45 protein-coding genes and 4 tRNA genes (1 of these 49 running past the window's edge) are annotated in these 57,671 nt (G+C 67.9%); 12 read left to right on the top strand and 37 right to left on the bottom strand.

Annotation, left to right across the window (positions count from 1 at the left end; genetic code table 11):
• Positions 1 to 69, top strand: the 3' portion of a protein-coding gene (locus NNZ72_RS06130; protein ID WP_257314082.1) for a L,D-transpeptidase family protein. 1,239 nt of this gene lie to the left of the window's left edge; the window shows 69 of its 1,308 coding nt (coding positions 1,240-1,308); the start codon falls outside the window, past its left edge; it ends in the stop codon at positions 67 to 69.
• A gap of 507 nt (positions 70 to 576) precedes the next feature.
• Here NNZ72_RS06130 and dnaE read toward each other — a convergent pair.
• On the bottom strand, positions 577 to 4,074 hold the full coding sequence (gene dnaE, locus NNZ72_RS06125) for a DNA polymerase III subunit alpha (protein WP_257314080.1): 3,498 nt from the start codon (positions 4,072 to 4,074) through the stop codon (positions 577 to 579).
• 343 nt (positions 4,075 to 4,417) lie between these two features.
• Here dnaE and NNZ72_RS06120 point away from each other — a divergent pair, with 343 nt between their 5' ends.
• Positions 4,418 to 4,999, top strand: a complete 582-nt coding sequence (locus NNZ72_RS06120; protein ID WP_257314078.1) for a hypothetical protein — start codon at positions 4,418 to 4,420, stop codon at positions 4,997 to 4,999.
• Positions 5,000 to 5,002: 3 nt separating this feature from the next.
• Here NNZ72_RS06120 and NNZ72_RS06115 read toward each other — a convergent pair whose 3' ends face one another.
• The 27 genes from NNZ72_RS06115 to NNZ72_RS05985 form a co-directional block, all read right to left on the bottom strand.
• Entirely contained in the window at positions 5,003 to 5,689 is a 687-nt protein-coding gene (locus tag NNZ72_RS06115) for an ABC transporter ATP-binding protein (protein WP_257314076.1), read from the bottom strand.
• A 13-nt stretch (positions 5,690 to 5,702) separates the two neighbouring features.
• Positions 5,703 to 7,010 (bottom strand): lipoprotein-releasing ABC transporter permease subunit, encoded by a 1,308-nt coding sequence (locus NNZ72_RS06110; RefSeq protein WP_257314074.1) that lies wholly within the window; start codon positions 7,008 to 7,010, stop codon positions 5,703 to 5,705.
• 198 nt (positions 7,011 to 7,208) lie between these two features.
• Positions 7,209 to 8,537 (bottom strand): proline--tRNA ligase, encoded by a 1,329-nt coding sequence (gene proS, locus NNZ72_RS06105; RefSeq protein WP_257314072.1) that lies wholly within the window; start codon positions 8,535 to 8,537, stop codon positions 7,209 to 7,211.
• Between the two features lie 688 nt (positions 8,538 to 9,225).
• The gene (locus tag NNZ72_RS06100; RefSeq protein WP_257314070.1) at positions 9,226 to 9,495 is read right to left on the bottom strand and encodes a DUF1467 family protein; all 270 of its coding nucleotides are present in this window, start codon (positions 9,493 to 9,495) and stop codon (positions 9,226 to 9,228) included.
• Between the two features lie 221 nt (positions 9,496 to 9,716).
• Positions 9,717 to 11,384, bottom strand: coding sequence for a ribonuclease J (locus tag NNZ72_RS06095; protein ID WP_257314068.1), 1,668 nt, complete (start codon positions 11,382 to 11,384; stop codon positions 9,717 to 9,719).
• A 7-nt stretch (positions 11,385 to 11,391) separates the two neighbouring features.
• Positions 11,392 to 12,159: a biotin--[acetyl-CoA-carboxylase] ligase gene (locus NNZ72_RS06090; protein WP_257314065.1), complete on the bottom strand. Its 768-nt coding sequence runs from the start codon at positions 12,157 to 12,159 to the stop codon at positions 11,392 to 11,394.
• Positions 12,156 to 13,598 carry an NADH-quinone oxidoreductase subunit NuoN gene (nuoN, locus tag NNZ72_RS06085; RefSeq protein WP_257314063.1) on the bottom strand — a complete coding sequence of 481 codons (1,443 nt, stop codon included), beginning with the start codon at positions 13,596 to 13,598 and terminating at the stop codon, positions 12,156 to 12,158. The genes NNZ72_RS06090 and nuoN overlap by 4 nt, the downstream gene beginning before the upstream one ends.
• A 17-nt stretch (positions 13,599 to 13,615) precedes the next feature.
• Positions 13,616 to 15,127, bottom strand: coding sequence for an NADH-quinone oxidoreductase subunit M (locus tag NNZ72_RS06080; protein WP_257314061.1), 1,512 nt, complete (start codon positions 15,125 to 15,127; stop codon positions 13,616 to 13,618).
• On the bottom strand, positions 15,127 to 17,124 hold the full coding sequence (gene nuoL, locus NNZ72_RS06075) for an NADH-quinone oxidoreductase subunit L (protein WP_257314059.1): 1,998 nt from the start codon (positions 17,122 to 17,124) through the stop codon (positions 15,127 to 15,129). The genes NNZ72_RS06080 and nuoL overlap by 1 nt, the downstream gene beginning before the upstream one ends.
• 7 nt (positions 17,125 to 17,131) lie before the next feature.
• Complete coding sequence (gene nuoK / locus NNZ72_RS06070; RefSeq protein WP_257314055.1) at positions 17,132 to 17,440, bottom strand: NADH-quinone oxidoreductase subunit NuoK; 309 nt, start codon at positions 17,438 to 17,440, stop codon at positions 17,132 to 17,134.
• 27 nt (positions 17,441 to 17,467) lie between these two features.
• Entirely contained in the window at positions 17,468 to 18,082 is a 615-nt protein-coding gene (locus NNZ72_RS06065) for an NADH-quinone oxidoreductase subunit J (protein ID WP_257314054.1), read from the bottom strand.
• 118 nt (positions 18,083 to 18,200) lie between these two features.
• Positions 18,201 to 18,692, bottom strand: a complete 492-nt coding sequence (gene nuoI / locus NNZ72_RS06060) for an NADH-quinone oxidoreductase subunit NuoI (RefSeq protein ID WP_257314051.1) — start codon at positions 18,690 to 18,692, stop codon at positions 18,201 to 18,203.
• Between the two features lie 37 nt (positions 18,693 to 18,729).
• Positions 18,730 to 19,776 carry an NADH-quinone oxidoreductase subunit NuoH gene (nuoH, locus tag NNZ72_RS06055; RefSeq protein WP_257314049.1) on the bottom strand — a complete coding sequence of 349 codons (1,047 nt, stop codon included), beginning with the start codon at positions 19,774 to 19,776 and terminating at the stop codon, positions 18,730 to 18,732.
• 20 nt (positions 19,777 to 19,796) lie between these two features.
• Positions 19,797 to 21,875: an NADH-quinone oxidoreductase subunit NuoG gene (nuoG, locus tag NNZ72_RS06050; RefSeq protein WP_257314045.1), complete on the bottom strand. Its 2,079-nt coding sequence runs from the start codon at positions 21,873 to 21,875 to the stop codon at positions 19,797 to 19,799.
• A gap of 183 nt (positions 21,876 to 22,058) precedes the next feature.
• On the bottom strand, positions 22,059 to 22,664 hold the full coding sequence (locus NNZ72_RS06045; protein ID WP_257314043.1) for a helix-hairpin-helix domain-containing protein: 606 nt from the start codon (positions 22,662 to 22,664) through the stop codon (positions 22,059 to 22,061).
• Positions 22,665 to 22,668: 4 nt separating this feature from the next.
• Positions 22,669 to 23,973 carry an NADH-quinone oxidoreductase subunit NuoF gene (nuoF, locus tag NNZ72_RS06040; protein ID WP_257314041.1) on the bottom strand — a complete coding sequence of 435 codons (1,305 nt, stop codon included), beginning with the start codon at positions 23,971 to 23,973 and terminating at the stop codon, positions 22,669 to 22,671.
• 11 nt (positions 23,974 to 23,984) lie between these two features.
• Positions 23,985 to 25,100, bottom strand: a complete 1,116-nt coding sequence (nuoE, locus tag NNZ72_RS06035) for an NADH-quinone oxidoreductase subunit NuoE (protein ID WP_257314039.1) — start codon at positions 25,098 to 25,100, stop codon at positions 23,985 to 23,987.
• 17 nt (positions 25,101 to 25,117) lie between these two features.
• Complete coding sequence (locus NNZ72_RS06030) at positions 25,118 to 25,360, bottom strand: hypothetical protein (protein ID WP_257314037.1); 243 nt, start codon at positions 25,358 to 25,360, stop codon at positions 25,118 to 25,120.
• Complete coding sequence (locus NNZ72_RS06025; RefSeq protein WP_257314034.1) at positions 25,360 to 26,550, bottom strand: NADH-quinone oxidoreductase subunit D; 1,191 nt, start codon at positions 26,548 to 26,550, stop codon at positions 25,360 to 25,362. The genes NNZ72_RS06030 and NNZ72_RS06025 overlap by 1 nt, the downstream gene beginning before the upstream one ends.
• A 67-nt stretch (positions 26,551 to 26,617) precedes the next feature.
• The gene (locus tag NNZ72_RS06020) at positions 26,618 to 26,986 is read right to left on the bottom strand and encodes a four helix bundle protein (RefSeq protein ID WP_257314032.1); all 369 of its coding nucleotides are present in this window, start codon (positions 26,984 to 26,986) and stop codon (positions 26,618 to 26,620) included.
• Positions 26,987 to 27,043: 57 nt separating this feature from the next.
• Entirely contained in the window at positions 27,044 to 27,649 is a 606-nt protein-coding gene (locus NNZ72_RS06015; RefSeq protein WP_257314030.1) for an NADH-quinone oxidoreductase subunit C, read from the bottom strand.
• Positions 27,650 to 27,665: 16 nt separating this feature from the next.
• Complete coding sequence (locus tag NNZ72_RS06010) at positions 27,666 to 28,247, bottom strand: NuoB/complex I 20 kDa subunit family protein (protein WP_257314028.1); 582 nt, start codon at positions 28,245 to 28,247, stop codon at positions 27,666 to 27,668.
• Entirely contained in the window at positions 28,238 to 28,603 is a 366-nt protein-coding gene (locus NNZ72_RS06005; RefSeq protein WP_257314026.1) for an NADH-quinone oxidoreductase subunit A, read from the bottom strand. Before NNZ72_RS06005 ends, NNZ72_RS06010 begins: the two co-directional genes overlap by 10 nt.
• Before the next feature lie 244 nt (positions 28,604 to 28,847).
• Entirely contained in the window at positions 28,848 to 29,735 is an 888-nt protein-coding gene (locus tag NNZ72_RS06000) for a prohibitin family protein (RefSeq protein WP_257314025.1), read from the bottom strand.
• A gap of 97 nt (positions 29,736 to 29,832) precedes the next feature.
• Positions 29,833 to 29,909 (bottom strand) — tRNA-Asp (locus NNZ72_RS05995).
• 45 nt (positions 29,910 to 29,954) lie between these two features.
• A tRNA-Asp gene (locus NNZ72_RS05990) sits at positions 29,955 to 30,031 on the bottom strand.
• A 45-nt stretch (positions 30,032 to 30,076) separates the two neighbouring features.
• Positions 30,077 to 30,153, bottom strand: a tRNA-Asp gene (locus NNZ72_RS05985).
• 241 nt (positions 30,154 to 30,394) lie between these two features.
• Between NNZ72_RS05985 and NNZ72_RS05980 the strand changes: the two genes are divergently transcribed.
• Positions 30,395 to 30,470, top strand: a tRNA-Val gene (locus NNZ72_RS05980).
• A 30-nt stretch (positions 30,471 to 30,500) separates the two neighbouring features.
• Here NNZ72_RS05980 and NNZ72_RS05975 read toward each other — a convergent pair.
• The 5 genes from NNZ72_RS05975 to NNZ72_RS05955 form a co-directional block, all read right to left on the bottom strand.
• Positions 30,501 to 30,980, bottom strand: coding sequence for a hypothetical protein (locus NNZ72_RS05975; RefSeq protein WP_257314023.1), 480 nt, complete (start codon positions 30,978 to 30,980; stop codon positions 30,501 to 30,503).
• A gap of 84 nt (positions 30,981 to 31,064) precedes the next feature.
• Entirely contained in the window at positions 31,065 to 31,388 is a 324-nt protein-coding gene (locus tag NNZ72_RS05970; protein ID WP_257314020.1) for a hypothetical protein, read from the bottom strand.
• Positions 31,389 to 31,590: 202 nt separating this feature from the next.
• Entirely contained in the window at positions 31,591 to 32,394 is an 804-nt protein-coding gene (locus tag NNZ72_RS05965) for an SDR family oxidoreductase (protein WP_257314018.1), read from the bottom strand.
• A gap of 9 nt (positions 32,395 to 32,403) precedes the next feature.
• Entirely contained in the window at positions 32,404 to 33,798 is a 1,395-nt protein-coding gene (locus tag NNZ72_RS05960) for an aminotransferase class I/II-fold pyridoxal phosphate-dependent enzyme (RefSeq protein WP_257314016.1), read from the bottom strand.
• Entirely contained in the window at positions 33,795 to 41,189 is a 7,395-nt protein-coding gene (locus tag NNZ72_RS05955) for a type I polyketide synthase (RefSeq protein ID WP_257314229.1), read from the bottom strand. Before NNZ72_RS05955 ends, NNZ72_RS05960 begins: the two co-directional genes overlap by 4 nt.
• A gap of 432 nt (positions 41,190 to 41,621) precedes the next feature.
• On the opposite strand from NNZ72_RS05955, the gene NNZ72_RS05950 reads away from it, so the two are divergent.
• The gene (locus NNZ72_RS05950; protein ID WP_257314013.1) at positions 41,622 to 43,190 is read left to right on the top strand and encodes an LTA synthase family protein; all 1,569 of its coding nucleotides are present in this window, start codon (positions 41,622 to 41,624) and stop codon (positions 43,188 to 43,190) included.
• Positions 43,187 to 44,413, top strand: coding sequence for a capsule polysaccharide biogenesis protein (locus NNZ72_RS05945; RefSeq protein WP_257314012.1), 1,227 nt, complete (start codon positions 43,187 to 43,189; stop codon positions 44,411 to 44,413). Before NNZ72_RS05950 ends, NNZ72_RS05945 begins: the two co-directional genes overlap by 4 nt.
• Positions 44,414 to 44,419: 6 nt before the next feature.
• Here the strand turns inward: NNZ72_RS05945 and NNZ72_RS05940 are convergent, their stop codons facing one another.
• Entirely contained in the window at positions 44,420 to 44,953 is a 534-nt protein-coding gene (locus tag NNZ72_RS05940) for a Pycsar system effector family protein (RefSeq protein WP_257314009.1), read from the bottom strand.
• A gap of 302 nt (positions 44,954 to 45,255) precedes the next feature.
• On the opposite strand from NNZ72_RS05940, the gene NNZ72_RS05935 reads away from it, so the two are divergent.
• On the top strand, positions 45,256 to 47,232 hold the full coding sequence (locus tag NNZ72_RS05935) for a CHASE2 domain-containing protein (protein ID WP_371747724.1): 1,977 nt from the start codon (positions 45,256 to 45,258) through the stop codon (positions 47,230 to 47,232).
• Between the two features lie 6 nt (positions 47,233 to 47,238).
• On the opposite strand, the gene hutC is transcribed toward NNZ72_RS05935, so the two are convergent.
• Positions 47,239 to 47,985, bottom strand: a complete 747-nt coding sequence (gene hutC / locus NNZ72_RS05930; protein ID WP_257314007.1) for a histidine utilization transcriptional repressor HutC — start codon at positions 47,983 to 47,985, stop codon at positions 47,239 to 47,241.
• 81 nt (positions 47,986 to 48,066) lie between these two features.
• A complete protein-coding gene (locus NNZ72_RS05925; RefSeq protein WP_257314005.1) occupies positions 48,067 to 49,416 on the bottom strand; it encodes a formimidoylglutamate deiminase in 1,350 nt (449 codons plus the stop codon).
• Between the two features lie 94 nt (positions 49,417 to 49,510).
• Between NNZ72_RS05925 and hutI the strand changes: the two genes are divergently transcribed.
• The 6 genes from hutI (at position 49,511) to NNZ72_RS05895 (ending at position 56,665) form a co-directional block, all read left to right on the top strand.
• Positions 49,511 to 50,734, top strand: a complete 1,224-nt coding sequence (gene hutI / locus NNZ72_RS05920; protein WP_257314003.1) for an imidazolonepropionase — start codon at positions 49,511 to 49,513, stop codon at positions 50,732 to 50,734.
• 14 nt (positions 50,735 to 50,748) lie between these two features.
• A complete protein-coding gene (gene hutH, locus NNZ72_RS05915) occupies positions 50,749 to 52,284 on the top strand; it encodes a histidine ammonia-lyase (RefSeq protein ID WP_257314001.1) in 1,536 nt (511 codons plus the stop codon).
• A 202-nt stretch (positions 52,285 to 52,486) separates the two neighbouring features.
• Entirely contained in the window at positions 52,487 to 53,299 is an 813-nt protein-coding gene (gene hutG, locus NNZ72_RS05910; RefSeq protein WP_257313999.1) for an N-formylglutamate deformylase, read from the top strand.
• A complete protein-coding gene (gene hutU, locus NNZ72_RS05905; RefSeq protein WP_257313996.1) occupies positions 53,296 to 54,972 on the top strand; it encodes a urocanate hydratase in 1,677 nt (558 codons plus the stop codon). Before hutG ends, hutU begins: the two co-directional genes overlap by 4 nt.
• A 42-nt stretch (positions 54,973 to 55,014) precedes the next feature.
• Positions 55,015 to 55,596: a HutD/Ves family protein gene (locus NNZ72_RS05900; RefSeq protein ID WP_257313994.1), complete on the top strand. Its 582-nt coding sequence runs from the start codon at positions 55,015 to 55,017 to the stop codon at positions 55,594 to 55,596.
• 82 nt (positions 55,597 to 55,678) lie between these two features.
• A complete protein-coding gene (locus tag NNZ72_RS05895) occupies positions 55,679 to 56,665 on the top strand; it encodes an aldo/keto reductase (protein ID WP_257313992.1) in 987 nt (328 codons plus the stop codon).
• A gap of 4 nt (positions 56,666 to 56,669) precedes the next feature.
• On the opposite strand, the gene NNZ72_RS05890 is transcribed toward NNZ72_RS05895, so the two are convergent.
• Positions 56,670 to 57,455, bottom strand: coding sequence for an SDR family NAD(P)-dependent oxidoreductase (locus NNZ72_RS05890; protein WP_257314225.1), 786 nt, complete (start codon positions 57,453 to 57,455; stop codon positions 56,670 to 56,672).
• Between the last annotated feature and the right edge of the window lie 216 nt (positions 57,456 to 57,671).

The following is a 57,671-nucleotide window of genomic DNA, read 5'->3' as shown; positions in this document are numbered from 1 at the left end:
AAGGCGGACGCGGCGCCGGTGAGAAAGAAGAACAGGAAGAAGGCGTCGTCGGTGACGGCGGTGCGCTGAGGGCGGGTAAACGCCTGCGCACGGCATACCGTTAGTGACGGCAATACCCGTGCCGCACCCGATAGGGTAAACGCCTGCGCACGGAATACCCCCCCTCTGCCCTGCCGGGCATCTCCCCCGCAAGGGGGGAGATCGGATGGGGGTCCGTTTCGCCCATCGCTGACGACACAGTTGAAGCGAGAAGCCCGCGTCCTGCCGATCTCCCCCCTTGCGGGGGAGATGCCCGGCAGGGCAGAGGGGGTGACGCCTCCTTGTAACTTGGAATTTGCTTCCCGGACTGGCCGGTCCGGGAAGGTTGGCGACCAAGCCCGACAACTCTAAGAACTTCAAGTTCGTGGGAAAGCAAGGGACACTCGCCGGGATTTCCCAAGCCCGTACAGTCGCTTGGGCCAAGCTCCGGCCGGGGACCAAGCCCGCTATGCGCAAGGATGGGACACCGAAACTCTCTACAAACTCCTCGTTCCTAAGCCCTTTCTTGGCTTGTAATTCAAGACAGTCGCTCTCCCCCTACACCAGCTCCACGTCGAGCACGCCGGGGGCCGAGCGCATGGCGGCGGCGATCTCCGCGGAGATGCGGAAGCGCTCGTTGAGCTCCACCTCGATCTCCCGCTGGCCGTTGTCCTTGATGACGATGAAGGAGACGAGGCCGTCGCCCTTGGTGTTAAGGTGCGCGGCGATGGAGCGGAGCGGACCGGAATCGCGCACGTAGACGCGCAAGGCCTTCTGGCTCTGCAGCGATTCCTCCTCCAGCGAGCGCAGCGTCTGGATGCGCAACCCGATGCCCTCCGGGCGTTCCTCCGCCTGCACCGTCATCACCAGCGACTTGCCGGGTTCGAGCAGGTCGCGGTACTGCTGCAGCATCTCGGAGAACAGCACCGCCTCGAACTGGCCGGAGGAATCCGAGAAGGCGACGATGCCCATCTTGTTGCCGGTGCGCGTCTTGCGCTCCTGCTTCGACGTGACGGTGCCGGCGAGCCGGCCCGCGGTCGCGCCCCGCTTCACCGCGACGGAGAAGTCCGCGAAGGTCTGCACGCGCATCTTGGCGAGCGTCGCCGCATAGGTGTCGAGCGGATGGGCGGAGAGGTAGAAGCCGAGCACCTGGAACTCGCGGTGCAGCTTCTCCGAGGCGAGCCAGGGCGTGTGGGCGGGAAGCGTGATCACCTCCGGCCCGGTCGCCGCCCCAGCGCCGAACATGTCGCTCTGGCCGCTCGTCTTGTTCTCCTGCGCGCGCTGGGCATAGCCGAGCAGCCGGTCGAGGCCGGCGATCATCGCGGCGCGGTCGTGGCCGAAGCAATCGAAGGCGCCGGCGACGATCAGGCTCTCGAAGACGCGGCGGTTGACGAGCTTCGGATCGATGCGCAGGCAGAAATCCTCCAAGCTCTCGAAGGGGCGGTCGCCGCGCACGTCGACGATGTGCTGGACGGCCGCCTCGCCCACGCCCTTGATGGCGGCAAGCGCGTAGTAGATGCGGTTCTCGCCGGTCTCGAAATGGGCGAACGACGTCTGCACCGAGGGCGGCACGACGGTGATGCCGAGCCGGCCGGCATCCTGGCGGAAGTCGTTCAGCTTGTCGGTATTCGACATGTCGTAGGTCATCGACGCGGCGAGGAACTCGACCGGATAATGCGCCTTCAGATAGGCCGTCTGGTAGGAGACGATGGCATAGGCCGCTGCATGCGACTTGTTGAAGCCGTAGTTGGCGAATTTGGCGAGCAGGTCGAAGATCAGGTCGGCCTGCGGCTTCGACACGCCGTTCTTGACCGCGCCGTCGACGAAGCGGGCGCGCTGCTTGTCCATCTCCTCCTTGATCTTCTTGCCCATGGCGCGGCGCAACAGGTCGGCCTCGCCGAGCGAATAGCCGGAGAGCACCTGGGCGATCTGCATCACCTGCTCCTGGTAGACGATGACGCCCTGCGTCTCCTTGAGCAGGTGGTCGATCTTCGGGTGGATCGACTCGATCTCCTCCTCGCCGTGCTTGCGGGCGTTGTAGACCGGGATGTTCTCCATCGGCCCCGGGCGGTAGAGCGCCACCAGCGCGATGATGTCCTCGATGCAGTCCGGCCGCATGCCGATCAGCGCCTTGCGCATGCCGGCACTTTCCACCTGGAACACGCCGACCGTCTCGCCGCGCGACAGCATCTCGTAGGTGAGCGTGTCGTCGAGCGGCAGGCTCTCGAGCTTCACCTCGACGCCGCGCTTGCGGATGAAGTCGACGGCGGTCTTGAGCACCGTCAGCGTCTTCAGGCCGAGGAAGTCGAACTTCACCAGCCCCGCCTGCTCCACCCATTTCATGTTGAACTGGGTGACGGGCATGTCGGAGCGCGGATCGCGGTACATCGGCACCAGCTTCGACAGCGGCCGGTCGCCGATGACGATGCCGGCGGCATGCGTCGAGGCGTGGCGGTAGAGGCCCTCGATCTTCTGGGCGATGTCGAGCAGGCGGGCGACGACCGGCTCCTTCTCCGCCTCCTCGCGCAGCTTCGGCTCCTCCTCGACGGCCTTGTAGAGCGGCGTCGGGTTGGCCGGGTTGTTCGGCACCAGCTTGCAGATCTTGTCGACCTGGCCGTAGGGCATCTCCAGCACGCGGCCGACGTCGCGAAGGGCCGCGCGCGCCTGAAGCGAGCCGAAGGTGATGATCTGCGCCACCTGCTCGCGCCCGTATTTGCCCTGGACGTAGCGGATCACCTCCTCGCGGCGGTCCTGGCAGAAGTCGATGTCGAAGTCGGGCATCGACACGCGTTCGGGGTTGAGGAAGCGCTCGAACAGCAGCGAGAAGCGCAGGGGATCGACGTCGGTGATGGTGAGCGCATAGGCGACGAGCGAGCCCGCGCCCGAGCCGCGCCCCGGCCCGACCGGGATATTGTGCTGCTTCGCCCACTTGATGAAGTCGGAGACGATCAGGAAGTAGCCGGGGAACCTCATGCGCTCGATGACGCTGAGCTCGAAGTCCAGCCGCTCGCGATAGTCCTCCTGGCTGTAGCCGGGCGACAGGCCGAGCAGGCGCATGCGCTCCTCCAGCCCCTCCACGGCCTGGCGGCGCAGCTCCGCCGCCTCGGCGCGCTCGGCCTCCTCCGGGTCGCCCGTAGCGCCGGTGAAGCGCGGCAGGATGGGCTTGCGCGTGTCGAGCACGAAGGAGCAGCGCCTCGCGATCTCCACCGTGTTCTCCAGCGCCTCCGGCAGGTCGGAGAAGAGCGCCGCCATGTCCTTGCGGCTCTTGAGATAATGGTCGGGCGACAGGCGGAAGCGGTTGTCGTCCGAGACCATGGCGTTGTGGGCGACGGCCATCAGCGCGTCATGGGCGTCGTAGTCGTCCGGCGACGGGAAGAAGGGCTCGTTGGTCGCCACCAGCGGCACGTCCTCGGCATAGGCGAGCTCGACCATGCGGCGCTCGTGCGCGCGGTCGAAGCGGCCGTGGCGCTGCAGCTCGACATAGAGCCGGTCGCCGAAGATCCACTTCAGCGCGGCAAGCCGCGTGCGCGCCAGCGCCGGATGGCCCGAGCGGAAGGCCATGTCGACGGGACCGCCGGCAGCGCCGGTGAGCGCGATCAGCCCCTCCGCGCCGCCCTCCTCCAGCCAGGACCAGAGGATGCGCACCGCCTGCGAGCCCTCGCCCTCGAGATAGGCGCGGCTGACGAGATCGACGAGGCGGACATAGCCGGCCTCGGTCGCCGCCAGCAGCACGAGCGACGGCAATTTCGCGAGATGGGCCTGATGCCCGCGCCGTTCCCCCTCGCCCTCGTCCTCCATGTCGATCGACAGCTGGCAGCCGATCAGCGGCTGGATGCCGTCGCCGACGGCCTTCTGCGAGAACTCGAGCGCGGCGAACAGGTTGTTGGTGTCGGTGATGGCGATCGCCGGCTGCTGGTCGGCGATGGCCTTGCCGATGATCTTCTTGATCGGCAGCGCGCCCTCGAGCAGCGAATAGGCCGAATGCACCCTGAGATGCACGAATTGCACCGGCTCCGCCGCCCGATTGTCGTCCATCCGTCGCACCTCGTCCGCCATGCCCGTCTTCCTTCCGATCCGGGGCGCAGCTTAAGCGGATTCGGCAGGGGCAAGTCCAGAGGCGAGACGCGTTCACCCCCGATTTCCACCTCCGTGCGGAGATGGCGCGGCAGGCGATCCGCTCAGAGGCCGACCATGAGGATGGAGACGCTGGCGACGAACATCGTTATGGAGGCGAACGCAGCAAGATCACGGAGAAAATCGGTCATTATCGGCTCCCTTTCCGTTTATGTTTTTATTTTGTTCTATTCTTGTTCTCATGTCAACCGTTTTCCACAGCCCGTCTGGACGCGCGCATCCGCGCGCCGTAAGCTCGCCGCACGGTTGAGAGGAGAGGAAGCGGATGAAACGGCTTGCGGGCGTTCTCGTTGTTGCGTGCGGCCTGCCGTTTGCGGCGGCGGCGGCCGACTTCCCGGCCGAGCGGATCGTCGCCGCGGCGAGCGGCGACTGGAACAAGGACGGGGTTTCAGACCTCGCGCTGATCGTCCGCCCGGCGGATGTCGAAAGCGACAAGGACAACGGGCTCTACGTCTATCTCGCCAATCCCGACGAGAGCCGGCTGGAGCTCAAGCTGGCGCTGCCCGACACGGTATGGGGCGGGCTCACCCTCTACGGCCAGGAGCCGTCGCTTGCGGCGCTGGCGAACGGTTCCTTCACGCTGACGACGAGAAACGAGTCGGTCGGACGCGACCGCTGGCGCCAGTCGCTCACCATCGCCTATCGCAACAACGACTTCATCGTCGCGGGCTATACCTATGCGTCGCACGACACGCTCGATCCGAACGGCGTGCGCGAGTGCGACCTCAACGTGCTGACGGGCAAGGGCAAGAGCGACGGCCGGGCCTTCGCCGGCCAGCCGCTCTTCGCGGAGCTGAAGACCTGGGACGACGCCATCGGCCGCAGGGCCTGCGGCCTGGACGACTGACCGTCAGGCAAGCTCGCGGATGCGGCCGTCCTCGATCGTCACGCGGCGGTCCATGAGGCCGGCGAGCTCGTGGTTGTGGGTGGCGATCAGCGCGGCGAGGCCGGACTGGCGGGCGAGCGCCTCCAGCGCCTCGAAGACGTAGCCGGCGGTCTCCGGGTCGAGGTTGCCGGTCGGCTCGTCGGCAAGCAGCACCAGCGGCGCGTTGGCGACGGCCCGGGCGATGGCGACGCGCTGCTGCTCGCCGCCGGAAAGCTCGGAGGGGCGATGGTCGGCGCGGTGGCCGATGCGCATGTAGTCGAGGAGCTGGGCGGCGCGCTCGCGCGCCTCGGCCCTGGAGAGGCCGGCGATCAGCTGCGGCATCATGATGTTTTCCAGCGCGCTGAATTCCGGCAGCAGGTGGTGGAACTGGTAGACGAAGCCGATCTCGCCGCGGCGGATCGCCGTGCGCTCGTCGTCGGACAGGCCCTGGCAGGCGTGGCCGTTGACGATCACCTCGCCGGCGTCCGGATGCTCCAGCAGGCCGGCGATGTGCAGGAGCGTCGACTTGCCGGTGCCGGACGGGGCGACGAGCGCCACGGTCTCGCCGCGCTTCAGCGTGAAGTCGACGCCCTTCAGGATCGTCAGCAGGGTATCGCCCTGCCCGTAGTGCCGTTCGATGCCGGCAAGCTCTAGTGCGACGCGCGCGCTCATGCGGTGCTCGTTCCTATTCGTAACGCAGGGCCTGGACCGGATCGAGCCTGGACGCACGCCAGGCCGGGAAGATCGTCGCAAGGAAGGAGAGCGCCAGCGCCATGACGATGACGGAGACCGTCTCGCCGGCATTCATGTCGGCGGGGAGCTGGCTCAGGAAATAGAGCTCCGGGTTGAACAGCGTCGTGCCGGAGATCCAGGAGAAGAACTGGCGGATCGATTCGACGTTGAGGCAGACGACGACGCCGAGAAGCACGCCGGCGAACGTGCCGACCGTGCCGATCGCCGCGCCCGTCATGAAGAAGATGCGCATGATCGCCCCCGACGTCGCGCCCATGGTGCGCAGGATGGCGATGTCGCTGCCCTTGTCCTTCACCAGCATGATCAGGCCGGAGATGATGTTGAGGGCCGCGACGAGCACGATCAGCGTCAGGATCATGAACATGACGTTGCGCTCCACCTCCAGCGCCGAGAAGAAGGTGCGGTTGCGCTGGCGCCAGTCGGTGACGAAGATCTGCCGCTCGGCCGCCGCCTCGATCGGCTGGCGCAGGTCGTCGACCGCGTCCGGATTGGAGACGAAGAGCTCGATCGACTGGACGATGCCCTCGCTGTTGAAATAGAGCTGGGCCTCCTCCAGCGGCATGTAGATGATCGAGGCGTCGTATTCCGACATGCCGATCTCGAAGACGGCGGAGACGGTATAGGTCTTCACCCGCGGGTTGACGCCGAGCGGGGTCACATCGCCTTCGGGGGCGACGAGCGTGATCTGGCCGCCCGCGCCGATGCCGAGCTGCTCGGCCATGCGCGCGCCGATGGCGACGCCGCTGCCGGAGGCGAAGCCGACCAGGTCGCCCTCCTTGATATGGTCGGAGACGGTCTTCAGCCGGGCGAGGTCGTCGGCGCGGATGCCGCGCACCAGCGCGCCGGTGCCGGCGCCCGCCGCCCCCGAGGCGAGCGTCTGGCCTTCCACCAGCGGGATCGCCAGCGTGACGCCGGCGACCGCCGAGAGGCGCTCGGAGAGCTCGGCATAGTCGTTGAGCGGCGCGTCGATCGCCTGGATGATCATGTGGCCGTTGATGCCGAGGATGCGGGAGATGAGCTCCGTGCGGAAGCCGTTCATCACCGCCATGACGATGATGAGGGTCGCGACCCCCAGCATGATGCCGATGAAGGAGAAGCCGGCGATCACCGAGATGAACGCCTCCTTGCGCCGCGAGCGGAGATAGCGCCAGGCGACCATCCGCTCGAAGGCGGAGAAGGGCCGGCTCTTCGGCTGGGCCTGCAAGGTGGTCGCGGCATCGCCGTTCGCTGCGTCAGCCATGGTTTTTCCCCGTTGCGCGGGGACCATGCGGCATGCCCCCCTCATCCGCCTGCCGGCACCTTCTCCCCGGCGGGGAGAAAGGGAAGACAGCCGGCGCCTCATGTCCCCTTCTCCCCGCGGGGGAGAAGCTGGCCCGAAGAGCCGGATGAGGGGGTGTCTTGACCATATGCGACAGTCCTAGCGTTGCCCGGCTTCCGTTCAGTCCGCCGCCGTCAGGCGGTTGATCGCCGCCTCGATGGTCAGCGTCTCGCGCGCGCCGGTCTTGCGGTCCTTGATCTCGACCTCGCCGTTGCCCACCGCGCGCGGGCCGGCGATCACCTGCACCGGCGCGCCGATGAGGTCGGCGGTCGCGAACTTGGCGCCCGCCCGCTCGTCGGTGTCGTCGTAGAGCGTGTCGACGCCGGCCTTCGCAAGCGCCGCGTAGATCGTCTCGCAGGCCGCGTCGCAGGCGGCGTCGCCCGCCTTCATGTTGACGACGATCGCCTCGAAGGGAGCGACGGCCTTCGGCCAGACGATGCCGTTCTCGTCATGGGAGGCCTCGATGATGGCGGGAACGAGGCGCGTCGGGCCGATGCCGTAGGAGCCCATGTGGACGATGTGCTCCTTGCCGTCCGGCCCCTGCACCTTGGCGCCCATGGCTTCGGAATATTTCGTGCCGAAATAGAAGATGTGGCCGACCTCGATGCCGCGCGCCGAAACGCGCTCTTCTTCGGGAACGGCCTCGAAGGCGGCCGCGTCGTGCATCTCGGAGGTCGCGGCATAGCGCGAGGTCCACTTGTCGAAGATGGCGCGCAGCCCCGCGACGTCGTCGAAATCGGTATCCTCGGCGGGGATGTCGAAATCGAGGAAGTCCTTGTGGCAGAACACCTCCGATTCGCCGGTGTCGGCGAGGATGATGAACTCGTGGCTGAGGTTGCCGCCGATCGGGCCGGTGTCGGCGCGCATCGGGATGGCGCGCAGACCCATGCGCGAGAAGGTGCGCAGATAGGCGGCGAACATGCGGTTATAGGCGTGCTCGGCCCCTTCCCGGTCGAGATCGAAGGAATAGGCGTCCTTCATCAGGAACTCGCGCGAGCGCATGGTGCCGAAGCGCGGGCGGATCTCGTCGCGGAACTTCAGCTGGATGTGGTAGAGGTTGAGCGGCAGGTCCTTGTAGGACTTGACGAAGGAACGGAAGACGTCGGTGATCATCTCCTCGTTGGTCGGGCCGTAGAGCATCGGCCGGTCCTGCCGGTCCTTGATGCGCAGCATCTCCTTGCCGTAGGCGTCGTAGCGGCCGCTTTCCTGCCAGAGCTCGGCCGACTGCAGCGTCGGCATCAAGAGCTCGATGGCGCCGGAGCGGTTCTGCTCCTCGCGGATGATGGCGTTGACCTTGTCGAGGACGCGCTTGCCGAGCGGCAGCCAGGTGTAGATGCCCGCCGACTGCTGCTTGATCATGCCCGCACGCAGCATCAGCCGGTGGGAGACGATCTCGGCCTCCTTGGGATTTTCCTTGAGGATGGGCAGGAAGAAGCGGGAAAGGCGCATGAGGGGTTCCGGAATGACCTGTCCGCTCTGTTCCCCCAAGGGGAATCGGGCGGATCGACGTTGATTTCCCCGCGTTCATAAACGCTTCGCCGAAGGAAGGGAACCCGGCAGCACCGCTTCGGCGCAGCCCGCGGCGGCGGCCGAAAAGCGGGGCAGTCAATAACAAAATTTGCGGCCGCCCTGTCAACGAAAAAATTTTATTCCACTGTAGTAAATTTGCAAAAAAGCGGATGACAACGCCCGGTCTTTGGGCTACTTTCGGGTCACAAAAGAGGCAGGGAGCACAAATTCTTGCCATTCTCGCGGTCAAGTCTTGGGAGGATCAGATCTTAGGCGCGCTTCTGCCGCTGCCGCCGGAAACGGATAAGGATCACGCGATACCTGCAAAACAAGGCTTTCAGCCTTGTTTTTTTTTGCCTTTCCCAAATCGATCCCGTTACGGACGCGCCTCCGGCAAAGTCCATGCGTCAAAGCCGCGCATCAGCGGGCGGCTGCGACATTCCGCCTCACGGACAAGACCCTCTCCCCGGCACGACCGTGCGGATACCGGACGCGGATGTTCCGCGCGCTTCCGGACGGCGACGAATCGCGGAGAGCGCGCGGGAAGGTTATTCCGGCATGCGTGGAAACGGCGGAATGGCTTGCCTCCGCCGCCGTCCGCACCGTTAACCATTGTGGCGGCGGCGGCCTACCGGAACTCGGGAAAGAATTGCGGGATCGCGTCGATGCCGTAGCCGAAGCGCACGGACAGCACGTACCACGCGCCGTAGATGAGCGCGGAGACGAGCGTCGTCCAGAACAGGACGCGGCGGCCGCGGAACCGCGCGGGCGCGCTTTCCACGGTGCCGGGCACCACCTCCTGCGCCTCGCCTTGCGTCTTCAGGCCGAACGGCAGGACGAGGAAGAGCGTCAGCCACCAGACGATGAAGTAGACGGCGAGAAAGGAAAACCACTGCATGGACCGGTCCTTCTAGAGCGCTTCCGTTTTTTGCTCGGAACTCGAAAACGCTCCACCTCTCTTTTTTCACGCATTTCCGGACGCAAAACCGCTTCGCGCTTTCGCCGGAAATGCTCTGGAGCGCGGTGCGTCCGTACGGACGCGCTCATTCTTTGAATCTAGAGCACCGTCTTCTACGACGTCCGGCCGCAGCGTTCAAATGCGGCCGGGGCGGCGTGCCGTCACACCTTCGTCAGGAACACCGTGACGACGGGCTTCTTGCCCCAGATCTCGTTGGCGGTGGAGCGGACGGCGCGACGCACGGCCTCGCGCACCATGCCGAGGTCCTTGCGGCGGGCGCGCGGGATGCTCTCGACGGCGCCGAGCACCGCGTCGTAGAGCGTATCGCCCATATCCTCGCCCTCGTCGTCGAACTGCGGCAGGCCGAAGGGCTCCACCTCGGGATCGCCGACGAAGTCGTAGCGGCCGTCGAGCAGGATCGACACGGCGACATGGCCGACGAAGGCGAGCTTGCGGCGGTCGCCGATGCCCATCTCGTCATAGTCGCCGATCAGGTTGCCGTCCTTGAAGATGCGGCCGTGCGGCGCCTCGCCGACCACCTCCGGCGCGCCGGGGGCGAGCCGCAGGATGTCGCCGTTGCGCACGCGCGGCACCTGGGCGATGCCGGACTGCTCGGCAAGCTCGGCCTGCGCCGTCAGGTGCGCCGCCTCGCCGTGCACCGGCACGAGGATCTTCGGCCGCGTCCAGCCGTACATCTGCTGCAGCTCGTGGCGGCGCGGATGGCCGGAGACGTGCACCAGCGCCTCGCTATCGGTGATGATATGGATGCCCTGCTCGACCAGGCCGTTCTTGATGTCGTTGATCGCCTTCTCGTTGCCGGGAATGGCGCGCGAGGAGAAGATGATCGTGTCGCCGTCGGAGAAGGCGACGTTGCGCATCTCGTCGCGGGCGATCTTGGCGAGTGCAGCACGCGGCTCGCCCTGGCTGCCGGTGAGGATGACCACGACCTTGTCGCGCGGGATGTAGCCGAACTCGTCCTCGGCGATGAAGGGCTTGATGCCGTCCATCAGGCCGATGTCGCGGGCGACGTCCGTCACGCGCTTCATCGAGGAGCCGAGCAGCAGCACCTCGCGGCCGGCAGCCTCCGCCGCGCGGGCGATGGAGCGGATACGGCCGACATTGGAGGAGAAGGTGGTGATGCCCACCCTGCCCTCGGCCGATTCGATGATGCGGCGCAGGCTTTCCGAGACGTCGCGCTCGGACGGCGAGACGCCGTCGCGCACCGCGTTGGTGCTGTCGCAGATCAGCGCCAGCACGCCCTCGTCGCCGAGCTTGCGGAAGCGGGTCTCGTCGGTGAGCGGCCCGAGCGAGGGGTCGAGGTCGATCTTCCAGTCGCCGGTGTGGACGACGGTGCCGAGCGGCGTGCGGATGGCGAGCGCCATCGGCTCGGGGATCGAGTGGTTGACGCCGATCGCCTCGATCTCGAAGGGGCCGAGGTTGATGCGGTCGCCCTGCTTGAAGATCGTCACCGGGATCTCGGTGCGGCTCCTCTCGTAGTCGCGCTTGGCCTCCAGCATGCCGGCGGTGAACGGCGAGGCGTAGACCGGCACGTTGAGGCCGGGCCACAGCTCGTTCAGCGCGCCGTAGTGGTCCTCGTGCGCATGGGTGATGACGATGCCCTTCAGGTTCTTCCGCTCCTCGGCGAGGAAGCGGATGTCCGGCAGCACCAGGTCGACGCCCGGCAGCTCCGGGCCGGGAAAGGTGACGCCGCAATCGACCATGATCCACTGGCGCTTGCCCTTCGGCCCGTAGCCGTAGAGCGCCAGATTCATGCCGATTTCGCCGACGCCGCCGAGCGGCAGGAACACGAGTTCGTCTTGCGTGGTCATTATCGTCCTATCCAAAGAAAACGTCGCCGGCGGCGATCAGGCGCTCGCCGCCGTCCCCGGTCTCCAGTCTCAGGAGACCTGTATCATCGATTCCGGCGAAACGCCCGGAAATTGAGCGGTCCGGCAGGTTGACGGTGATCTTTTCGCCGACCCCGCTCGCCACCGCCCGCCAGCGCGCCATGACTGCCGCCACGCCGTCGCCGCGGTTCCAGAGCGACAGCGCCTCGGCCATCTCGGCGAAGAGATGCGCGAACAGCTCCTCCGGCGAGGCCGAGACGCCGAACTGCCGCAGCGTCGCGATCGGGTAGAGGCCGGCGTCCGGGGCCGTGGCGATGTTGACGCCGCAGCCGATCACCACCGCCTGCCGCCCGTCCGGCAGCACCTCGGCTTCCACGAGGATGCCGCTGATCTTGCAGCCGTCGATCAGGAGATCGTTCGGCCACTTGACGAGCACGCGCGGGCCGCCCGGCGGCATGACGCGGCTCACCGCCGCCTGCAGCGCCACCGCGACGACGAGCGGCAGCGAGCCGAGCCGGTCCATCGGCGCCGGGTCGATCAGGAGCAGCGAGGCATAGAGGTTGCCGGGCTCCGAGCTCCAGGCCCGGCCGCGCCGGCCGCGGCCGACCGTCTGGCGGCGGGCGGTGATCCAGAGACCGGAAAGCGCGCCCTTGCGGGCGCGCTCCAGGCATTCCGTGTTGGTGGAGCCCACCTCGGCGAGCGCCTCGTGCCGGAAGTCGTCGAGCGACGCCCGGCGGCGGCTGTCGGACGCGCTCAAAAGAAGGTCCGCGCCGCGGCTTCGGCGGCCGAGCCGATCGGCCCGCCGATCAGCACGTAGCCGGCGAGGAACAGGCCGGAGATGCCGAAGACCAGCTTCAGTTCGCCGGCGGTGCGGGCGAACTCGTCCGTCGCCTCGTCGAACCACATGACCTTGACGACGCGCAGGTAGTAGTAGGCGCCGACGACGGAGGCGAGCACGCCGATGACGGAGAGCGCGTAGAGATGCGCCTCGATCGCCGCCATGAAGACGAAGTACTTGGCGAAGAAGCCGCCGAGCGGCGGGATGCCGGCGAGCGAGAACATGATCACCGTCATCGCCGTCGCCATGAAGGGATTGGTGGCGGAGAGGCCGGCGAGGTCGTCGATGTTCTCGACGTTGCCGCCTTCCTTGCGCCGCATGGCGAGGATGCAGGCGAACGCCCCGAGCGTCATGACCATGTAGACAAGCATGTAGAGCACGACGCCGCGCACGCCCGCCATGGAGCCGGAGGCGAGGCCGACCAGCGCGTAGCCCATGTGGCCGATCGACGAATAGGCCATCATGCGCTTGATGTTGCGCTGGCCGATCGCGCCGAAGGCGCCCAGCACCATGGAGGCGATGGAGATGAAGACGACGATCTGCTGCCAGTCGACGGCGATCGGCTCGAAGGCCTCGATGACGATGCGCACCATCATCGCCATGGCGGCGACCTTCGGTGCGCCCGAGAAGAAGGCCGTCACCGGCGTCGGCGCACCCTCGTAGACGTCCGGCGTCCACATGTGGAACGGCACGGCCGAGATCTTGAAGGCGATGCCGGCGAGCACGAAGACCAGGCCGAAGACGAGGCCGAGCGAGCGCCCCTCGGCCGAGAGCGCCGCGGCGATCTCGTGGAAGCCGGTATGGCCGGTGAAGCCGTAGACCAGCGACATGCCGTAGAGCAGCATGCCCGAGGAGAGCGCGCCGAGGACGAAGTATTTCAGGCCCGCTTCCGTCGAGCGCAGGCTCTCGCGGTTGATCGCCGCGACAACGTAGAGCGCCAGCGACTGCAGCTCCAGCGACAGATAGAGCGAGATCAGGTCGTTGGCCGAGATCATCAGCATCATGCCGAGCGTGGCGAGCACGATCAGCACCGGGAACTCGAAGCGGTCGAGCTGCTCCGTGCGGGCATGGCCGACCGTCATCACCAGCGCGGTGATCGAGCCGATCAGCGACAGCACCTTCATGAACTTGGCGAAGGGGTCCGACAGGAAGGCGCCGCCATAGGCGGCCCCCTCGCCCGTCACCGTCACCAGCCAGAGGCCCGCGACGATGAGCAGCGCCACGGCAAGCCCGGTCACGGTGGTCCCGGAACGCTCGCCCGAGAAGACACCGATCATCAGCAGGACCAGCGCGCCGACGGCGAGGATGATCTCCGGCGTCGAGAGCTGAAGGCTGGCAAGGATCGTATCAGCGGTCATATCTTGGGTTCCCGTCGTCAGTTCGCCGAAAGCGCTACGGATTGCGCCGCCTGCAAAGCCGCGGTGTAATTGTTGAGGAGCGCGTCGACGGAGGCCGCCGTCGCGTCGAAGACCGGCGCAGGGTAGACGCCGAAGAAGATCGTCAGGATCACCATCGGATAGAGGATCAGCTTTTCACGCGGCGAGAGGTCGAGGAGCGCCTTGAGGCTCTCCTTCTCCAGCGCGCCGAAGATCATCCGGCGGTAGAGCCAGAGCGCGTAGGAGGCCGACAGGATGACGCCGGTCGTGGCGAAGAGCGCGACCCAGGTGTTGGCGCGGAAGGCGCCGAGCAGGGTCATGATCTCGCCGACGAAGCCGGAGGTGCCCGGCAGGCCGACATTCGCCATGGTGAAGACCATGAAGGCGACGGCGTATTTCGGCATGTTGTTGACGAGGCCGCCATAGGCCGCGATCTCGCGGGTGTGCAGCCGGTCGTAGACGACGCCGACGCAGAGGAACAGCGCGCCGGAGACGATGCCGTGCGAGAGCATCTGGAAGAGCGCGCCCTGCACCCCTTGAGCGTTCGCCGCGAAGATGCCCATGGTGACGTAGCCCATGTGGGCGACCGACGAGTAGGCGATCAGCTTCTTCATGTCGTCCTGCATCATCGCCACCAGCGAGGTGTAGATGATGGCGATGACCGACAGCGCGAAGACGAAGGGCGCGAAATAGTCCGACGCCAGCGGGAACATGGCGAGCGAGAAGCGCACGAAGCCGTAGCCGCCGAGCTTCAGAAGCACGCCTGCCAGGATGACGGAGCCCGCCGTCGGCGCCTGCACGTGCGCGTCCGGAAGCCAGGTGTGGACCGGCCACATCGGCATCTTCACCGCGAACGAGGCGAAGAAGGCGAGCCACAGCCAGGTCTGCATATGCGCCGGGAACGAATAGACGAGCAGCTCGGTGATGTCCGTCGTGCCGGCCTGCCAGTACATCGCCATGATGGCGAGCAGCATCAGCACCGAGCCGAGCAGCGTGTAGAGGAAGAACTTGTAGGACGCGTAGACGCGGTCCTTGCCGCCCCACACCCCGATGATGATGAACATCGGGATCAGGCCCGCCTCGAAGAAGACGTAGAAGAGGACGATGTCGAGCGAGACGAAGACGCCGACCATGAACACTTCCAGGAGCAGGAAGGCGATCATGTATTCCTTGAGGCGCTTGCCGATCGTCTCCCAGCTCGCCAGCACGCAGAAGGGCATCAGGAAGGTCGACAGGATGACGAACAGCATGGAGATGCCGTCGACGCCGAGATGATAGGAGATGCCGGTGCCGAGCCAGTCGACCTTCTCGACCATCTGGAAGCCGGGGTTCGAATTGTCGAAGCCGATCCAGATGAAGAGCGAGAGGACGAAGGTGAAGACCGTCGTCAAAAGCGAGACGTTGAGGATGTTGCGGCGGCCGTAGGGGCTGTCCTCACGGGTGAGAAGCAGCAGCACCACGCCGACGAGCGGGAGGAAGGTGACCGCGGAAAGAATGGGCCAATCGGTCATCAGAACGAACTCCCGAGCATCATCCAGGTAACGAGTGCCGCAATCCCGAGCAGCATCGCGAAGGCATAGTGGTAGAGGTAGCCGGTCTGCAGGCGGACGACGCGGCCGGTAACGTCGATGACGCGGGCGGCGACGCCGTTCGGGCCGAAGCCGTCGATGACCGTGCCGTCACCCTTCTTCCAGAGGAAGCGGCCGAGGCGCTTGGCCGGGCGGACGAACAGGAAGTCGTAGAGCTCGTCGAAGTACCACTTGTTGAGCAGGAACTGGTAGAGCACGCGGTGCTGCTCGGCGAGCACCTTCGGCGTCTCCGGCGAGCGGATGTACATGTACCAGGCCGTGACGAAGCCGAGCGCCATCGCGGCGAACGGGCTCCACTTCACCCAGAGCGGCACGTTGTGGAACTCGTGGACGAGGTGGTTCTCCGCCGAGACGAAGAGCGCGCCCTGCCAGAACTCGTCGTAATGATGGCCGTAGAAATACTCGACGAAGATCACGCCGGCCAGCACCGCGCCGGCGGCCAGCAGATAGAGCGGGATCAGCATCACGGCAGGCGACTCGTGGACGTGGTGCATCACGTCGGCGGAGGCACGCGGCTTGCCGAAGAAGGTCAGGAAGGCGAGGCGCCAGGAATAGAAGCTCGTGAAGAGCGCGGCGATCACCAGCAGCGTGAAGGCGAAGCCGGAGACCGAGCTGTGCGAGGCGAAGGCGCTCTCGATGATCGCGTCCTTCGAGAAGAAGCCGGCGAAGCCGATCACCGTGCCCGGGATGCCGACGCCGGTCAGCGCCAGCGTGCCGATCGTCATCATCCAGAAGGTGACGGGGATGTGCTTACGAAGACCGCCCATGTAGCGCATGTCCTGCTCGCCGTCGACCGCGTGGATGACGGAGCCGGCGCCGAGGAACAGGAGCGCCTTGAAGAAGGCGTGGGTGAACAGGTGGAAGATCGCCGCGCCGTAGGCGCCGATGCCGAGCGCCACGAACATGTAGCCGAGCTGCGAGCAGGTCGAGTAGGCGATGACGCGCTTGATGTCGTTCTGGACGAGGCCGACGGTCGCCGCGAAGAAGGCGGTGATCGCGCCGATCAGCGTGACGACCGTCAGCGCATCGTGCGACAGTTCGAAGATCGGCGACATGCGGGCGACGAGGAAGACGCCGGCCGTCACCATGGTGGCGGCATGGATGAGGGCCGAGACCGGGGTCGGGCCTTCCATCGCGTCCGGCAGCCAGGTGTGCAGCAGGAACTGCGCCGACTTGCCCATCGCGCCCATGAAGAGCAGGAGGCAGGTGGCCGTCAGCGCATGCGACTTGTCGAGCGTCATGCCGAAGAGGTTGATCACCGGCTCGGCCGCATCAGCGGCACCCTCGGCCGGGAGGTAGGTGGCGGCGGTGGCGAAGATCGTCTCGAAATTGACCGAGCCGAACAGCACGAAGACCGAGAAGATGCCGAGCGCGAAGCCGAAGTCGCCGACGCGGTTGACGATGAAGGCCTTCATCGCGGCCGCGCAGGCCGACGGCTTCTTGTACCAGAAGCCGATCAGGAGATAGGAGGCGAGGCCCACGCCCTCCCAGCCGAAGAACATCTGCAGGAGGTTGTCGGACGTCACCAGCATCAGCATGGCGAAGGTGAAGAGCGACAGATAGGCGAAGAAGCGCGGCCGGTGCGGGTCGTGATGCATGTAGCCGATCGAATAGACGTGCACCAGCGTCGAGACGGAGTTGACGACGACGAGCATGACGGCCGTCAGCGTGTCGACGCGGAAGGCCCATTCGGTGTCGAAGCCGCCGGACTGGACCCAGCGCAGCACCGAGACCTTGATCATCTCCGTCTCGCCCATGGCGACGTCGAAGAAGACGATCCAGGAGAGGATCGCAGCGACGATCATGAAGCCGGAGGTGACGTATTCGGAGGCTTTCGCGCCGATGGCGTTGCCGCCCAGACCGGCGATCAGGAAGCCGATCAGGGGAAGGAAGACGATTGCCTTGATGATGGTATCCATGACCCGATCAGCCCTTCATCATATTGACGTCTTCGACGGCGATCGAACCGCGGTTGCGGTAGAAGACGACGAGTATTGCAAGACCGATGGCGGCTTCCGCGGCGGCGACCGTCAGGATGAACAGCGCGAAGACCTGGCCGACGATGTCGTTCAGGAAGGCCGAGAAGGCGACCATGTTGATGTTGACCGCAAGCAGGATCAGCTCGACGGACATCAGGATGACGATGACGTTCTTCCGGTTGAGGAAGATGCCGAAGACGCCGAGGACGAACAGGATGGCGCTGACCGTGAGATAGTGGGAAATACCGATTTCCATGATGCTTTTCCTTGGGTCCCTGCGGCCTCAGATGCCCTGGCCGGGCTTAACCTTGACGACCTCGACGGCGGTCGCCGGCGTGCGGGCGACCTGCGCGGAGACGTCCTGGCGCTTGATGTTCTGGCGATGGCGCAGCGTCAGCACGATCGCGCCGATCATGGCGACGAGCAGCACGAGGCCGGCGATCTGGAAGAAATAGGCGTAGTGGGTATAGAGCACGTCGCCCAGCGCCGCCGTGTTGGTGCGCTCGGTCACGGGCGGGATCGGCATCGCGGAATTCTTCGCGATCTCCGGCGAGAGCGTCGCACCGCCGACGACGACGATGAGCTCGACGGCGAGGATGACGCCGATCAGCGCGCCGACCGGGGCGTATTCAAGCGCGCCGGCCCTCAGCGCGGCGAAGTCGATGTCGAGCATCATCACGACGAAGAGGAAGAGCACCGCCACCGCGCCGACATAGACGACCAGCAGGATCATCGCCAGGAACTCGGCGCCCGTGAGCAGGAAGAGGCCGGCCGCGTTGAAGAAGGTGAGGATCAGGAACAGCACGGAATAGACCGGGTTCCTGGACGCGATCACCATGAAGGCGGATGCCACCGCCACGAAGGCGAAGAGATAGAAGAATAGAGCCTGCAGACCCATGTTGGTGCCTTTTCGTCTTCCCCGGGGCGGGCTCGGCCGGAGTGCCGCCCTTCCCCGTCGAAGCCTGGCGGTTGCGCTCCACCAGGCAGGTACTTGATCGTTTCGTCCCCGCCGCCGCTCAGCGGTAGGGCGCATCCATGGCCATGTTGCGGGCGATTTCCCGCTCCCAGCGGTCGCCGTTGTCGAGCAGCTTCTGCTTGTCGTAGTAGAGCTCCTCGCGCGTCTCGGTGGCGAACTCGAAGTTCGGTCCCTCGACGATGGCGTCGACCGGGCAGGCTTCCTGACAGAAGCCGCAATAGATGCACTTCACCATGTCGATGTCGTAGCGCACCGTGCGGCGCGTGCCGTCGTTGCGGCGGGGGCCGGCCTCGATGGTGATGGCCTGGGCCGGACAGATCGCCTCGCAGAGCTTGCAGGCGATGCAGCGTTCCTCGCCGTTCGGGTAGCGGCGCAGCGCATGCTCGCCGCGGAAGCGGGGCGAGACCGGCCCCTTCTCGAACGGATAGTTCACCGTTGCCTTGGGGCGGAAGAAGTAGCGCATCGACAGCACGAAGGCCTCGACGAACTCCTTGAGGAACAGCGAATTCACGGCTTGCGTAACACTAGCCATCATCAAACTCCAATGCCGCTGAGGGTGCGGGCGGCCGTCATGCGGACCAACCCGTCAGCTTCAGCACGAATGCGACGATCACGACCATGGCGAGCGAGATCGGCAGGAAGACCTTCCAGCCGAGGCGCATGAGCTGGTCGTAGCGGTAGCGCGGCACGAAGGCCTTCACCATCGCGAACATGAAGAACACCAGCGAGGCCTTGAGCACGAACCAGACGATGCCCGGCACCCAGTTGATCAGCCAGAAATCGACCGGGGGCAGCCAGCCGCCGAGGAACAGGATGGTGGTCAGCGCGCACATCAGGCAGATGGCGGCATATTCGCCGAGCATGAACATCATGTAGGGCGTGGAGCCGTATTCCACCATGAAACCGGCGACCAGCTCCGACTCCGCTTCCGGCAGGTCGAAGGGCGGGCGGTTCGTCTCGGCCAGCGCCGAGATGAAGAAGACGATGAACATCGGGAACAGCGCCAGCCAGTGCCAGTCGAGGAAGGACGGCGGCAGGCCGAGGCGCGTGCCGAGGCCGTCGGCCTGCGAGTTGACGATGTCGGTGAGGTTCAGCGAGCCGACGCAGAGCAGCACGGTGACGATGACGAAGCCGATGGAAACTTCATAGGAGACCATCTGCGCCGCCGAGCGCAGCGCGCCGAGGAACGGATACTTCGAGTTGGACGCCCAGCCGCCCATGATGATGCCGTACACTTCGAGCGAGGAGATCGCGAAGATGTAGAGGATGCCGACATTGATGTTGGCGATCACCCAGCCCTCGTTCAGCGGCACCACCGCCCAGGTGGCGAGCGCCAGCGTCACGGAGACGAGCGGGGCGAGCAGGAAGATCGCCTTGTTGGCGCCGGCCGGGATCACCGGCTCCTTGAAGACGAACTTCAGGAGGTCGGCGAAGGACTGGAACAGGCCCCAGGGACCGACGACGTTCGGGCCGCGGCGCATCTGCACGGCCGCCCAGATCTTGCGGTCGGCGAGCAGGACATAGGCGATGAAGAGGAGGAGCGCGACCAGCAGCAGGAGCGACTGGGCGACCATGATCACCGCGGGCCAAACATAGGTCGAAATGAAAGCGTCCATAATGCCTTATCCCTTCGCGCTCATTCCGCCGCGGCCTTGAAATTGTTGCGGGCAAGCGCCGAGCATTCGGCCATGACCGCGGAAGCGCGCGCTATCGGGTTCGTCAAATAGAAGTCTTTGACCGGAGACGCAAACCCGGAATTCGCCATCTTCCCGCCTTTTTTCGCAAGCGCGGCAAGATCGGCGGGCTCGCCCGGGGCAATCTCGTCGACCGCCGCGAAATGCGGGTGCGCGGCATAGAGCCGGGCGCGCAGCTGCGCGAGCGAATCGAAGGGCAGCCGGTGGCCGAGCACGTCGGAGAGCGCGCGCAGGATCGCCCAGTCCTCGCGGGCGTCGCCCGGCGCGAAGCCGGCGCGGTTGCCCTGCTGCACGCGGCCCTCGGTGTTGACCCAGGTGCCGGACTTCTCCGTATAGGTCGCGCCCGGCAGGATGACGTCGGCGACATGCGCCGCGTTGTCGCCGTGCGAGCCGATATAGACGGTGAAGGCCGTCTTGGCCGAAAAATCCATCTCGTCGGCGCCGAGCAGGAACAGCACGTCCGTGCCGGTCAGCATCTCCGCCGCCGTCTTGCCGCCCTCGCCCGGCACGAAGCCGAGGTCGAGGCCGCCGACGCGGGCCGCCGCCGTGTGCAGGACCGAGAAGCCGTTCCACTCCGCCGTCACCGCGCCGACGCTCTCGGCCAGCGCCGCCGCCGCCGAGAGGACCGCGAGGCCGTCGGGACGCGCGAGCGCCCCCTGCCCGACCAGGATCATCGGCCGCTCGGCCTTCCTCAGCACTTCGGCGAAGCCGACGGAGCCGTCGATCAGGCCGGAGAGCGTGTCGGGGCCTGCGCCGAGATAGTCGTAGCCGTAGCGCAGCTCCGCCTTCTCGCCGATCACGCCGATCGGGAAGCCGTCCATGCGCCAGCGCTTGCGGATGCGGGCGTTGAGCACCGTCGCCTCGATGCGCGGATTGGCGCCGACGATGAGCAGCGCATCCGCATCCTCGATGCCGGCGATGGTGGTGTTGAAGAGGTAGCTGGCGCGGCCGAGCGCCGGGTCGAGCGCGGCACCGTCCTGGCGGCAGTCGACGTTCTTCGAGCCGAGCGCGGCCATCAGCTCGCGCAGCGCGTAGATCTCCTCGACCGAGGCGAGGTCGCCGGCGATCGCGCCGATGCGGTCAGCGGCCTTGCCGGCGACGGCGGCCCTGATCGCGCCGAAGGCTTCCGCCCAGGTGGCGGGGCGCAGGCGGCCGTCCTTGCGGACATAGGGCCGGTCGAGGCGCTGGGTCTTCAGCCCGTCCCAGATGTAGCGGGTCTTGTCGGAGATCCACTCCTCGTTGATCTCCTCGTTGACGCGCGGCAGGATGCGCATCACCTCGCGGCCGCGCGTGTCGACGCGGATCGCCGAGCCGACGGCGTCCATGACGTCGATCGATTCGGTCTTGGTGAGCTCCCACGGGCGCGCCGTAAACGCGAAGGGTTTCGACGTCAGCGCGCCGACCGGGCAGAGGTCGACGACGTTGCCCTGCAGCTCGGAGGTCATCGCCTGCTCGAGATAGGTGGTGATCTCGGCGTCCTCGCCGCGGCCGATCAGGCCGAGCTCGGAAATGCCGGCGACTTCCGTGGTGAAGCGGACGCAGCGCGTGCAGTGGATGCAGCGCGTCATGATCGTCTTGACGAGCGGGCCGATATACTTGTCCTCGACGGCGCGCTTGTTCTCCCTGTAGCGGGACGAGTCGACGCCGTAGGCCATCGCCTGGTCCTGCAGGTCGCATTCGCCGCCCTGGTCGCAGATCGGGCAGTCGAGCGGATGGTTGATCAGCAGGAACTCCATCACGCCTTCGCGCGCCTTCTTGACCATCGGCGTGGTCGTGAAGACCTCCGGCGGCTCGCCGTTCGGGCCGGGACGGAGGTCGCGCACGCCCATGGCGCAGGAGGCCGCCGGCTTCGGCGGGCCGCCCTTCACCTCGACGAGGCACATGCGGCAGTTGCCGGCAACCGACAGCCGCTCGTGGAAACAGAAGCGCGGAACCTCGGCGCCGGCCTCCTCGCACGCCTGCAGCAGCGTGAAGTGATCCGGGACTTCGATTTCTTTTCCGTCGACTTTCAGCTTTGCCATATCCGCTTTCCCGCTATCCGCGCGGTTGCCCGCGCCTCGCCAGCGCCATTCTGTCTAGAGCACCCCCGCTTTTCGAGGAAAAGCGGAAATGCTCTATCCCTTTGTTTCCACGCAATTCCGGACGCAAAACCGCTCAAGCACTTTTGCTGGAATTGCTCCAGTCCTGCCGGTTCCGGCGGAGCCTCAGCCCCGCGCCGTCGCCAGCGTCTTCGCCTGCTCCACCCAGCCGTCGCGGGCGATCCGCCCGTCGAGGCCGAGCTCGGCTTCGATCCTCGCCACCTCCGCGGCCGTCCAGGCCGCGATGTCGGCATAGCACCGGTAGCCCATGCCGTTCAGCACCTGTTCCAGCTTCGGGCCGATGCCCGAAATCGCCTTCAGGTCGTCGGCCTTGCCGGCCGCCGGCCTCGCCGCCCGCGGCCTGCGCACCGGCGCGGGCTTGTCCGCCTTCGGCTCCGCCGGCACGACCGTCAGCGCGGGCTTTGCCTTCACGGGCGCGGCGGACGCCTTCCCGGCCTCCGCCTTCGCCAGCGCCTCGGCCGCCTCGTCGAGGGCGGCCCTGGCGCGGGCGGTCGCGCCCTGCATCGCGCCCACCATAAGCCCGGCGAACTGGCTCGCCACGCCGAAGCCGATCGCGGTCGTCGCCGCCATCGCCGCCACAGGATGCACCATCAGCGGATGCAGCGGCACGTCCGGCAGGTCCTTCAGCCAGGGCGCGAGCGTGAACGCCGCCTCGCCCGGCTCCGGCCGGACCGGGGTCCTTGCGCCTTCCTGTCCCGCCGGTTTCGTCATCGCCCTACTCCGCCGCTTCCAGCACCGCGCCATGCGCCATGGCGTTGGCGGTGTACTGGTCGATGCGCTTTTCCATCTCCGGACGGAAATGCTTGATCAGGCCCTGGACCGGCCAGGCGGCCGCGTCGCCGAGCGCGCAGATCGTGTGGCCCTCGATCTGCTTCGACACCTGGAACAGCATGTCGATCTCGCGCTTCTGGGCGTTGCCCTTCACCATGCGCTCCATGACGCGCATCATCCAGCCCGTACCCTCGCGGCAGGGCGTGCACTGGCCGCAGCTCTCGTGCTTGTAGAAGGCCGAGAGCCGCCAGATCGCCTTCACGATGTCGGTCGACTTGTCCATGACGATGACGGCGGCGGTGCCGAGGCCGGAGCCGAGCTCGCGCAGCCCGTCGTAGTCCATGATCGCGTCCTTCATCTGCGCGCCGGGCACGCAGGGGACCGACGAGCCGCCGGGGATGACGGCGAGCAGGTTGTCCCAGCCGCCGCGGATGCCGCCGCAATGTTTTTCGATCAGCTCGTGGAACGGGATCGACATCGCCTCCTCGACCGTGCACGGCCGGTTGACGTGGCCGGAGATCGAATAGAGCTTGGTGCCGTGGTTGTTCTGTCGGCCGAAGCCCGTGTACCAGGCGGCGCCGCGGCGCAGGATGGTCGGCGTGACGGCGATCGACTCGACGTTGTTGACCGTCGTCGGGCAGCCGTAGAGGCCCATGTTGGCCGGGAACGGGGGCTTCAGGCGCGGCTGGCCCTTCTTGCCCTCCAGGCTTTCGAGCAGCGCCGTCTCCTCGCCGCAGATATAGGCGCCGGCGCCGTGGTGGACGACGATGTCGATGTCATAGCCGAGCTTGTTGTTCTTGCCGAGGAGCCCCGCGTCGTAGCACTCGTCGATCGCCGCCTGCAGCGCCTCGCGCTCGCGGATGAACTCGCCGCGCACGTAGATGAAGGCGGTGTGGGCGCCCATGGCGAAGGAGGCGACGACGCAGCCCTCGATCAGCGTGTGCGGATCGTGGCGCATGATGTCGCGGTCCTTGCAGGTGCCGGGCTCGGACTCGTCGGCATTGACGACGAGGTAGTGCGGCCGGCCGTCGGATTCCTTCGGCATGAAGGACCATTTGAGGCCCGTCGGGAAGCCGGCGCCGCCGCGGCCGCGAAGCCCGGAGGCCTTGACCTCGTTGACGATCCAGTCGCGGCCCTTTTCCAGAAGCTGCTTGGTGCCGTCCCAATGGCCGCGCGCCATGGCGCCCCTCAGCGACTTGTCCTTGAGGCCGTAGATGTTGGTGAAGATGCGATCCTGGTCCTTAAGCATGGTTCACCCCTTTACCGCGGCTTCTTGCCGAAGACGCGGATATATTCCGCCTCGCCGCCCCGGGCGAGGGCATCGGCCTGCCTGACCCAGTCGTCGCGGTCGATGCGGCCCTTGAAATTCAGGTAGCTGTCCACCCAGGCGCGCTCGTTCTCCCGCCAGGCGGCGACCTGCGCGAAGGTGAAGATGCCGAGCTCGTGCAGGATGCCCTCGATCTTCGGGCCGACGCCGGAGATCAGCTTGAGGTCGTCGGGGGCGGCCGGGCGCTCGACGGCGGCCGGACGGTTCGGGTCGTCGAGCGCGGGCTTCGCCGCCTTCTTCGAGGCCGTCGCGCCGCCCTCGGCGCGGGTGTCGCCCTTCACCTCGGCATTGGCCGCGGCTTCCACCTTGGCCGTCGCCGGCGTCTTCAGCGCCGGATCGGTCTCGTCGGCATCCGTCCTCGGCTTGGCGGCGTTCGACGGCGGCACGCTGACGGCATCCTTCTCGGCCTTCCTCGCCGGCGCCTTCTTCGGCTCGGCGTCCGGCGTGGTCAGGCTGGTCAGCCCGCCCTCGGGGGCGGAATAGACACGGTCGATCTGCGGGCCGGGCGTGATCTCGGCGCCGCGGCCGGCGTCGAAGCTGTCGATGATCTCCTCCAGCCGCTCCGGCGTCAGGTCCTCGAACGTGTCCTTGAAGATCATCACCATCGGCGCGTTGACGCAGGCGCCCTGACATTCGACCTCTTCCCAGGAAAGCGTGCCGGTCTCGTTGAGGTGGAAGGGCTCGGCGTGGATGCGGCTCTTGCAGACCTTGATCAGGTCCTCGGCGCCGCGCAGCATGCAGGGCGTCGTGCCGCAGACCTGGACATGGGCACGCGTGCCGACCGGCGCAAGCTGGAACTGGGTGTAGAAGGTCGCGACCTCGAGCACGCGGATATAGGCCATGCCGAGCATGTCGGCGACGGATTCGATCGCCGCCTTCGTCACCCAGCCGTCCTGTTCCTGCGCGCGCATCAGAAGCGGGATGACGGCCGACTGCTCGCGGCCCTTCGGGTACTTCTTGATCGTTGCCTCGGCCCAGGCGGCGTTCTGCGCGTTGAAGGCGAAGCTCGCGGGCTGGACTGTGTCTTCGGCTAGTCGACGAACGGACATTCTCTTAACGCCTTGTCTCAGTTGATCTGCCTGCACCGCGTCGTCGTCACGTTGACGAACTCGCAGGCGTAGGCCGACTTGTCATTCTGCATGAATACCACGTAGCGGCTGCCATTCTGCGCCGCCGCCTTGATCTCGAAGCCCTGGCTCGCCAGCTCGCCCATGGTGAAGGACAGGACGGCGCCGGCCTCCAGCTGCTGCGCGTTCGCCGCGGCAGCGGTCGCGATCACCATGGCGATGGCGGCGGCCAGTCTCGGCATCAGCGGTCCACCTCGCCGAACACGATATCGAGGGAGCCCAGCACCGCCGAGACGTCGGCCAGCTGGTGTCCGCGACAGAGGAAATCCATGGCCTGGAGATGGGCGTAGCCCGGGGCGCGGATCTTGCAGCGATAGGGCTTGTTGGTGCCGTCGGCGACCAGATAGACGCCGAACTCGCCCTTCGGCGCCTCGACGGCCGCGTAGACGTCGCCTTCCGGCACGTGGTAGCCCTCGGTATAGAGCTTGAAGTGGTGGATCAGCCCTTCCATCGAGCGCTTCATCTCGCCGCGCTTCGGCGGCACCATCTTGCCGTCGAGCGAGGAGACCGGGCCGACCTTGGCGTCGCCGAGCAGGCGGTCCACGCATTGGCGCATGATCTTCGCCGACTCCCGCATCTCGATGACGCGGATCAGGTAACGGTCGTAGCAGTCGCCGTTCTTGCCGATCGGGATGTCGAAGTCGAGGTCGGAATAGCATTCGTAGGGCTGCGCGCGGCGCAGGTCCCAGGCCGCGCCCGAGCCGCGCACCATAACGCCGGAGAAGCCCCAGGCCCAGGCGTCCTCCAGCCTGACGACGCCGATGTCGACGTTGCGCTGCTTGAAGATGCGGTTGTCGGTGAGCAGGCCCTCGATGTCGTCGACGGTCTTCAGGAACGGGTCGATCCAGTTGCCGATGTCCTCGACGAGCTTGTGCGGGATGTCCTGGTGCACGCCGCCGGGCCGCACGTAGGCCGCATGCATGCGCGCGCCGCAGGCCCGCTCGTAGAACACCATCAGCTTCTCGCGCTCCTCGAAGCCCCAGAGCGGCGGCGTCAGCGCGCCGACGTCCATGGCCTGCGTGGTGACGTTGAGGAGATGCGAGAGGATGCGGCCGATCTCGGAATAGAGCACGCGGATGAGCTGCCCGCGGATCGGCACCTCGGTGCCCGTCAGCCGCTCGACGGCGAGCGCGAAGGCATGCTCCTGGTTCATCGGCGCGACGTAGTCGAGCCGGTCGAAATAGGGCACGGCCTGCAGGTAGGTCTTCGTCTCGATCAGCTTCTCGGTGCCGCGGTGGAGGAGCCCGATATGCGGGTCCACGCGCTCGACGATCTCGCCGTCGAGCTCCAGCACGAGACGCAGAACGCCATGCGCGGCCGGATGCTGCGGGCCGAAGTTGATGTTGAAATTGCGGACGTTGTGTTCGGTCATGAGCGGCGCGCTCCGCGCTTGCAGGGAATAGCGAATAGCGAATAGCGAATAGTGATGATCGATTGTTTCATAGCTTATCCTGCAGACTTCTGATCAGAGCACGCAGCATTCTTCCTATATCGTCCGACTGAAGCATAAGAACCTCGAATATTTCCATCGGAAGTATGCCAACCTTGTATGCGATGATCAGATGGGTCTCCAACTCCTTCAAGGATCCTTGCGCGATGCGCAGAAACTGGATGAAATTTGCCGTGGTTTCCCGTCCATGCCCTTCCGCGATATTCGCGGCTACCGAACCTGCCGCCCGGCGCATCTGCGATGTCAACCCGTACAGCTCATCCTTTGGAAATCCGCCCGTCGCCTTGTAGACGCTCACAGCCAGCTCGATCGCCGCCTGCCAGACCTTGAGTTCCTTGTAGGAATTTATCGTCTGCATCTCCTTCGTCGCTGCGCGATAACTATTCGCTATTCGCTACTCGCGGTTACTACCTGATCAGTTCGTCTTCGCTTTTTCATCGCCCGGCAGCACGTAATCGGTACCTTCCCACGGCGAAAGGAAGTCGAAGTTGCGGAATTCCTGCTTGAGTTCGACGGGTTCGTAGACGACGCGTTTCACCTCGTCGTCGTAGCGCACCTCGACGAAGCCGGTCGTCGGGAAGTCCTTGCGCAGCGGATGGCCCTCGAAGCCGTAGTCGGTGAGGATGCGGCGCAGGTCGGGATGGCCGGTGAAGAGGATGCCGTACATGTCGTAGGCCTCGCGCTCGAACCAGTCGGCGCCCGGATAGACCGCGCAGGCGGAGGGGACGGGCACGTCCTCGCCGGTGGCGACCTTGACGCGGATGCGCTGGTTCTGGCGCGGCGAGAGCAGGTGGTAGACCACGTCGAAACGGTCGGCCCGCTTCGGCCAGTCGACGCCGCAGATGTCGACGAGGTTGACGAAGGCGCACTGCACGTCGTCGTGCAGGAAGGTCAAGAGGTCGATGACGCGCGCGCCGTCGGTGACGAGCGTCAGCTCGCCATAGGCGATCTCGGCGGAGGCGACGAGGTCGCCGGCCGCTTCGCCGATGTAGGAGGAAAGCTCCTGGAGGGCTTCGCTCATGGTACGTCCCCTGCCCTTAGCGCTCGATCGTGCCAGTGCGGCGGATCTTCTTCTGCAGCAGAAGCACGCCGTAAAGCAGCGCCTCCGCCGTGGGAGGACAGCCTGGCACGTAGATGTCGACCGGCACGACGCGGTCGCAGCCGCGCACCACCGAGTAGGAATAGTGATAGTAGCCGCCGCCATTGGCGCAGGAGCCCATCGAGATGACGTAGCGCGGCTCCGGCATCTGGTCGTAGACCTTGCGCAGCGCCGGCGCCATCTTGTTGGTGAGCGTGCCGGCGACGATCATCACGTCGGACTGGCGCGGCGAGGCGCGCGGCGCGAAGCCGAAGCGCTCGACGTCGTAGCGCGGCATGGAGAGCTGCATCATCTCGACCGCGCAGCAGGCGAGACCGAAGGTCATCCACATCAGCGAGCCGGTGCGCGCCCAGGTGATGAGCTCGTCGGTCGAGGTGACGAGGAAGCCCTTGTCGGCGAGCTCGTTGTTGATCTCGCCGAAGAAGGCGTCGTCGCTGCCGACCGGCTTGCCGGTGCGCGGATCGATGATGCCCTTCGCCTGGGGCGAGACCAGCGTCGTGTTCGTCTGAGCTACTCCCATTCGAGTGCTCCCTTCTTCCATTCGTAGATGAAGCCGACCGTGAGAACGCCGAGGAAGACCATCATCGACCAGAAGCCGAACCAGCCCATGTCGCCGAACGACACGGCCCAGGGGAACAGGAAGGCCACTTCAAGATCGAAGATGATGAAGAGGATCGACACCAGGTAGAAGCGGATGTCGAACTTCATGCGCGCATCATCGAAGGCGTTGAAGCCGCATTCGTAGGCCGAGAGCTTTTCCGAATCGGGCGCCTTGTAGGCGACGGCAAACGGCGCGATCAGCAACGCGAGGCCGATCACGAGCGCGATACCTATGAAGATGGCGATCGGGATATAGGAACCGAGAAGTTCAGTCATTGGCGTCCGTCCTGCCTGCGGGAAGGCGCCGGAGAGGCGCCTTTTCGGTCGTGGCCCGCAAGCCGAGAAAATATGTTGCAACGCCAGAGTGGTTAGCGCAGTGAGCGCCACTGTGCAAGGCTTTGTCCGGCTTTCGGCACAATCAATGCGCCCTTTTCGCCCGCGGCCAAACACCGGCGGCGCAGCCGTTTAAATCGTTACGATTCGATGAGGGCGAATGTGAGACGCTTGGCCGCACCCCCCGCTAGTTCGCGTTGAGGTTCAGCATCGGGATCGCGCCGCCGGGCAGCATCGTGCGCGGCAGCTGCCCATCCCACTTCTCGGCCTGCGTCAGCGCGACGAGGCCGGGATTGTCCTTCAGCGCGTCGCCGCGCAGCTTGATCGCCTCCGCCTCCGCCTCGCCGCGAAGCCGGATCGCCTCGGCCTCCGCCTGGGCAGCGAGACGCACGGCGTCGGCCTGGGCCTGCGCCTCGGCGCGGCGCGCATCGGCCTGGGCGTTCGCCTGGGTGACGGTGATCTCGGCCTGCACCTTCTCGCGCTCGGCGTTCTGGCGCAGGCGCTGCACCTCGACCTCGGCCAGCATGCGCTGCTCGATGCTCGCCTCGTAGGCCTCGGAGAAGTCGATGTTCTCGATCTGCACGCTGTCGATGATCACCGGGCCGGAGACCCCTTCCTGGATCGCCGAGGCCACCTCCGCGTTGAGCCGGCCGCGCTCCTGGATCGCGGTCACCGCGTTGAAACGGCCGAAGACGGTCTTGGTCTCCTCGAACACCTTGCGCTCGATCAGCCGCGACAGGAGCCCGTCCTCGCCGCCGTAGATCGCATAGACCTCCTGCACCCGATCGGCGGGGATGCGGTAATTGACCGACAGGCGGATGTCGGCCGGCTGCTGGTCGCGGCTGTAGGCCTCCATCTTCTCGTAGACGATCGCCTTCGACTGCACGGAGATGCGCACGACCGAATCGACGAAAGGCAATTTGAAGCCGAGCCCCGGCTCGGCCGTGCCGGAGACGGCGCCGTAGCGCAGGATGACGCCGCGCTCGCCCTGGTCGATGGTGAACCAGGAGCCGAACACGACGCTGAGGCCGAGAAGACCGGCAAGGCCCATCAGGGCCAGCGAGACGTAACGCATGCGAATCCCCCATTTCCGTTCGCCGAAGCTATAGCCGGAACGGCGCATGCGCGAGAAACATTCACCAAGACGGAGCACAAATCTGCAAGGGAAAGAATGGCGCGAGTGACGGGGCTCGAACCCGCGACCTCCGGCGTGACAGGCCGGCACTCTAACCGACTGAGCTACACCCGCGCATGGACCTTTCGGCCCGGGGACCCTTCGACCGGCGTTTTCGAGTGGCGCGAGTGACGGGGCTCGAACCCGCGACCTCCGGCGTGACAGGCCGGCACTCTAACCGACTGAGCTACACCCGCGCATGGACCTTTCGGCCCGGGGACCCTTCGACCGGCGTTTTCGAGTGGCGCGAGTGACGGGGCTCGAACCCGCGACCTCCGGCGTGACAGGCCGGCACTCTAACCGACTGAGCTACACCCGCACTCTCGAAAGCGACCGGATGACGAAGCATCCGTCTCAAGCGGCCGAGCCGTTTGATGAGCGGCTAACTACGGGGTTCGCGTTTGGGTGTCAAGCAGCTTTCAAGACAAAAGGACGACACCCCGCGAAATGTTTGCGCACCTTTCCATCTCCATGGCGGCGCTCAAAAAAAAGCGAAAACTTCGCATTTGCCTCTTGCGGTTTCAGCCCGTTCCGCATAGATCACGGCCACCAAGTCGAGCGGGCGATTAGCTCAGTTGGTAGAGCGCCTCGTTTACACCGAGGATGTCGGGAGTTCGAGTCTCTCATCGCCCACCATCTCCCCCTCTCCTTCCTTGAAAATCCGGCTCAGGTCGGCGGTTTTCCGTTCGTCGTGAAGGCGGCGGTGAAGGGGCGGCCGTCGGTGAGCCTGCCCTCGCAGGCGATCGTCGCCGGCCCCTTGTAGGGATTGCCGAAGCGGCAGGTTCCCGTCGCGGCGTAGACGTCCGGCGTGTCGGGCGTGTCCGAACGGCTCATGATCACCTTGTCGAGATGGATCACGTCGCTGTCGGGCGTCGGGTTGTCGCCGTCCATGCCGCTGAAGGTGACGATCGCACCGCTCTTCAGCCCGAAATAGAAGCCGACGCGGCCGTCCGGATAGGTGAAGTTCAGGAGCTTGCCGGAGCATTCGCCGCCGAGCCTACGGCCGACGACGGCAAGGTCCCCGCAGGTCCCTTCGACCGAGATCACCACGATTTCGCCGATCTTCGTCTGCGCGGCCGCCCCGGCGGCCAGCACCATCGAGAGGGCCGCCAGCGGGAAGGCTATGCCCTTGCGGATCGTCGCCATCGAAGCGTCCCCCTTCGGCAAGCTGTCACGGGCCCCGACGGTAGCATCGAATCGCCGGCCTTACCAGCGGTGGCAGGCTGCGGCTCACCCCTTGCGGCGCAGGACGAGGTAGAGGAGCACCATCAGCAGCAGGGCAGCCGGCCAGAAGTCGGTCGCCTGGTCCCAGGTCCAGTTCCACATCCGGTAGCCGTTGAGGTGCGGCGGCGGCATGTGCACGGAAATCTCGTGGTCGCGCTTCTCGCGGCCGTGGAAGTGGCCGATGGCGAAGGCGAGGCCGATGACGGCCGACTCGCGCCAGCGGTAGAGCACCCGCGCGATCAGGGTGACGGCCGCCGCCATGACGAGCCCTTCCAGCATATGGCCGAGCCAGTCGTAGTTGGCCTGAATATAGGTCCAGTCGAGAGTCACGGGCGCTCCTGCGGGAACTTCCCGGCCCGTCGGGCCGTTAATCATCCGACAATGAAACTCTGGTATTCATGTCCGTTATTCGACGGAGGATCAGATGAACAGTCATCTGGCAAGACATGTATTCAGTCGCTTCCTCGCCCTCCTGACCGGGATGATGGTGATGACCAGCCTGCCGCTGGTCTTCCTCGCCTTCCTGTAGGGTTCAGACCGGACGCCGTCCCTTGCGGGCCGTGCGGACGAGGCGCGCGTCGAACCAGGCCGAGACGAGCGGGCCGAAATAGCCGACGAAACGCAACGCCACGCCGAAATGCACCTCCCGCCTGCCCTTTTCCATGCCCTCGACGATGACGCGCGCGACATCCGCCGCCTGCCACGGCCGCACGCGTCCCATCATTGCCTCCGCCTCCGGCGGGCGGACCAGCATCTCCCGCTCGTATTGCGGCGTCACCGTGTCCGGCGGGAAGCTGATCGAGACGGAGATACCGTGCCCGGCGGTCTCGGCGCGCAATGACGCGGCCAGCCCGCGCAGCGCGAATTTCGAGGCGCAATAGCCGCTGTAGCCGGGAATGCCGATCAGCCCCGCCCCCGAGGAGACGATGGCGATGCGCCCGCCGCCCGCCGCCCGCATGTCAGGCAGCACCGCGCGCACGCTGTTGGCGACGCCGAACAGGTTGACGGCGACCTGGCGCTCGAAGAGTTCCGGCGGCTGGTCGTGGAACAGCCCGGGCTCGACGATACCCGCCGAGGCGACGAGCACGTCGGCCGGCCCGAACCGCGAGGCGGCGGCCCGCACCCCCGCCCCGACGCTTGCCGCGTCGGCGACGTCCGCGGAGACGGCGGCAAGCCGCTCCCCCGCCCCCGGCAATTCCGACAGAATATCCATGGCGGCTTCAAGCCGGCCCTCGTCGCGCGCGAGCAGCGTGACGCGATCGCCGCGCGAGAGCAGCAGCGCGGCGATCGCAAGCCCTATCCCGCTCGATCCGCCCGTGACGAGAACGTGGCGCATCGCCACCGCTCACATGCTCGAAAGAAGCTTGGCGATCTGTTCGCGATCGACCGAGGCGAGGCCGAAATTCTGCTTTTCCAGCGCGTGCAGGATGTCGGCGGTGTGGCGCACGGCCGTACGGATCTGCTCTTCCGTGTGCTCGCTGGTGATGAAGAAGCGCAGCCGCGCCTGCCCTTCCGGCACGGCCGGATGGATGATCGGCAGCACGTTGACGCCGGCCTCCAGCAGGTCGTTGGAGAGGCGCACGGCCCGGAGCGAATCGCCGACGAGGACCGGCACGACCGAATGGCCTTCGCTCAGCCCGGTATCGAGGCCCTCGGCCTTGGCGAGATCGCGGAACAGCCGGCCGTTCGCGCCGAGGCGGGCGACGCGCTCGGGCTCGGCGGCAAGCAGGTCAAGGCTCGCGGTGGCACCCGCGGCGAGCGCCGGCGCCAGGCCGACCGAATAGATGAAGCCGCCGGAGGAGCCCTTCAGCACCGTCGCCAGCGCCGCACTTCCGGCGACATAGCCGCCGCAGCTCGACGTGGTCTTGGAGAGCGTGCCCATCCAGATGTCGACCTCGTTCGGGTCGATGCCGAAATATTCGTGGGTGCCGCGGCCGGTCTTGCCCAGCACGCCGAGCGCATGGGCCTCGTCCACCATCAGCCAGAAGCCGTAGCGGCGGCGCAGCTCCACGAGGCGCGGCAGGTCGGCGACGTCGCCGTCCATCGAATAGACGCCCTCGGCGATGACGAGGATACGGCGGAACTTCCCGGTGAAGCCGGCGAGCAGCTCCTCCAGGTGGTCCATGTCGTTGTGGCGGAAGAAGCGCCGCGCCGCGCCCGAGAGCTTTATGCCGGCGAGCGCGCTGTTGTGCATCAGCTCGTCGTGGATGACGAGGTCTTCCGGGCCGAGCAGCGTGCCGATCACCGTCACGTTGGTGAGGTAGCCGCTGACGAAGACGACCGCGGCCTCCACACCGTAGAATTCGGCGAGACGCTCTTCGAGAATGCCGTGCACCGGCCGCTCGCCGGCGACGAGCCGGCTCGCCGAGGCGGAGACGCCGTAGCGCGCCAGCGCCTCGGCGACGCGGGCGTGCACCGCCGGATGGCGGTTCGTGCCGAGATAGTCGTAGGAGGCGAAGTTGATGAGGTTGCGCCCGTCGATCTCCGTCACCGCGCCCGCGCCGACGTCGTGGGTGCGGTAGAACGGATTGGCGATGCCGACGAGCTGGCTCGCCAGCTCCTGCATGCGGACCTGCTTGTATTCGGGCAGGTCCTCGAAGCGGGGCACGGGCCGCTCGGCCGGGCCGACGGCAATGCCGGCACGGCCTTCGGCAGGCGCGATGCCGCGCATTTTTTGCAGCAACGCTTCCTTGCGGCCGCGCGCCATGCGGGCTGCTGACGTCTCTTCCATGTCTGTCATCGTGCGCCGGACGTCCTCGAAGCGGAACCCATGTGCTGCTCGGCGAGCGCCTCGACCTCGCCGAGATCGCCGTCATCCTGCTCCTCGCCGCCGGATCTGGCAACCTTCTCGTAGAGCTTGCGCACGACATGCTCGATCGTCGTCGTCTCGCCGACGCTGGTCAGCGGGATGTCGAAGCCGGTCTTCTCCTTGAAGCCGAGGCCGAGCTCGACGGCCATGAGGCTGTCGAGGCCGACGTCCTTGAGAATCTTGTCGCGCGAAAGCGTGTCGACCGGAACGCGCAGGATCGCCGCCATCTCGGAGGCGACGAGCTGGTAGAGCGCGGAAAGCGCCTCGCCCTCGTTCTTGTCGGCGACGAGCGCCACGAGGTCGACGGTCTCGCCGCCGCTCGCCCCGCCGGCCGCGCCGGCCTGGCGCAAGAGCACCTCGAAGAGCGGCGTGCCGACGACCGCGAGGTTGCGGGCGGACGCCCAGTCGATCGGCGAGCAGACGAAGACGCCCGCCTCCACCGTGCCCGGATCGGCGCGCATGTGCGCCTCGACCATGGCGAGTGCGGTCGCCGCCTTCATCGCCGTGTTGCCGATGCGGCGTGCGAGCAGCTCGTTGACGTCGTCGTTGCGCGAGAGGTAGCCCTTGTCGGAGATCGCACCGAAGGCGACGGCGAGCGCCGGCAGCCCCTCGGCCCGGCGCCGGCGGGCAAGGCCTTCGAGATAGCCGTTCGCCGCGACGTAGTTGCCCTGGCCGGGGTTGCCGACCAGCGTCGTCGCCGAGGAGAACAGCAGGAAGTAGTCGAGCCTGTCGCGGCGCGTCGCCCTGTCGATCAGGTCCGCACCGCGGGCCTTGACGTCGATGACCTTGCGGAAGCGCTCTTCCGTCAGGTTCGGCAGCAGCGCGTCGTCGAGCACCATCGCCGCATGGACGACGCCGGCGATCGGCGCCTCCTTGCGCAGGCCGGCAAGCAGCGCGTCGAGCGACTTTGCGTCGGTGACGTCGCAGGCATGCAGGCTCGCGACCGCGCCGAGGGCCTTCCAGCGCTCGACGGCGGCGAGCGTCTCCTCGTCCGCGGTGCCGCGGCGGGTGACGAGCGCCAGGTGCTTCGCCCCGCGCGCGACCAGCCAGTCGGCGGCGGCAAGGCCGAAGCCGCCGATGCCGCCGACGACGACGTGGACGCCCTTGGGCGAGAAGGAAAGCGGCGCGCCCGCGCCGCGCTCGACCGCGTCGCGGCCGGCCTTCGGCGGCAGCAGCACGATCTTGCCGATATGGCCGGCATTCTGCATCAGGCGGAAGGCATCGGCGATCTCGTCATGGTCGAAGGCGCGGTAGGGCAGCGCGCGAAGCTCGCCCCTGGCGAAGAGCTCGCCCAGCGCCTCGAAGATCGAGCGGGTGAGCTCCGGTGCGTGCAGCGGCAGCTGGTCGGCGTCGATGCCGAAATAGCTGACGTTGCGGCGGAACGGACGCAGCCCGATCTTGCGGTCGGCGTAGTAGTCGCGCTTGCCGAGTTCGAGGAAGCGGCCGAACGGTTTTACCAGCTCGATGCTGCGCTCCATCGCATCGGAGAACAGCGAGTTGAGCACCAGGTCGACGCCCGCGCCGCCGGTCGCCTCCTTCACGTCCGCCACGAAGGAGAGCGAACGGGAATCGAAGACGTGGTCGACGCCGAGGGCGCGGAGGTAGCGCCGCTTCTCGGAGCTGCCGGCCGTGGCGAAGACCTTCAGGCCGAGCGAACGGGCGATCTGGATCGCCGCGAGCCCGACGCCGCCGGCCGCACCGTGGACGAGGATCGTCTCGCCCTTGCGGGCGCGGCCGAGCTCGACGATGGCGTACCAGGCCGTGAGGAAGGTCACGGGCACGGTCGCTGCGGCGACGGCGTCCAGTTCCTTTGGTACCCTGGCGAGGCCGGCGCGCTGGACGACGGTGTGCGTCGAGAAGGCGGCGGGGCCGATGCCCATCACCGTGTCGCCGACCGCAAGACCGTCGACGCCGGCGCCGAGCGCGGTCACGCGGCCGGAGAATTCCATGCCGATGGTGGCGCCGGCGAAGCCGTCCTCCAGCGCCTCTTCCGGCAGCAGGCCCATCGCCCACATCACGTCGCGGAAGTTGAGGCCCGCGGCTGCGACCTCGACGACGACGTCGCCGGGGCCGGGCTCGGGCACGTCGACCGCTTCCCAGTAGAGGCTGTCGACGCGCGACTGGGTGCGCTGGCGCACCGTGGCGGCGGCGAAATCGTGCGTGGTGGCCGAGGTGCGGTCGATCGGACCGCCGACGGCGCGCAAGGCTTCCGCCGCGACGGCGCCGGGCAGGATGCGCCATTCGCGCTCGGCGCTCCTGGCGCTGAGGACGGAGAGCGCGACCGGCCAGTCGGCCGGCTGCGCGTCGACCAGATGGACGTCGACGCCGCTGAACTCGTTGGCGAGCACGCGGGCGAAGGTCCACAGGCCCGTCGCCAGCGGATCGGCGACCGCGGCACCGGTGACGGCGGGGGCGCCGCCGGGAAGCATGAGCAGCAGCACAGGCTTCACCTTGCCGTTGCCGCGCGCCTGCAGCGCGCCGGCGAAGCGGGCGAGCGCATTGGCCTCGCGGGCGAGCGTGCCGCTCGCGTCGGCGTCGCCGCCGGTGAGCGCATAGACATAGGCGCCCGTCGTCGTGCCGTCCGCGGCGAGCGCATCGAGCGCGGCGTCGAGATCGGCTTCCGGCTGGTGCAGCGCAAGCTGTGCTGCCGGTTCGGGCAGGCCCTTCGCCTCGCCGAGGAGGACATAGGCCGGCGCGGCCGCCTCCGCCCTGTCGGCGGCGGCGGAAGGTGCGGCGGCCTCGATCAGAAGCAGGCCGCCATAGGCGCCGTCCACCGGCTGGATGCGGAAGGCCTGGCCTGCAAGCGGCGCGAGGCGTTCCTTCCAGTCGGCCTCCGTGGCGAGCCGGCCGTAGCGGAACTCGTCGCTCAGCCCGCCTGCGAACCAGTTGGCGCTGAGGCCGAAGAAGAAGTCGTAGAGCGAGGACGGCGCGGTCTCGGCGGCAATCACGTGCACGCCCTTGCCGACCGCCTCGGCGAAGGCCGAAGCCAGCGCCTCGTCGGTCGTCAGCATCGCGTTCAGCCGGTCGCAGGAACTGACGATCAGGTCCGCATGGACGAGGGCCGCCGGGGATTTCTCCACGCCGACGCGGGCGCTGCCCTCGAACAGCACCTCCATCGCCCGGCGCAGGTCGTCCGCGGGCTCGACGATGTCGAGCCGGCCGCCGACGCCGGCGACCATGTCGGCGAGCCGCAGGCTGAAGCCGGCCGAGGACGCGCCGATCTGCGCGATCGACACCGCCCCGCCCTTCGCCGCGATCGCCTTCTCGGCGGCGGCGAGCACGATCTCGCCGCGCTCGCGCGCCTGCGGCGAATGCAGCAGGAAAGCCTGGCTCGTGGTCTTGCCGGGCAGTTCCGGCGCCTCGCCGGCGCCGCCCGCCTTCAGCCGCCCGATATGGGCGAGCGCGCCGTCGCGGATGTCGGCGAGCATGACGGCCTCCGCGCCGCGGTCGGGCCGCTCGGCGAGGAATTCCGACAGGACCTCGCCCGCCTCCGGCAGGTCGACGTCGCGGGAGAGAATCCAGGCGCCGGCCTCCTGGCTGGCAAGGCCCGCGTCCTCCAGAACGTGGAAGGCGTTGGCAAGGAAGGCGCGGAAATCGCGGTCGCCCGGCAGGCTGCCGACGGCGACGCGGCCGGCGGCATCGGTGACGCGCATCGCGATGTCGTAACAGGCGCGGTAGACGGCCGCGCTCATCAGCAGCGAGGCGTCCTCGAGCGGCCGTTCGGCCGGGGCGTCGAGCAGGAAGGCCGGCGTCGCGCCGTCGCCTGGCGCCGCGACGAGGCCCGGAACGGGCAGCGCCTCGTAGTGATAGGCGAGCGAGGCGAGCGACTGGTGCTGGCGCAGCCAGGTGCGGCGGAAGCGGCAGTCCTCCAGGAGGAGCACCGGCTCGCCGTCCTTGGCTTCCATTAGGAAGCGCGCCTTGATCGAATAGGGGCTGACGCGCTCCACCTCGATGCGCGCGCGCGTCGCCGGCTTGCCGGCGGAAAGCACCGACACCGAGCCGAAATGGACTGGGATGTAGGGCGCACCCTCGGCATCGCCGGAAAGCTTGTCGAACAGGCCGACGAGGCCGTGGAAGGCCGCGTCGAGCACCATGGGGTTCAATCCCCAGGAGAGCATCGGATGGGCCGGGTTGACGGGCCTGGCGAGATCCACGTCGATGCGGGCGCCGCCGTCCGTCACCGCGCGCTCGGCCAGCCGGAAGGCCGGGCCGTAGTCGAGGCCGAAGGAGGAGGCGATGCGGTAGATCTGCTCCTTGGAGACTTCCTGCGCGGCGGCGCGCGGGATCGCCGCAAGCGCGCCCGGCCGCGTGCCCGGCATCACCTTCTGGCAGCGGCAGACCGCGTGCACGGTCCAGTCGTCGGTGGAAAGCCGCTCGCGCGAGCGGATCTCGATGGTGCCGGTCTCGCGCGAGATGACGCTCGAGAGCTCCACCATGCGCATGTCGAGTTCGAGGGGACGCAGGAGCTCGACATTGGTGAGCTGCACGTCGTCGCTGCCGAGCGCCTCGCGGGCGACCTGCAGGGCGACCTCGACGAAGCCGGCGCCCGGCATGATCGAGCGGCCGTCGACCACATGCTCGGCGAGGTCGGGGAAGAGCCGCGCGTCGATGTGGTTCTTCCAGGACGAGCCGTTCGGGTCCGCCCGCCAGCCGGCGAGCGAGTAGGAGGCCGCGTTGCGGCCGAAGAGGTCGTAGGTATCGCTCGTCGGCGCGCTCGCCATCGATTCGAGCTCGTAGGGAACGACCGGCAGGTCGACGCCCGCCTCGCGCACCGCGCGCGGCAGGGCGGCGCCGTGGGCGATCGCCCGCATGATGCAGCGGCTGACCGGGTCCTGGCCTTCCTTCTCGTCTTCCTTGCCGAGCGTGGAGATGATCTGCGCCGAGGCGCCGGCGACCTTCACCGCGTCCTTGAGGTAGTTGGTGAGGATCGCCCGCGGCGATATCTCAACGAGCAGGTTGCAGCCCGCCGCCATGGCGCGGGCCATGCCCTGCATGAAGTGCACCGGCTCGCGCACGTTGCGCCACCAGTAGGCGGCGTCGAGCTTGACGCCGTCGATGACGTCGCCGGTGACGGTGGAGATGAAGTCGTATTCGGCCTCGCGCGGCGAGAGCGCCGGCAGCGTCTTCAGGAATTCCTCCTTCGCCTCGTCGATCAGCGGGTGGTGGAACGGATAGTCGATGTCGAGCGGCTGGACGGCGATCTTCTGGCGCCGGGCGAGCGTGCGCATGGCGGCGATCTTGTCGCCGGGGCCGGAGATGGTGATCGAGTTCGAGGCGTTGACGGCGCCGACCGTCAGGTCGTCGAAACCGTTGCGGCGCAGGAACTCCAGTGCCGTCTCCTCGCTGCAGAGCGCCGCGGCCATCGTGCCCCTGCCCTGCGTGACATGCTGGCAGCGCGAGCGGACGGCCACGACCGCCACCGCATCGACCAGCGACAGCGCGCCGGCGATATGGGCGGCGGCGACCTCGCCGATCGAATGGCCGAGCACGGCGGCCGGCTTGATGCCGGCGCCGATCAGGCATTGGGCGAGCGCGACCTGGATCGAGAACAGCAGCGGCTGGGCGACGCGCGTATCGGAAAGCCGTTCCTCCAGCGCCGGATCGGTCAGGAGCGTCGACAGGCGCTCGTCGAGATGGGCCTCGAACAGCGCGCTGATGGCGGTCAGGTGACGGCGGAAGCTGTCGTTGCTGCGGAAGGCCTCGACGCCCATGCCGGCCCATTGCGCGCCGTTGCCGGCGAAGACGAAGGCTACCTTGGGATCGGCCGCCGGCGCCTCGCCGACGAGGCCGCGCGACTGGTTGCGCTGGGCGAAATGCTGGTCGATCACCGCCGCCACGTCGCGGGCGCTGCGGCCCTCGCAGACGAAGCGGTGGCGCATCGGCGTGCGGCCGGCGGCCGCTGCCGCGACGATCGCGTCGCCCTTCGCCGCATCGGTGCCGCCGATCGTCCGGCGGTAGTCGTCGAGCAGCCGCTCCAGCGCCGTCTCCGTATGCGCGCTCACCATGAAATAGCCGCCGGAAGAAGCAGCGGCGGGGGCAGCCTGGCGCGGCGAGGGATCGGAGATCACGACGTGGACGTTCGTGCCGCCGAAGCCGAAGGAGTTGATGCCGGCAAGGCGCGGACGGTGGCCGCGCAAGAGTTCCAGCGCGGTCGACGTCACCCGCACGTTGAGGGCGGAGAAGTCGATCGTCTCGTTCGGCCTGTCGAAGAAGAGCGACGCCGGCAGGTAGTCGTTCTCCAGCGCCATCACGGCCTTGACGAGGCCGAAGAGGCCGGAGGCGGGCTCGGTGTGGCCGATGTTCGTCTTGATCGAGCCGAGCGGCACGGGGGCGTGGCGGCGGCTGCCGACCACCTGGCCGATCGCCCAGACCTCCGCCGGGTCGCCGACCTTGGTGCCCGTCCCGTGGCCCTCGATGAAGGCGATGTGATTCGGGTCGAGCGCGGGGTCCGAATAGATCTCGGAGAGAAGGCGCGCCTGCGCCTCCTGGGAGGGCAGCGAGATGCCGTTGGTGCGGCCGGCGGAGTTGACGCCGGAGGCGACGATGCGCGCATGGCTGCGGTCGCCGTTCGCCGTGGCGCGGTCGCTGCGGCGAAGGACGACGGTGACGGCGCCCTCGGCGCGCACGTAGCCGGACGCGTCGTCGTCATAGGCGCGGCAGCGGCCTTCCGGCGAGAGCATGCGCGCCTGGGCGAAGCCGACGAAGGGCAGCGGATGGCTGAGCAGGTTGACGCCGCCGACGATCGCCGTGTCGATCTCGCCGCGGTTGAGCGCGCGCACCGCCTGGTCGAGCGCGACCAGCGAGGACGAGCAGGCCGTGTCGATGGTGAGGCTGGGCCCGGAGAGCGCGAAGATGTGCGAGATGCGGTTGGCGACGATCGACAGCGTGTTGCCCGTCATGAAGTACGGGCCGCCGCCGGCCGGGTCCTCGGCCGACAGGTTGGCGCTGTCGAGGCTGGAGGCGCCGATATAGACGCCGACCGTCTCGCCGCGCAGGTCCGACAGCGGCAGGTTCGCGTCTTCCAGCGCGCGCCACGTCACCGAGAGCAGCAGGCGCTGCTGCGGGTCCATCGCCATCGCCTCGCGCCGCGACAGGCCGAAGATGCGCGGATCGAAGGAATCGATATCGTCGACGATGCCGGCGGCAAAGGTGTAGGTCTTGCCGGCGACGCCGGGATTGGGGTGCCAGAAGCGCGCCCTGTCCCAGCGTTCCGCTGGGACCTCCGTGACGGTGCACTCCCCCCTGCACAGAACGTCGAAAAGCTCCGACGCCGAGGCGGCACCGGGAGCAATGGCAGCATATCCAATAATTTCAACCGTCATAGGCACCAAACACTTATGTCGCCTCCGCCGTCCCCGACCACGGGCTTCCCCTTCCGGGGACCGCGGTCTGGTAATGAGACGTCCTAGCGGCAGGCTTTATTTCATATCCAACTGTTGGGAATACAGGATGGAAATCAGCCGTGGCAAGTAAAAAGGCCTTACCGTGCGTTTCCAAACGTGTCGCGACAACGCTGACGCGATCAAAGCCCGCCTTTCGGGAGGAGCCGGCAGGCGAAGATCGATTGATTTTCCCGCGCACTTTCCGATAAAAGGCGGACCTCTGCTTGCGGGTGCGGGCCCGCGGACACCGATAGAGTCACGGTTCGTCGCCGATCAGTAGACGGTCGTACCGGCCGAATTCCGCGTCCCGGTCGTTGAGAAGGAAGCACGCCCATCCTCCGATCCCTGTACCTCGTCGCCGACAACGGCTGGTTGCTAACGGTCTTCGGCTATGTCTGGGCCTGCATCGTCGTCTACCTGACGGACGGTTTCGCCCTGCCGCGGTCGGTCGCCCGCAAGCACCGCATGCAGCGCCGGCGCCGCAGGGTGGTGGTCGACCATCTGGCGCGGCTGCCGGTGATCGCCCTCGTCTATGCCGGCTTCTTCGCCATCTCCTGGCGGCCGATCTACGCCGCGCAGGGCACGATGAGCTTCTTCATCATCTTCACGGGGATTTCGCGCGCGAAGTTCACCTTCATCCGCGAGCCGCTGGTGTTCTCCGACATCGCGCTGGTCGTCGACGTGTTCAAATACAAGACGATCTTCTACGCCACCAAGCTCAACATCGTCTTCTGGGTGGTGGCCTGTTCCTACGTCTTCGGCGCCTCGGGCCTCTATTTCTATTTCGAGCCGCACGTGCTGCCGGCGAGCAACCGGCCCGCCTGGATCCTGCTCGGCCTCGTCGTCGCCTTCGGTCCCTGGGTGCTGATCTTCCTCAAGCCGGTCAACACCCGGCTGGTGCGGCTCAGCGAGATGCTGCTGCGCACGCTCGACGTCCGGGTGAACACGATCCGCTTCGGAACCTTCACCTCCGTCGTCTTCTATTTCATCATCTGGCTCGGCAAGAAGCGCGAGGTGATTCTCGCCGAGCTCAGGGCGACGATCCAGCAGGCCTTCCACGAGCTCGGCGAGGCGACGGGGCTCGGCCATCCGGAAGGCGCGCCGCTCGTCATCGTCTGGCAGTCGGAATCCTTCCTCGATCTGCGGCATTTCGGCGTGACCGGCCTCAGCCTCCCGCAGCTCGACCGGGCGAAGGCGCTCGCCGCCCAGGCGGGACGCATGACCAGCGTCTTCGAGGGCGGCTACACGCTGCGCACGGAATTCGCGGTGCTGAGCGGCCTGCAACCCGAGGACGCCCATGTCGACGCCAGCTATCCCTACCTGCGCGCCGCCCACTATGCCGACGTCGTCTGGCCGATGCAGCTCAAGCGCTCGGGCTGGCTCACCCATTTCATCCATCCCTACGACAAGTCGTTCTTCTACCGCGACCGGGCGCTGCCGGCGCTGGGCTTCGACCACATGACGATGCTCGACGCCTTCACCCACGATCCGCGCACGGACGGCCCCTATGTCTCCGACCGCACGCTCACCGACAAGGTCATCGGCACCATCGACGACATGGACGAGGAGAAGCCCGCCTTCGTCTTCGTCGCCTCGATGGCCAATCACGGGCCCTGGGAAGCGGGGCGCTGCGGAACGCTCACCGATCCGGTCGAGATCTATTGCGAGATGCTGCGCAAGGCGGACGCCGCGCTCGGCCATCTCGTCGCCTATCTCGAAAAGCTCGACCGGCCGGTCTGGCTCGTCTTCTACGGCGACCATGCGCCGCTCCTGAAATCCTTTGCCGACCCCTTCCCCGACCCGCGCACGGACTACGTCATCGTCCCGCTCGCCGCCGCGCGCAAGGAGCACGCCGCCCCGCCGGTCGAGAAGGAGGAGGCGCCCTGGAACCTGCTCGCCACGGTCTTCTCCAAGGCCGACCTCCGCCGGAGCGAATCATGAGCGAGACCGCCAGCCGGCGGGTTTTCCTGTTCCTCCAGGGTCCCTCCTCGCCGCTCTTCGCCAAATGCGCCGACCGGCTGGAGCGGGCCGGCCACCGGGCGCTACGCATCAACCTCAACATGGGCGATCGGATCTTCTGGCGCCGCCGCGGCGGGCACGACTATCGCGGCCGGCGCGAGGCCTGGCCGGCCTTCGTCGGCGCCTTCCTCGACAGGCACGGCGTCACCGACCTCATCCTGCTCGGCGAGGAGCGCCCCTACCACAAGGCCGCCGTCGCCGAGGCGAGGACGCGCGGCATCCCGGTCTACGTGATCGAGATGGGGTATCTTCGCCCCGACTGGGTGACCTTCGAGCGCGACGGCATGTCGTCCAACTCGCATTTCCCGCGCGATCCCGCCCGCATCCTCGCAGAGGCCGAGGGCCTGCCCGAACCGGACTGGACCGGCCGCCATCGCCAGACTTTTCGCGCGGAGGCGGGCTACGACCTGCTCTACAACCTGCCGAACGTCTTCCTCTGGTTCCTCTATCCGCACTACCGCCGCCACGCGCTGTTCCATCCGCTCGCCGAATATGCCGGCTGGCTGCGCAAGCTCGCGGGCCAGCGCCGGTCGCGCGCGCGCGCCGAGGAGGCCGTCCGGCAGCTGATCGACAGCGCCAGGCCCTACTTCGTCTATCCGCTGCAATTGCAGACCGACTACCAGCTCCGCGCCCACTCGCCCTTCGCGAACCAGCAGGAGGCGATCTCGCTGGTGCTCTCCTCCTTCGCCCGCCACGCGCCGGCGGACCGGCAGCTCCTCGTCAAGATCCATCCGCTCGACAACGGGCTGATCGACTGGGCGGGCTTCGTCGGAAGGACTGCCGCCGGCCTCGGCATCGCCGGGCGGGTGCAGGTGATCGACGGCGGCAACCTCGACCGGCTCGCCGCCCATTCGCTCGGCATGGTGACGGTGAATTCGACGGCCTCGATCTCCGTCTTCCGCCGCGGCAAGCCGGTGAAGACGCTGGGCTCGGCCGTGTTCGACGCGCCGGGACTGAGCTATCCCGGCCCGCTCGACGCCTTCTGGGAGAGGCCGACGCCGCCCGATCCCGCCCTCGTCGACGCCTTCTTCCGGCTGATGGCGGCAAAATACCAGGTGCGCGGCAACTTCTATTCCGCCTCCGGCACGGACGCGGCGGCCGACGCCATCGCCGAGCGGCTCGTCGCCGGCGGCCCCTGGCACTGATTGCTCTCAGCGCACGGCAAGCAGCCCGACATAGGCGACGACCGTGAGAAGCAGCCCGCGGAAGGCGAAGCCGACGAAGCGGTACTTCTCTTGCGCGATGGTCGCCATGGCGTCGGCGTTCTGCATGTACTGCTCGAAGAGATAGTCGACGTCGCGCTCGGCGGCCGCCTTGCGGAAGGCCTCGCGCCGGTGCGGCCAGGCGCCCCAGAACAGCGAGGTGGCGTTGTCCACCCGGCGCGGCAGGACGACGAGGATCGCCGAGACGACGGAGAAGACCAGCGCGAAGGCGAGCAGGCCGGAGAAGAATGCCACCGGCAGGCTGCCTTCTGCATAGCGCGCCGCGGTGAACACCGCCCGGCTTTCCGTCGAGGTGACGAGCAGGGCGAGCATGAAGGTGAAGATATAGGCGGCCTTCTGGTCGGAGAGCTTCACCTGGTCGTAGAAGATGTCGTTGACGCGGCGGATGTGGTCGAAATGCTCCTGCGCCACGCGGCCGCCCTCCGCCGTCGCCGGTTCGATCAGGGTACGACGTTCGCCCATGGCCTGCTCCCCACGTTTCTCCGGCCCAAGCTGATAGCCGAGCCCGCCCGGAAAGCAAACGGGGCCGTCGCATATCGCACAGGGAGTGCGACGCCACCGTTCCCCTTCTCCCCCATCGGGGAGAAGGTGGCTCGAAGGGCCGGATGAGGGGGCGCCGCCGTGTTTACATCTGCGGTGTGCCCCTCATCCCGCTGCCGCGACCTTCCCATCGGGGAGAAGGAGGTAAGAGGCACCCAATAATGTCACGGGCAGTCGCCTTGCGGACGACGGGCGCTTGACTTTTTCGAGGCGATGACGCGTGCATGGCGGCCATGCCGATCCCGTTTCCGAGCCTTCGCCTTGCCCGCCGTTGGTCGCGCCGCAGCCGGCGGCTGGCGCTGCTGACGGCCGTCGTCGCCGGCCTCGTCACCCTGCTCGGGCAGCTTCCGGCCTGGATGCTCGCCGACCTGCGTGCCTTCGACTATCTCTCGACGCTCGACGACCCGCGCCCGCCGGCGGGCGGCCCGGTCATCGTCGCCATCGACGAGCCGTCGCTCGCCGACATCAACGCGCAATGGCCCTGGCCGCGCGAGATCCATGCCCGCCTTGTCGAAAGCCTGCGCCGGGCGGGGGCGTCCGCGATCGGCCTCGACATCATCTTCTCCGAGCCCTCCGATCCGGCCTCCGACGCCGCCCTTGCCGCGGCCCTCGGCCCGGACGTGGTGCTCGCCGGCGACGAGAGCGTGATCGTCACCCCGCAGGCCGAGCAGGTGCTGCGCGCGACCCCGCTCCCCGCCTTCACGGCGACGGGGGCTGCGACCGGCATCGCCTCGATTTCGCTTGGCGGCGACGGCGTCTTCCGCGAGATCCCGCGCTACGAGGACGGCTTCGCGCTGACGCTCGCCCGCATCGCCGGCCACACGGTCGCAGCGCCCGGCGACCTGCTGCTGCAATCCTTCGGCCCCGCCCGCAGCTATCCGACCGTCTCCTACTACCAGGCGCTCGACCCGGAGGGGATGCTGCCGAAGGACATCTTCCGCGACCGCGTCGTCATCGTCGGCCTCAGCCTGCAGAACGCGCCCACCATCCGCTCCGGCGGCACGGACGCCTTCGCCACCTCCGACACGGTGCATACCGGCCGGCTGGTAGCCGGCGCGGAAATCCAGGCGGCGAGCTTCGACAACCTGACGACGGGCGCGGCGATCGCCCGGGCCGGCACGCCGCTTGCCGCCGCCGCGACCGCACTTGCCGCGCTGCTCTCCGCCGCCGCCGTGCGCCGGGCGACGCGCTGGCAGACGGCCGTGTTCTGCCTCCTCGTGCCGGCGCTGCTCGCCCTCCTGAGCTTCGCCCTGCTCCGGCAGGCCCATCTCTACGTGCCGCCGCTCGGGCCTGCGCTCGCCTTCCTCGTCGTCGCCGCCGGCCAGACGGCGCTCGACTATGCCGAGGAGCGGCGGCAGCGGCGCGAGATCGTGCGCGCCTTCTCGCAATACCTCTCGCCCGCGCTCGTCGAGCGGCTCGCCCGCGATCCCTCGCAGCTGAAGCTCGGCGGCGAGCGGCGCACGCTCTCCATCCTCTTCTGCGACGTGCGCGGCTTCACCACCATCGCCGAGACAATGAAGGACGATCCCGAGCAGCTGACGACGCTGATCAACCGCCTGCTGACGCCGCTCTCCGACATCGTGCTTAGCCACGGCGGCACCATCGACAAATATATCGGCGACTGCCTGATGGCCTTCTGGAACGCGCCGCTCGACGACGGCCGGCATGCCGCCCACGCCGTCGCCGCCGCGCTCGACATGCTGGACGCGATGACCGCGCTCAATGCGGAACTGGAGCGCGAGGCGGCCGCCGCCGGCACCGCCCATCACGCGCTGAGGATCGGCATCGGCATCAACACCGGCGACTGCGTCGTCGGCAACATGGGCTCCTCGCAGCGCTTCGACTACTCGGTGCTGGGCGACGCGGTCAACCTCGCCTCGCGCCTCGAGGGCGCCTCGAAGGCCTACGGCGTGCCGCTGCTGATCGGCGAGCGCACGGCGACGCTCGCGGCCGCGGATTTCGCCGTGCTCGAGCTCGACCGCATCACCGTCAAGGGCCGCACGAGCGCCGCGCCGGTCTTCACCGCGCTGCGCACCGCGCCGGAGGCGGCGAAGGCGGAGCATGCCCGCTTCGTCGCCGACAGGTACGCCGGCGCGCTCACCGCCGAGGACCCGGCCTTCGACCGGCTCGCCGAGGCGCTTCCGGGCCTCGGCCCCTACTACGAGACCGTGCGGGCGGCGCAGTTCGCCGGCGGCGCCTGAGGCGCCTTACGCCTGGCGCGGATGGGACGGGGCGAATTCGGCGACGAGCTCGTGCCGCTCGCCCGGATAGGTGAGCCTGGCATGGGTGACATAGGCGCCGCCGCTCCAGGTGCGCCGCTCCACCACGAGGCAGGCCGTGCCGGGCGAGATCGCCAGCAGATCGGCGACGCGCGCGTCGGCCCCGGCCGCGCGGATGCGGTGCTCAGCGGAACTCCACGGCACGCGGCCGAGCAGCCAGGCGCCGGGCGCGACGGCCTCGAAGCCCTCCTCAGCGGCCTCCGGCACGGCGGCGAGGTTGACGAGGCGCTCCTCCAGGCAGAAGGGCTGCGCACCGGCGTGATGCAGCGCCAGCACCTCCACCACCCGCGCCTTTTCCGACAGGTCCATCAGCCGCCGTTCCGCCGGCCGCGCCGCCCGCTCGGTGCGCGCGCGCCGCTCGTAGCGGTAGGGCAGGCCGAGCTGCTCGACCTCCAGGCGGATGTCGTGGATCTCCATGACCGCCGACTGCGCCTGCGGCCGGGTGACGTAGCTGCCGGATTTCCGCCGCCGCTCGATCAGCCCGCGCTTGACGAGCTCGCTCAGCGCCTTGTTCACCGTCATGCGGGAGCACTGGTACTGCCGGGTCAGCTCGTGCTCGAAGGGGATGCGGTGGCCGGGCGGCCACTCGCCGGAGAGGATCTTGCCCTCCACGGCCTCCAGGATGCGCCGGTGGAGCGAGGGTTCGGGCCGGGCGGCCTCGTCCGCGATGCTCATGGTCGGCCTCCATGCCCGCCGGACGCCCATTCGCCCGGCCGGACGTTCTTAGGCAAGCCGCGAGCCGCTTTCAATAGCGGCTCACGCGGCGTCGGCGAGACGGCGGAGGGTCTCGCCGAAGCGCCGGGCGATCGTTTCGCGGGCGACATGCCGGCCGCCCTGCACCTGCCTCAGGCCCGCGACCCAGACGCAATCCACGTCCGCACCGTTCGCGAAGATCCAGGCGTCGAGCAGCCCGTCGCCGGACGGCTCCCGGCCGTGGCGGGGCACGAGGCTGACGAAATCGGCGGCATGGCCCGCCGCAAGGCCGGCCTTCGCACCGAGGGCCGCGGCACCGCCGGCAAGCGCGCCGTCGAACAGCGCCCGGCCGGTCGAGCCGCCGGGTGCCGCCAGCACATTGCGGGCGCGCTCGGCGAGGCGCTGCGAATATTCGAGCTGGCGCAGCTCGTCGGCAAGGCCGACCAGCACGTTGGAATCGGAGCCGACGCCGAATCGCCCGCCCGCGGCGCGGAAGGCGGAAGCCGGGAAGATGCCGTCGCCGAGGTTCGCTTCGGTCACCGGGCAGAGGCCGGCGACCGCGCCTGCCGCCGCCATGCCGCGCATCTCGGCCTCGGTCATGTGGGTGGCGTGTATCAGGCACCAGCGGCCATCGACCGGCTGATTCTCCAGGAGCCATTCGACCGGGCGCCGGCCGGACCAGGCGCGGCAGTCCTCCACCTCCTTCACCTGCTCGGCGATGTGGATATGCAGCGGCCCCTCGCCCGCCAGCGCGACGGCGGCGGACAGTTCTTCCGGCGTCACCGCGCGCAGGCTGTGCGGCGCCACACCCGTGACACCGGCCGGCAGCGCCGCCGTCAGCGCCCGGCAGCGCTCGACGAGGGCCGCGAAGGAATGGGGATCGTTGACGAAGCGCCGCTGCCCCTCGCCCGGCGGCGTGCCGCCGAAGCCGGCATGGGCGTAGAGGACGGGAAGCAGCGTCAGCGCGATCCCCGTCTCGGCGGCGGCGGCTGCGATGCGCGCGGCCATCTCGCCGATATCCGCATAGGGCCGGCCGTCGCGGTCGTGATGCAGGTAATGGAACTCGCCGACCCGGGTGAAGCCCGCCTCCAGCATCTCGACATAGAGCTCAGCGGCGACCGCCTCCACGTCCTCCGGCGTCATCGTGAGCGCGAAGCGGTACATGACCGTGCGCCAGCTCCAGAAGGAATCCGCCCCCGGTCCGCGCGTCTCGGCGAGGCCCGCCATGCCGCGCTGGAAGGCGTGGCTGTGCAGGTTCGCCATGCCGGGCAGGAGATAGTCGTGCCGCTCGTCGCCCGGTGCTGCCGGCGCGTCGGTCTCCAGGGCGGCGATGCGGCCCGCCTCGACGGCGAGCCGGACGTTCCTCGCCCAGCCGTCCGGCAGAAGCGCGTTCCTCGCATGAATGACGGTCACGGCCTCGTCTCCCTTTTCCGGCCTCTCGCAAATGGGGCTTGCGTCTTCGACTATTATGTATATACATTATCTCCATCAGAGGGAAGAGGCAATCATGACGGAAGGCACCGCAGTCCGCGTCTGGCGAAACGCCCGGCTCGCCACGCTCGCCGAAGGCCTTCCCGGCCTCGGCATCGTCGAGAACGGCGCGATCGCCGTGGAGAACGGCCGCATCGCCCATGCCGGCCCGGAGGCCGACCTGCCGGCCATATTCGCCGGCGCCGAAAGCGTCGATTGCGGGGGCCGCTGGGTCACGCCCGGCCTGATCGACTGCCACACCCATCTCGTCCATGCCGGCGACCGCGCCCACGAGTTCGAGCTGCGGCTTGCCGGCGCCTCCTACGAGGAGATCGCGCGTGCCGGCGGCGGCATCGTCTCCTCCGTCAAGGCGCTGCGCGCGGCGGGCGAGGACGATCTGGTGCGGGAAACCCTGCCCCGGCTCGACGCGCTGATGGCCGAGGGCGTGACGACGATGGAGGTGAAGTCCGGCTACGGCCTCGATACCGCAAACGAGCTGAAATCGCTGCGCGCCGCCCGCCGCCTCGCGCGCGAGCGCGATGTCACCGTGCGCACCACCTTCCTCGGCGCGCACGCGCTGCCGCCGGAGATGGACGGCGACAAGGACGCCTATATCGACAGGGTGGCGGACGAGATGCTGCCGGCCGTCGCGGCGGAAAATCTCGCCGACGCCGTCGACGGCTTCTGCGAGGGCATCACCTTCTCGCCGGCGCAGATGAGAAAAGTCTTCGACGCCGCGAAGCGCTACGGCCTGCCGGTAAAACTCCACGCAGACCAGCTGTCCAACCTGCACGGCGCGGCGCTTGCCGCCTCCTACGGCGCGCTTTCCGCGGATCACCTCGAATATACCGACGAGGCAGGTGCACAGGCGATGGCCGCGGCCGGCACGGTGGCCGTCATCCTGCCGGGCGCCTTCTATTTCATCCGCGAGACGAGGAAGCCGCCGATCGACCTCTTCCGCCGGCACGGCGTGCGGATGGCGGTGGCGACCGACTGCAATCCGGGCACCTCGCCGCTCACCTCGCTGCTGCTGACGATGAACATGGCCGCCACGCTCTTCGGCATGACGGTGGAGGAATGCCTCGCCGGCACGACGCGCGAGGCCGCCCGCGCGCTCGGCCTCGCCGGCGAGATCGGGACGCTGGAAGCCGGCAAGCGCGCCGATTTCGTCCTCTGGGACATCGGCCGGCCGGCCGAACTGATCTACCGCATGGGCTTCAACCCCATGCACGCCCGCATCCGCGGCGGCAAACAGGCCTGAACGGGGAGAATGCCATGACGATCACGCTTCATCCGGGCGCCGTGCCGCTCGCGACGCTCGAAACCCTCTACCGCACCGGCGCGGCCGCCCGCCTCGACCCGTCCTTCCACGCCGGCATCGCGCGCGCCGCCGCCCGCATCGCCGAGATCGCCGGCGGCGACCAGCCGGTCTACGGGATCAACACCGGCTTCGGCAAGCTCGCCTCGATCAGGATCGCGCCCGCCGACGTGGCGACGCTGCAGCGCAACCTCATCCTCTCCCACTGCTGCGGCGTCGGAAAGCCGCTCGGCGCGGAGATCGTCCGCCTCGTCATGGTGCTGAAGCTGATCTCGCTCGGCCGCGGCGCCTCCGGCGTCAGGCTCGCCGTCGTGCGTCTCATCGAGGACATGCTGGAGAAGGGCGTCGTCCCGGTCGTGCCCGAGCAGGGTTCCGTCGGCGCCTCCGGCGACCTCGCGCCGCTCGCCCACATGACGGCGGCGATGATCGGCGAAGGCGAGGCCTTTTACGCCGGCGAGCGCATGTCCGCCCGCGCGGCGCTGGAGAAGGCCGGGCTTTCGCCCGTCGTGCTCGCCGCCAAGGAGGGGCTGGCGCTCATCAACGGCACGCAGGTCTCGACGGCTCTGGCGCTCGCCGGCCTGTTCCGGGCACATCGCGCCGCGCAGGCGGCACTCGTCACCGGCGCGCTCTCCACCGACGCCGCCATGGGCTCGTCGGCGCCCTTCCACCCGGACATCCACACGCTGCGCGGCCACAAGGGCCAGATCGACGCCGCGGCGGCGCTGCGCGCGCTGCTTGCCGGCTCCGTCATCCGCGAGAGCCACATCACCGGCGACGAGCGCGTGCAGGACCCCTATTGCATCCGCTGCCAGCCGCAGGTGGACGGCGCCTGCCTCGACCTGCTGCGCGCCGCCGCCCGCACGCTGGTGACCGAGGCCAATGCCGTCACCGACAATCCGCTGGTGCTCTCCGACGACACGGTCGTCTCCGGCGGCAACTTCCATGCCGAGCCGGTCGCCTTCGCCGCCGACCAGATCGCCATCGCCACCTGCGAGATCGGCGCCATCGCCCAGCGGCGCATCGCGCTGCTGGTCGACCCGGCGCTCTCCTACGGCCTGCCGGCCTTCCTCGCGAAGAAGCCCGGGCTCAATTCCGGCCTGATGATCGCCGAGGTCACCTCGGCGGCGCTGATGAGCGAGAACAAGCAGATGGCGCATCCGGCCTCGGTCGATTCGACGCCGACCTCCGCCAACCAGGAGGACCACGTCTCCATGGCCTGCCACGGCGCCCGCCGGCTGCTGAGGATGACCGCCAACCTCGCCGCCATTATCGGCATCGAGGCGCTGACGGCGGCCCAAGGGGTGGAGCTGCGCGCGCCGCTCGTCACCAGCCCGGAACTGCAAAAGGCCGTCGCGGCGCTGCGCGCCGTCGTGCCAGCGCTGGAGGAGGACCGCTACATGGCCGGCGACCTCGACGCCGCCAGCCGCCTCGTCTCTTCCGGCACGCTGACGGCCGTCATCTCGGACGGCATTTTGCCGAGACTGGAGGAATGAGGATGACGACGATGCAAGGATTACCCCCCTCTGCCCTGCCGGGCATCTCCCCCTCGAGGGGAGAGATCGGCAAGACGAAGGGGCGTTGCTCAAACTCTTCGCCTACGATGGGCGGAACGACGCCCCATCCGATCTCCCCCCTCGAGGGGGAGATGGTCGGCAGGGCAGAGGGGGATAGCGCAGCCTCCGAGGAGGCCGTCCGATGAGCGCCGTCTGCGAACTCCATCGGGGCACCTCGCCCGTCATCCTCGCCTTCCCGCATACCGGCACGGACGTCCCGGCCGGGATATGGGAGCGGCTGGACGGCAACGGCCGCCTGCTCGCCGACACCGACTGGCATATCGAGCGCCTCTATGACGGCCTCCTGCCGGAGGCGACGACGGTGCGCGCGACGTTCCACCGCTACGTCATCGACGCCAACCGCGACCCGGCCGGCACCAGCCTCTATCCCGGCCAGAACACGACCGGCCTCGTGCCGGTGACGGATTTCGACGGCAAGCCGATCTGGAAGGACGGCGAAGGGCCGACGGAGGCGGATATTGCCGACCGGCTCGCCCGCTATCATGCGCCCTATCACGCGGCCCTCGCCGCGGAGATCGAGCGCGTCAAGGCGCTCCACGGCGTGGCGATCGTCTACGACTGCCATTCGATCCGCTCGCGGGTCCCCTTCCTGTTCGAGGGCCGGCTGCCGGACTTCAACATCGGCACCGACACTGGCCGCACCTGCGCGCCGGAAATCGAGGCGGCGACGGTGGATATCTGCGCCAAGGCAGAGGGTTACGTCCATGTGCTCAACGGCCGATTCAAGGGCGGCTGGACGACGCGCCACTACGGAAGGCCCGAGGCCGGCGTGCACACGATCCAGATGGAGCTTTCGCAGATAAGCCATCTTGCAAGCGAGGCGCCGCCCTTCGCCTATGACGACGCCAAGGCCGAGCGCCTGCGCGTTCCCCTGGAAGCCATCCTCACCCGCATCGAGGCCATCGCCTCCACCCTCGCCGGAGACCAGCCATGACCGCCAATCCCCGCCACAACATCCGCGACGTCCGCAGTCCGCGCGGCACCGAGCTGACCGCCAGGAGCTGGCTGACGGAGGCGCCGCTCAGGATGCTGATGAACAACCTCGACCCGGAGGTCGCGGAAAACCCGCACGAGCTGGTCGTCTACGGCGGCATCGGCCGCGCCGCCCGCACCTGGGCCGATTTCGACCGCATCGTCGCGTCGCTGCGCGACCTGGAGGAGAACGAGACGCTGCTGGTGCAGTCCGGCAAGCCGGTCGGCATCTTCCGCACCCACAGGGACGCGCCGCGCGTGCTGATCGCCAATTCCAATCTCGTGCCGCACTGGGCGACCTGGGACCATTTCAACGAGCTGGATAAGAAGGGCCTTGCCATGTACGGCCAGATGACGGCCGGCTCGTGGATCTATATCGGCAGCCAGGGCATCGTCCAGGGCACCTACGAGACCTTCGTCGAGGCCGGCCGCCAGCATTACGGCGGCGACCTCAAGGGCAAGTGGGTGCTGACCGGCGGCCTCGGCGGCATGGGCGGCGCCCAGCCGCTCGCCGCCGTGATGGCCGGCGCATGCTGCCTCGCCGTCGAGTGCAATCCGGACTCCATCGATTTCCGGCTGCGCACCCGTTATGTCGACGAGAAGGCCGAGACGCTGGACGAGGCGATGGCGATGATCGACCGCTGGACGAAGGCCGGCGAGGCGAAATCCGTCGGCCTGCTCGGCAACGCGGCGGAAATCCTGCCCGAGATGGTCCGCCGCGGCATCCGCCCCGACATCGTCACCGACCAGACCTCCGCCCACGACCCGGTCAACGGCTACCTGCCGAAGGGCTGGACTATGGCCGAATGGAAGGCGAAGCGCGAGAGCGACCCGAAGGCCGTCGAGAAGGCCGCCCGCGCCTCGATGCGCGAGCATGTCGAGGCCATGCTCGCCTTCCACCGCGCCGGCGTGCCGACCCTCGACTACGGCAACAACATCCGCCAGGTCGCGAAAGACGAAGGGCTGGAGAACGCCTTCGACTTCCCGGGCTTCGTGCCGGCCTATATCCGCCCGCTGTTCTGCCGCGGCATCGGCCCGTTCCGCTGGGCCGCGCTCTCCGGCGACCCGGAGGACATCTACCGCACCGACGCCAAGGTGAAGGAGCTGCTGCCCGACAACACCCACCTGCACAACTGGCTCGACATGGCCCGCGAGCGCATCGCCTTCCAGGGCCTGCCGGCGCGGATCTGCTGGGTCGGGCTCGGCGACCGCCACCGCCTCGGCCTCGCCTTCAACGAGATGGTCAGGACCGGCGAGCTGAAGGCGCCGATCGTCATCGGCCGCGACCATCTCGATTCGGGCTCCGTCGCCTCGCCGAACCGCGAGACGGAGGCGATGAAGGACGGTTCCGACGCCGTCTCCGACTGGCCGCTGCTGAACGCGCTGCTCAACACCGCCTCGGGCGCGACCTGGGTGTCGCTGCACCACGGCGGCGGCGTCGGCATGGGCTTCTCGCAGCATTCGGGCATGGTGATCTGCTGCGACGGCACCGACGAGGCGGCCGAACGCGTCGGCCGGGTGCTCTGGAACGACCCGGCGACGGGCGTCATGCGCCATGCGGACGCCGGCTACGACATCGCACTCGACTGCGCGAGAGAGAAGGGCCTGCGCCTGCCCGGCATCCTCGGCAACTGATGCACGTCGCCAAAAAGGGTGCAGCGGCTTTGGGAGAACGACATGCACGATAAAGCCCGGCTCCTGCGCAATGCCGGCCATCGCCGCATGCCGTGGAAGAACGGCGGCGGCGAGACGGTCGAGGTGATCGTCCATCCGCCGGACACGAGTCTTGCGGATTTCGGCTGGCGCGTCAGCATGGCGACGGTGGCGGCGGACGGCCCCTTCTCCGTCTTCCCCGGCATCGACCGCACGCTGGCGGTGCTTTCCGGCGACGGCATGGCGCTCTCCATCGAAGGGCTCGGCGAAAGGCTGCTGACGCCGGCCTCCGCGCCGCTCGCCTTCCCGGCCGACGCGCCGACCACGGCGCGGCTGACCGGCGGGCCGGTCACCGATCTCAACGTGATGACGCGGCGGGGCAGCTTCCGCCACCGGCTTTCGCGGCACGTGGCGGAAGGGCCCCTGCCGGAAGCCGCCGGCGAGCGCCTGCTGCTGGCGCTCGACCCGCTCGGCATCGCCACGGCCGAAGGGCTTACCGGCCTCCAGCCGCTCGACGCCCTGCTGCTGGACGGTCCGGAAACGGCGGAGGTGCTGCCGGCCGGCGACAACGCCGCCTTCTATCTGGTCGAAATCACTCCCATCTGATCCCGGCGCGGAAGCGATTTCCTTGTCCGCCGGCATCGGGAGTGCTACCTCCCGGCACATCACTTTGCCGGGAGACAGTTCCATGAGACATCGCAAGTTCGGCCGCACGGGCTTCACCACCACCGACATCGGCTTCGGCGCCTGGCAGATCGGCGGCGCCTGGGGCGACGTCAGCGAGGCGGACGGCCGCGCCGCCCTCCATGCCGCGCTCGACGCCGGCATGACCTTCGTCGACACCGCCGACGTCTACGGCGACGGCCGCTCGGAGAAGATCATCGCCGACGTCTTGAAGGAGCGCGGCGGCCAGCGGCCGATGGTGGCGACCAAGGCCGGCCGCCGCCTCTCCCCGCATGTCGCCGACGGCTACAGCAAGGCAAACCTCGAAGGCTTCATCGACCGCAGCCTGAAGAACCTCGGCGTCGAGCGCCTCGACCTCGTCCAGCTCCACTGCCCGCCGACCGACGTCTACTACCGGCCGGAGGTCTTCCAGGCGCTGGACGAGATCAAGGCCGCCGGCAAGATCGCCAATTACGGCGTCAGCGTCGAGAAGGTCGAGGAGGCGCTGAAGGCGATCGAGTATCCGGGCGTCGTCAGCGTGCAGATCATCTACAACATCTTCCGCCAGCGCCCGGCCCGGCTGTTCTTCGAGGAGGCTGAGCGCCGGCAGGTCGCCATCATCGCCCGCGTGCCGCTGGCAAGCGGCCTGCTCTCCGGCAAGATCACCCGCGACACCGCCTTTGCCGCCGACGACCACCGCAACTTCAACCGCCACGGCGAGGCCTTCGACGTCGGCGAGACCTTTGCCGGCGTGCCCTTCGAGACGGGCCTGCAGGCGGTCGAGGCGATCCGCGCGCTGGTGCCGGCGGGCCAGACGATGGCCGCCTTCGCGCTGCGCTGGATCCTGATGGCCGAGGCCGTCAGCGTCGTCATCCCCGGCGCGCGCAATGCCGAGCAGGCCCGCGCCAACGCGGCGGCCGCCGGCCTGCCGGCGATCCCGGAAGACGTGATGGAGGCGACGCGCGAGATCTACTACCGCCTCGTCGCGCCGCACGTGCACCATCGCTGGTAAGAATTCAGGCGACGCCGATGCCGGCGGTGAGGCCGCCGTCGATGACGAAATCCGCGCCGGTGACGAAGCCGGCGCGGGGAGACGCCAGGTAGGCGACCATCTCCGCCACCTCCTCCGGCTCGCCGATGCGGCCGAGCGGATGCGAGGCGCCGAAACGGCGGAAGGCCGCCTCGATATCGGCGCCCGGCCCGTCGAAGGTGCGCGCCGCCAGTTCCAGGATCGGCGTGCGCACGGAGCCGGGGCTTACCGAGTTGACGCGGATGCCGTCCGCCGCATGGTCGAGCGCCATCGCCCGCGTCAGCGCGTGGATCGCCCCCTTGCTCGCCACATAGGCGGCCACCCCCTTCTGGCAGGCATGGCCCTGCACCGAGGAGATGTTGACGATCGCCCCGCCGCCGCGCGCGGCCATCAGCGGCACGCCGAAATGCGCCGTCAGGTGGATCGAGCCGACATTGACCGCCATGCAGCGGGCGAAGGTCGCCGCGTCCGTCGTCACCGTGGTGCCGTAGGGGTGGATCGCCGCGGAATTGACGATGACGTCGAGGCCGCCGAGCCGTTCGGCAAGCTCGACCACCGCGGCCCCCACCGCATCGGCATCGGCGACGTCCGCCCGGCGCACGAGGATCGTCAGGTCGCGGGCCGAGGCGATCTCCACAAGCTCGGCATTCGCCGCCTCGTCGATGCCGAGCGCGAAGACGGCGGCCCCGCCCTCGGCGAGCCGGATCGCCGACGCGCGGCCGATGCCGCTCGTTCCCGTCACCAGGGCCACCTTGCCCGCGAATTCGTCCATCGTCACGCCGTCCTCCCGATCTGCCTCAGGATCGCACATGGGATGCATCGCTCCGGTTTCCCCTTCTCCCCGGCGGGGAGAAGGTGGCCCGAAGGGCCGGATGAGGGGTGGAGCACTCCGCAAATTCGCCTGCGGCGTCCCCCTCATCCCGCTGCCGCGACCTTCTCCCCGGCGGAAGAAGGAGGCTGAAAGCACCGTCGACACTCCATCGGCGAT

It is taken from the genome of Shinella pollutisoli (assembly GCF_024609765.1).
GTDB lineage: Bacteria > Pseudomonadota > Alphaproteobacteria > Rhizobiales > Rhizobiaceae > Shinella > Shinella pollutisoli.
Note: the sequence above shows the minus strand (reverse complement) of the source record. Positions and strands in the feature narration are given on the sequence as shown.

Bases quoted from the DNA above. Each gene is read 5' to 3' on its own strand.
- NNZ72_RS06030 (WP_257314037.1), bottom strand. From the start codon at position 25,360: ATGCCGAGACTGGCCGCCGCCATCGCCATGGTGATCGCGACCGCTGCC.
- NNZ72_RS06110 (WP_257314074.1), bottom strand. From the start codon at position 7,010: ATGGCTGACGCAGCGAACGGCGATGCCGCGACCACCTTGCAGGCCCAG.
- NNZ72_RS06080 (WP_257314061.1), bottom strand. From the start codon at position 15,127: ATGACCGATTGGCCCATTCTTTCCGCGGTCACCTTCCTCCCGCTCGTC.
- dnaE (WP_257314080.1), bottom strand. From the start codon at position 4,074: ATGGCGGACGAGGTGCGACGGATGGACGACAATCGGGCGGCGGAGCCG.
- NNZ72_RS05945 (WP_257314012.1), top strand. From the start codon at position 43,187: ATGAGCGAGACCGCCAGCCGGCGGGTTTTCCTGTTCCTCCAGGGTCCC.
- NNZ72_RS06025 (WP_257314034.1), bottom strand. From the start codon at position 26,550: ATGACCGAACACAACGTCCGCAATTTCAACATCAACTTCGGCCCGCAG.
- NNZ72_RS06120 (WP_257314078.1), top strand. From the start codon at position 4,418: ATGAAACGGCTTGCGGGCGTTCTCGTTGTTGCGTGCGGCCTGCCGTTT.
- proS (WP_257314072.1), bottom strand. From the start codon at position 8,537: ATGCGCCTTTCCCGCTTCTTCCTGCCCATCCTCAAGGAAAATCCCAAG.
- NNZ72_RS05935 (WP_371747724.1), top strand. From the start codon at position 45,256: ATGGCGGCCATGCCGATCCCGTTTCCGAGCCTTCGCCTTGCCCGCCGT.
- nuoN (WP_257314063.1), bottom strand. From the start codon at position 13,598: ATGACCGCTGATACGATCCTTGCCAGCCTTCAGCTCTCGACGCCGGAG.
- nuoF (WP_257314041.1), bottom strand. From the start codon at position 23,973: ATGCTTAAGGACCAGGATCGCATCTTCACCAACATCTACGGCCTCAAG.
- NNZ72_RS06000 (WP_257314025.1), bottom strand. From the start codon at position 29,735: ATGCGTTACGTCTCGCTGGCCCTGATGGGCCTTGCCGGTCTTCTCGGC.
- NNZ72_RS05940 (WP_257314009.1), bottom strand. From the start codon at position 44,953: ATGGGCGAACGTCGTACCCTGATCGAACCGGCGACGGCGGAGGGCGGC.
- NNZ72_RS05960 (WP_257314016.1), bottom strand. From the start codon at position 33,798: ATGACAGACATGGAAGAGACGTCAGCAGCCCGCATGGCGCGCGGCCGC.
- NNZ72_RS05890 (WP_257314225.1), bottom strand. From the start codon at position 57,455: ATGGACGAATTCGCGGGCAAGGTGGCCCTGGTGACGGGAACGAGCGGC.
- NNZ72_RS06005 (WP_257314026.1), bottom strand. From the start codon at position 28,603: ATGACTGAACTTCTCGGTTCCTATATCCCGATCGCCATCTTCATAGGT.
- NNZ72_RS05900 (WP_257313994.1), top strand. From the start codon at position 55,015: ATGCACGATAAAGCCCGGCTCCTGCGCAATGCCGGCCATCGCCGCATG.
- nuoE (WP_257314039.1), bottom strand. From the start codon at position 25,100: ATGTCCGTTCGTCGACTAGCCGAAGACACAGTCCAGCCCGCGAGCTTC.
- NNZ72_RS06115 (WP_257314076.1), bottom strand. From the start codon at position 5,689: ATGAGCGCGCGCGTCGCACTAGAGCTTGCCGGCATCGAACGGCACTAC.
- hutH (WP_257314001.1), top strand. From the start codon at position 50,749: ATGACGATCACGCTTCATCCGGGCGCCGTGCCGCTCGCGACGCTCGAA.
- nuoI (WP_257314051.1), bottom strand. From the start codon at position 18,692: ATGGCTAGTGTTACGCAAGCCGTGAATTCGCTGTTCCTCAAGGAGTTC.
- NNZ72_RS06020 (WP_257314032.1), bottom strand. From the start codon at position 26,986: ATGCAGACGATAAATTCCTACAAGGAACTCAAGGTCTGGCAGGCGGCG.
- NNZ72_RS05955 (WP_257314229.1), bottom strand. From the start codon at position 41,189: ATGACGGTTGAAATTATTGGATATGCTGCCATTGCTCCCGGTGCCGCC.
- hutG (WP_257313999.1), top strand. From the start codon at position 52,487: ATGAGCGCCGTCTGCGAACTCCATCGGGGCACCTCGCCCGTCATCCTC.
- NNZ72_RS05965 (WP_257314018.1), bottom strand. From the start codon at position 32,394: ATGCGCCACGTTCTCGTCACGGGCGGATCGAGCGGGATAGGGCTTGCG.
- hutI (WP_257314003.1), top strand. From the start codon at position 49,511: ATGACGGAAGGCACCGCAGTCCGCGTCTGGCGAAACGCCCGGCTCGCC.
- nuoK (WP_257314055.1), bottom strand. From the start codon at position 17,440: ATGGAAATCGGTATTTCCCACTATCTCACGGTCAGCGCCATCCTGTTC.
- NNZ72_RS06010 (WP_257314028.1), bottom strand. From the start codon at position 28,247: ATGGGAGTAGCTCAGACGAACACGACGCTGGTCTCGCCCCAGGCGAAG.
- NNZ72_RS05975 (WP_257314023.1), bottom strand. From the start codon at position 30,980: ATGGCGACGATCCGCAAGGGCATAGCCTTCCCGCTGGCGGCCCTCTCG.
- nuoH (WP_257314049.1), bottom strand. From the start codon at position 19,776: ATGGACGCTTTCATTTCGACCTATGTTTGGCCCGCGGTGATCATGGTC.
- NNZ72_RS06100 (WP_257314070.1), bottom strand. From the start codon at position 9,495: ATGCAGTGGTTTTCCTTTCTCGCCGTCTACTTCATCGTCTGGTGGCTG.
- hutC (WP_257314007.1), bottom strand. From the start codon at position 47,985: ATGAGCATCGCGGACGAGGCCGCCCGGCCCGAACCCTCGCTCCACCGG.
- NNZ72_RS06095 (WP_257314068.1), bottom strand. From the start codon at position 11,384: ATGACCACGCAAGACGAACTCGTGTTCCTGCCGCTCGGCGGCGTCGGC.
- NNZ72_RS06015 (WP_257314030.1), bottom strand. From the start codon at position 27,649: ATGAGCGAAGCCCTCCAGGAGCTTTCCTCCTACATCGGCGAAGCGGCC.
- NNZ72_RS05895 (WP_257313992.1), top strand. From the start codon at position 55,679: ATGAGACATCGCAAGTTCGGCCGCACGGGCTTCACCACCACCGACATC.
- nuoG (WP_257314045.1), bottom strand. From the start codon at position 21,875: ATGGCAAAGCTGAAAGTCGACGGAAAAGAAATCGAAGTCCCGGATCAC.
- hutU (WP_257313996.1), top strand. From the start codon at position 53,296: ATGACCGCCAATCCCCGCCACAACATCCGCGACGTCCGCAGTCCGCGC.
- nuoL (WP_257314059.1), bottom strand. From the start codon at position 17,124: ATGGATACCATCATCAAGGCAATCGTCTTCCTTCCCCTGATCGGCTTC.
- NNZ72_RS06065 (WP_257314054.1), bottom strand. From the start codon at position 18,082: ATGGGTCTGCAGGCTCTATTCTTCTATCTCTTCGCCTTCGTGGCGGTG.
- NNZ72_RS06045 (WP_257314043.1), bottom strand. From the start codon at position 22,664: ATGACGAAACCGGCGGGACAGGAAGGCGCAAGGACCCCGGTCCGGCCG.